Origin of the sequence: Marinobacter sp. C7 (assembly GCF_022343555.1) — a bacterium.
Taxonomy (GTDB): domain Bacteria; phylum Pseudomonadota; class Gammaproteobacteria; order Pseudomonadales; family Oleiphilaceae; genus Marinobacter.
Genome location: NZ_JAKQZH010000001.1, coordinates 1,929,429 through 1,986,163, shown reverse-complemented (window position 1 = coordinate 1,986,163; position 56,735 = coordinate 1,929,429). Strand labels below are relative to the sequence as shown.

The 56,735-nt window shown below is 59.0% G+C and carries 52 protein-coding genes (2 of these 52 cut by a window edge); 19 read left to right on the top strand and 33 right to left on the bottom strand.

Annotated elements, in window-relative coordinates:
• On the top strand, nt 1-602 hold the 3' portion of the coding sequence (locus MD273_RS09150; RefSeq protein WP_239037636.1) for an ABC transporter ATP-binding protein. It extends 118 nt beyond the left edge of the window; only the last 602 of its 720 coding nucleotides appear in the window; the start codon falls outside the window, past its left edge; the stop codon is at nt 600-602.
• A complete protein-coding gene (locus MD273_RS09145; RefSeq protein ID WP_239037428.1) occupies nt 602-3,088 on the top strand; it encodes an ABC transporter permease in 2,487 nt (828 codons plus the stop codon). The genes MD273_RS09150 and MD273_RS09145 overlap by 1 nt, the downstream gene beginning before the upstream one ends.
• Nucleotides 3,089-3,094: 6 nt before the next feature.
• Here MD273_RS09145 and MD273_RS09140 read toward each other — a convergent pair whose 3' ends face one another.
• The 4 genes from MD273_RS09140 to MD273_RS09125 all read right to left on the bottom strand — a co-directional run bounded on the left by MD273_RS09140 (nt 3,095) and on the right by MD273_RS09125 (nt 7,199).
• Nucleotides 3,095-3,853 carry a substrate-binding periplasmic protein gene (locus tag MD273_RS09140; RefSeq protein WP_239037427.1) on the bottom strand — a complete coding sequence of 253 codons (759 nt, stop codon included), beginning with the start codon at nt 3,851-3,853 and terminating at the stop codon, nt 3,095-3,097.
• Between the two features lie 174 nt (nt 3,854-4,027).
• A complete protein-coding gene (locus tag MD273_RS09135; RefSeq protein ID WP_239037426.1) occupies nt 4,028-5,215 on the bottom strand; it encodes an iron-containing alcohol dehydrogenase in 1,188 nt (395 codons plus the stop codon).
• A complete protein-coding gene (locus MD273_RS09130) occupies nt 5,216-5,761 on the bottom strand; it encodes a hypothetical protein (protein ID WP_239037425.1) in 546 nt (181 codons plus the stop codon).
• 163 nt (nt 5,762-5,924) lie between these two features.
• The gene (locus MD273_RS09125) at nt 5,925-7,199 is read right to left on the bottom strand and encodes a M48 family metalloprotease (protein WP_239037424.1); all 1,275 of its coding nucleotides are present in this window, start codon (nt 7,197-7,199) and stop codon (nt 5,925-5,927) included.
• Between the two features lie 163 nt (nt 7,200-7,362).
• On the opposite strand from MD273_RS09125, the gene MD273_RS09120 reads away from it, so the two are divergent.
• The 7 genes from MD273_RS09120 to MD273_RS09090 all read left to right on the top strand — a co-directional run bounded on the left by MD273_RS09120 (nt 7,363) and on the right by MD273_RS09090 (nt 16,132).
• A complete protein-coding gene (locus MD273_RS09120; protein ID WP_239037423.1) occupies nt 7,363-8,100 on the top strand; it encodes a DUF599 domain-containing protein in 738 nt (245 codons plus the stop codon).
• Nucleotides 8,101-8,118: 18 nt separating this feature from the next.
• Nucleotides 8,119-8,589 (top strand): PaaI family thioesterase, encoded by a 471-nt coding sequence (locus MD273_RS09115; RefSeq protein WP_239037422.1) that lies wholly within the window; start codon nt 8,119-8,121, stop codon nt 8,587-8,589.
• Nucleotides 8,586-9,020: a PaaI family thioesterase gene (locus MD273_RS09110; protein WP_239037421.1), complete on the top strand. Its 435-nt coding sequence runs from the start codon at nt 8,586-8,588 to the stop codon at nt 9,018-9,020. Before MD273_RS09115 ends, MD273_RS09110 begins: the two co-directional genes overlap by 4 nt.
• A gap of 224 nt (nt 9,021-9,244) precedes the next feature.
• On the top strand, nt 9,245-11,137 hold the full coding sequence (htpG, locus tag MD273_RS09105) for a molecular chaperone HtpG (RefSeq protein ID WP_239037420.1): 1,893 nt from the start codon (nt 9,245-9,247) through the stop codon (nt 11,135-11,137).
• A 562-nt stretch (nt 11,138-11,699) separates the two neighbouring features.
• Nucleotides 11,700-13,868 carry a catalase/peroxidase HPI gene (gene katG, locus MD273_RS09100; RefSeq protein ID WP_239037419.1) on the top strand — a complete coding sequence of 723 codons (2,169 nt, stop codon included), beginning with the start codon at nt 11,700-11,702 and terminating at the stop codon, nt 13,866-13,868.
• A gap of 135 nt (nt 13,869-14,003) precedes the next feature.
• A complete protein-coding gene (locus MD273_RS09095) occupies nt 14,004-14,981 on the top strand; it encodes a tRNA dihydrouridine synthase (protein ID WP_239037418.1) in 978 nt (325 codons plus the stop codon).
• 155 nt (nt 14,982-15,136) lie between these two features.
• A complete protein-coding gene (locus MD273_RS09090; protein ID WP_239037417.1) occupies nt 15,137-16,132 on the top strand; it encodes an MBL fold metallo-hydrolase in 996 nt (331 codons plus the stop codon).
• Nucleotides 16,133-16,141: 9 nt separating this feature from the next.
• Here the strand turns inward: MD273_RS09090 and MD273_RS09085 are convergent, their stop codons facing one another.
• Nucleotides 16,142-17,161, bottom strand: coding sequence for a class I fructose-bisphosphate aldolase (locus tag MD273_RS09085; RefSeq protein ID WP_239037416.1), 1,020 nt, complete (start codon nt 17,159-17,161; stop codon nt 16,142-16,144).
• 156 nt (nt 17,162-17,317) lie between these two features.
• Between MD273_RS09085 and MD273_RS09080 the strand changes: the two genes are divergently transcribed.
• Complete coding sequence (locus MD273_RS09080; protein ID WP_239037415.1) at nt 17,318-19,372, top strand: DUF8754 domain-containing protein; 2,055 nt, start codon at nt 17,318-17,320, stop codon at nt 19,370-19,372.
• A 14-nt stretch (nt 19,373-19,386) separates the two neighbouring features.
• Here the strand turns inward: MD273_RS09080 and MD273_RS09075 are convergent, their stop codons facing one another.
• The 4 genes from MD273_RS09075 to MD273_RS09060 form a co-directional block, all read right to left on the bottom strand.
• Entirely contained in the window at nt 19,387-19,791 is a 405-nt protein-coding gene (locus tag MD273_RS09075; protein ID WP_239037414.1) for a bacteriohemerythrin, read from the bottom strand.
• Nucleotides 19,792-19,990: 199 nt separating this feature from the next.
• The gene (locus MD273_RS09070) at nt 19,991-21,565 is read right to left on the bottom strand and encodes a glutamate synthase-related protein (RefSeq protein ID WP_239037413.1); all 1,575 of its coding nucleotides are present in this window, start codon (nt 21,563-21,565) and stop codon (nt 19,991-19,993) included.
• 127 nt (nt 21,566-21,692) lie between these two features.
• Nucleotides 21,693-22,391, bottom strand: a complete 699-nt coding sequence (locus tag MD273_RS09065; protein WP_239037412.1) for an alpha/beta fold hydrolase — start codon at nt 22,389-22,391, stop codon at nt 21,693-21,695.
• Between the two features lie 143 nt (nt 22,392-22,534).
• On the bottom strand, nt 22,535-23,566 hold the full coding sequence (locus MD273_RS09060) for a threonine aldolase family protein (RefSeq protein ID WP_239037411.1): 1,032 nt from the start codon (nt 23,564-23,566) through the stop codon (nt 22,535-22,537).
• Between the two features lie 140 nt (nt 23,567-23,706).
• Between MD273_RS09060 and MD273_RS09055 the strand changes: the two genes are divergently transcribed.
• Together MD273_RS09055 and MD273_RS09050 are read left to right on the top strand one after the other, a co-directional pair.
• Entirely contained in the window at nt 23,707-25,725 is a 2,019-nt protein-coding gene (locus MD273_RS09055) for an oleate hydratase (RefSeq protein WP_239037410.1), read from the top strand.
• A 67-nt stretch (nt 25,726-25,792) separates the two neighbouring features.
• On the top strand, nt 25,793-26,704 hold the full coding sequence (locus MD273_RS09050) for a pirin family protein (protein WP_239037409.1): 912 nt from the start codon (nt 25,793-25,795) through the stop codon (nt 26,702-26,704).
• A gap of 64 nt (nt 26,705-26,768) precedes the next feature.
• Here the strand turns inward: MD273_RS09050 and MD273_RS09045 are convergent, their stop codons facing one another.
• The gene (locus MD273_RS09045) at nt 26,769-31,673 is read right to left on the bottom strand and encodes an OmpA family protein (RefSeq protein ID WP_239037408.1); all 4,905 of its coding nucleotides are present in this window, start codon (nt 31,671-31,673) and stop codon (nt 26,769-26,771) included.
• 356 nt (nt 31,674-32,029) lie between these two features.
• On the opposite strand from MD273_RS09045, the gene MD273_RS09040 reads away from it, so the two are divergent.
• Nucleotides 32,030-32,623, top strand: a complete 594-nt coding sequence (locus MD273_RS09040) for a LysE family translocator (RefSeq protein ID WP_239037407.1) — start codon at nt 32,030-32,032, stop codon at nt 32,621-32,623.
• On the opposite strand, the gene MD273_RS09035 is transcribed toward MD273_RS09040, so the two are convergent.
• From MD273_RS09035 to MD273_RS08965, 15 genes are all read right to left on the bottom strand, one after another.
• Entirely contained in the window at nt 32,582-33,451 is an 870-nt protein-coding gene (locus tag MD273_RS09035; protein ID WP_239037406.1) for an AraC family transcriptional regulator, read from the bottom strand. The genes MD273_RS09040 and MD273_RS09035 overlap by 42 nt on opposite strands.
• On the bottom strand, nt 33,432-34,058 hold the full coding sequence (locus MD273_RS09030) for a class I SAM-dependent DNA methyltransferase (RefSeq protein ID WP_239037405.1): 627 nt from the start codon (nt 34,056-34,058) through the stop codon (nt 33,432-33,434). The genes MD273_RS09035 and MD273_RS09030 overlap by 20 nt, the downstream gene beginning before the upstream one ends.
• A gap of 37 nt (nt 34,059-34,095) precedes the next feature.
• On the bottom strand, nt 34,096-34,845 hold the full coding sequence (locus tag MD273_RS09025) for an SGNH/GDSL hydrolase family protein (protein WP_239037404.1): 750 nt from the start codon (nt 34,843-34,845) through the stop codon (nt 34,096-34,098).
• Between the two features lie 13 nt (nt 34,846-34,858).
• Entirely contained in the window at nt 34,859-35,551 is a 693-nt protein-coding gene (locus MD273_RS09020; RefSeq protein WP_239037403.1) for an aspartate/glutamate racemase family protein, read from the bottom strand.
• Between the two features lie 17 nt (nt 35,552-35,568).
• The gene (locus tag MD273_RS09015; RefSeq protein ID WP_239037402.1) at nt 35,569-35,808 is read right to left on the bottom strand and encodes a hypothetical protein; all 240 of its coding nucleotides are present in this window, start codon (nt 35,806-35,808) and stop codon (nt 35,569-35,571) included.
• Between the two features lie 119 nt (nt 35,809-35,927).
• Nucleotides 35,928-36,245: an antibiotic biosynthesis monooxygenase family protein gene (locus tag MD273_RS09010; protein ID WP_239037401.1), complete on the bottom strand. Its 318-nt coding sequence runs from the start codon at nt 36,243-36,245 to the stop codon at nt 35,928-35,930.
• A 55-nt stretch (nt 36,246-36,300) separates the two neighbouring features.
• Nucleotides 36,301-36,714, bottom strand: a complete 414-nt coding sequence (locus MD273_RS09005) for a PaaI family thioesterase (protein WP_239037400.1) — start codon at nt 36,712-36,714, stop codon at nt 36,301-36,303.
• Nucleotides 36,707-37,651, bottom strand: a complete 945-nt coding sequence (locus MD273_RS09000; RefSeq protein ID WP_239037399.1) for a sigma-70 family RNA polymerase sigma factor — start codon at nt 37,649-37,651, stop codon at nt 36,707-36,709. The genes MD273_RS09005 and MD273_RS09000 overlap by 8 nt, the downstream gene beginning before the upstream one ends.
• Entirely contained in the window at nt 37,648-38,127 is a 480-nt protein-coding gene (locus MD273_RS08995; RefSeq protein ID WP_239037398.1) for a carboxymuconolactone decarboxylase family protein, read from the bottom strand. The genes MD273_RS09000 and MD273_RS08995 overlap by 4 nt, the downstream gene beginning before the upstream one ends.
• Before the next feature lie 132 nt (nt 38,128-38,259).
• Complete coding sequence (locus MD273_RS08990; RefSeq protein ID WP_239037397.1) at nt 38,260-38,745, bottom strand: VOC family protein; 486 nt, start codon at nt 38,743-38,745, stop codon at nt 38,260-38,262.
• A gap of 4 nt (nt 38,746-38,749) precedes the next feature.
• A complete protein-coding gene (locus MD273_RS08985) occupies nt 38,750-39,418 on the bottom strand; it encodes a dihydrofolate reductase family protein (protein ID WP_239037396.1) in 669 nt (222 codons plus the stop codon).
• Nucleotides 39,419-39,510: 92 nt separating this feature from the next.
• Nucleotides 39,511-39,843, bottom strand: coding sequence for a YnfA family protein (locus MD273_RS08980; protein ID WP_239037395.1), 333 nt, complete (start codon nt 39,841-39,843; stop codon nt 39,511-39,513).
• 85 nt (nt 39,844-39,928) lie between these two features.
• The gene (locus tag MD273_RS08975) at nt 39,929-40,297 is read right to left on the bottom strand and encodes a SecDF P1 head subdomain-containing protein (protein WP_239037394.1); all 369 of its coding nucleotides are present in this window, start codon (nt 40,295-40,297) and stop codon (nt 39,929-39,931) included.
• A gap of 7 nt (nt 40,298-40,304) precedes the next feature.
• The gene (locus MD273_RS08970; RefSeq protein WP_239037393.1) at nt 40,305-40,736 is read right to left on the bottom strand and encodes a GFA family protein; all 432 of its coding nucleotides are present in this window, start codon (nt 40,734-40,736) and stop codon (nt 40,305-40,307) included.
• A 156-nt stretch (nt 40,737-40,892) separates the two neighbouring features.
• The gene (locus tag MD273_RS08965) at nt 40,893-41,159 is read right to left on the bottom strand and encodes a DksA/TraR family C4-type zinc finger protein (RefSeq protein WP_239037392.1); all 267 of its coding nucleotides are present in this window, start codon (nt 41,157-41,159) and stop codon (nt 40,893-40,895) included.
• A 94-nt stretch (nt 41,160-41,253) separates the two neighbouring features.
• On the opposite strand from MD273_RS08965, the gene MD273_RS08960 reads away from it, so the two are divergent.
• On the top strand, nt 41,254-41,577 hold the full coding sequence (locus MD273_RS08960; RefSeq protein ID WP_239037391.1) for a thioredoxin family protein: 324 nt from the start codon (nt 41,254-41,256) through the stop codon (nt 41,575-41,577).
• A 127-nt stretch (nt 41,578-41,704) separates the two neighbouring features.
• Here the strand turns inward: MD273_RS08960 and MD273_RS08955 are convergent, their stop codons facing one another.
• The 3 genes from MD273_RS08955 to MD273_RS08945 all read right to left on the bottom strand — a co-directional run bounded on the left by MD273_RS08955 (nt 41,705) and on the right by MD273_RS08945 (nt 45,414).
• Nucleotides 41,705-42,406, bottom strand: coding sequence for a glutathione S-transferase family protein (locus tag MD273_RS08955; RefSeq protein WP_239037390.1), 702 nt, complete (start codon nt 42,404-42,406; stop codon nt 41,705-41,707).
• 142 nt (nt 42,407-42,548) lie between these two features.
• Nucleotides 42,549-43,247 carry a TSCPD domain-containing protein gene (locus MD273_RS08950; RefSeq protein ID WP_239037389.1) on the bottom strand — a complete coding sequence of 233 codons (699 nt, stop codon included), beginning with the start codon at nt 43,245-43,247 and terminating at the stop codon, nt 42,549-42,551.
• Between the two features lie 28 nt (nt 43,248-43,275).
• Nucleotides 43,276-45,414: an adenosylcobalamin-dependent ribonucleoside-diphosphate reductase gene (locus MD273_RS08945; RefSeq protein WP_239037388.1), complete on the bottom strand. Its 2,139-nt coding sequence runs from the start codon at nt 45,412-45,414 to the stop codon at nt 43,276-43,278.
• A gap of 590 nt (nt 45,415-46,004) precedes the next feature.
• Here MD273_RS08945 and MD273_RS08940 point away from each other — a divergent pair.
• Complete coding sequence (locus tag MD273_RS08940) at nt 46,005-46,826, top strand: DUF6160 family protein (protein WP_239037387.1); 822 nt, start codon at nt 46,005-46,007, stop codon at nt 46,824-46,826.
• Between the two features lie 63 nt (nt 46,827-46,889).
• Here MD273_RS08940 and MD273_RS08935 read toward each other — a convergent pair whose 3' ends face one another.
• From MD273_RS08935 to MD273_RS08925, 3 genes are all read right to left on the bottom strand, one after another.
• On the bottom strand, nt 46,890-47,684 hold the full coding sequence (locus MD273_RS08935; RefSeq protein ID WP_239037386.1) for an ABC transporter ATP-binding protein: 795 nt from the start codon (nt 47,682-47,684) through the stop codon (nt 46,890-46,892).
• A 9-nt stretch (nt 47,685-47,693) separates the two neighbouring features.
• A complete protein-coding gene (locus tag MD273_RS08930) occupies nt 47,694-48,596 on the bottom strand; it encodes an ABC transporter permease (RefSeq protein ID WP_239037385.1) in 903 nt (300 codons plus the stop codon).
• 68 nt (nt 48,597-48,664) lie between these two features.
• Nucleotides 48,665-49,639, bottom strand: a complete 975-nt coding sequence (locus MD273_RS08925; protein ID WP_239037384.1) for an ABC transporter substrate-binding protein — start codon at nt 49,637-49,639, stop codon at nt 48,665-48,667.
• A gap of 262 nt (nt 49,640-49,901) precedes the next feature.
• Between MD273_RS08925 and MD273_RS08920 the strand changes: the two genes are divergently transcribed.
• Together MD273_RS08920 and MD273_RS08915 are read left to right on the top strand one after the other, a co-directional pair.
• Nucleotides 49,902-51,569: an AMP-binding protein gene (locus MD273_RS08920; RefSeq protein WP_239037383.1), complete on the top strand. Its 1,668-nt coding sequence runs from the start codon at nt 49,902-49,904 to the stop codon at nt 51,567-51,569.
• 142 nt (nt 51,570-51,711) lie between these two features.
• On the top strand, nt 51,712-52,197 hold the full coding sequence (locus tag MD273_RS08915) for a thioesterase domain-containing protein (protein WP_239037382.1): 486 nt from the start codon (nt 51,712-51,714) through the stop codon (nt 52,195-52,197).
• 23 nt (nt 52,198-52,220) lie between these two features.
• On the opposite strand, the gene MD273_RS08910 is transcribed toward MD273_RS08915, so the two are convergent.
• Both MD273_RS08910 and MD273_RS08905 read right to left on the bottom strand, forming a co-directional pair.
• Nucleotides 52,221-53,909, bottom strand: coding sequence for an ABC transporter permease (locus MD273_RS08910; RefSeq protein ID WP_239037381.1), 1,689 nt, complete (start codon nt 53,907-53,909; stop codon nt 52,221-52,223).
• A 162-nt stretch (nt 53,910-54,071) separates the two neighbouring features.
• Nucleotides 54,072-55,088 carry a Fe(3+) ABC transporter substrate-binding protein gene (locus MD273_RS08905; RefSeq protein ID WP_239037380.1) on the bottom strand — a complete coding sequence of 339 codons (1,017 nt, stop codon included), beginning with the start codon at nt 55,086-55,088 and terminating at the stop codon, nt 54,072-54,074.
• Nucleotides 55,089-55,303: 215 nt separating this feature from the next.
• Here MD273_RS08905 and MD273_RS08900 point away from each other — a divergent pair, with 215 nt between their 5' ends.
• On the top strand, nt 55,304-55,879 hold the full coding sequence (locus tag MD273_RS08900) for a hypothetical protein (protein ID WP_239037379.1): 576 nt from the start codon (nt 55,304-55,306) through the stop codon (nt 55,877-55,879).
• Between the two features lie 155 nt (nt 55,880-56,034).
• Nucleotides 56,035-56,735: the 5' portion of an HD-GYP domain-containing protein gene (locus MD273_RS19150; protein WP_502846036.1), read on the top strand. It continues 613 nt past the right edge of the window; the window shows 701 of its 1,314 coding nt (coding positions 1-701); its start codon is at nt 56,035-56,037; its stop codon lies off the right edge, out of view.

Genomic DNA, 56,735 nt, shown 5'->3' with positions numbered 1-56,735 from the left:
ATCGTGGAGAATCAGTAGCGATCGTTGGCCGGTCCGGTTCCGGTAAGACCACCCTGCTGGGTTTGCTTGCCGGGCTGGACACCCCGACGGAGGGGTCGGTGGAACTTGATGGAGCAACCATCAGCCAACTCGGCGAGGACGAACGTGCCAGGCTCCGGGCCAGCCGAGTTGGCTTTGTGTTCCAGTCATTCCAGCTACTGCCCGCACTGACGGCCCTCGAGAATGTCATGTTGCCGCTGGAGCTGGCCGGGTTTGAAGAGCCCGAGAAGCGTGCCCGGGAATTGCTGGAGCGGGTTGGTCTCGGCGAACGTCTGACCCACACGCCGCGTCAACTGTCGGGTGGAGAGCAGCAACGGGTGGCGATTGCCCGCGCTTTTGCGTCCGACCCCGTGGTGCTGTTTGCGGACGAACCCACCGGCAACCTTGATAACCGAACCGGCCAGGCGGTCTCGGATCTGTTGATGGCCCTGAACCGGGAGCAGGGTACCACCCTGGTGATGGTGACACACGACGAGCATCTGGCAGCCCGGTGCTCGCGGCAGTTCCATATTGAAGCGGGACAACTGACCGAGCCCGAAGCGCTCGGGGAGCCGGTGTCCTGATGGCCGCTGAACAGAAACTCATGTCCGTTCGGCGCGACTGGCGGGAACGGGATGTACGGGTAGTACTGGCGGCCCTGGTGATTGCCGTAGCCACCGTGGCCACGATTGCCCTGTTTGCCAGCCAGTTGCAGCGAACCCTGGTTACCTCCGCCAGCTCCTTCCTTGCGGCAGACCGGCAACTGGAAGCCGAAAACGGCCGGCCGATCCCGGATACGTGGTTGCAGGAGGCGGATGCCCGAAACCTTGAAACGGGGCAGATGGTGGAGTTTTCCACCATGGTGTTCGGGGGCGGCGGTTTTCAGCTGGTTTCGGTGAAAGCGGTCAGCAACGAATACCCGCTCCGGGGCGAGATAGAAGTCCAATCCGGACCGGACAGTCCCCGGGAACTGGTCCAGACGGGGCCAAAGCCCGGCGAAGTCTGGATCAATCCGCGACTGTTGCGATTACTGGAGCTTGAGATCGGCGATGCGCTGGAGGTGGGTAACCGTGAGCTGACTGTGTCCGGCCTGTTGATCCGGGAGCCGGACGGAGGTTTCCGGCTGTCAGCCCTTGCGCCGCGGGTGATGATGCATCAGAGCGATGTTGAATCCACCGGCGTGATACAGGAGGGCAGTCGGGTCGAGTACGTGTACCTGTTTGCCGGCGAGGAATCGTCACTGGAAAGTTACTATCAGTGGTTACAGCCCCGCCTGGAGCCCAGTCATGAATGGGAAGGTGTGCGTGACGGCGAAACCTTCTCCCGATCCCTGGAGCGGGCCGAACGTTTCCTCCTGCTGGGTGGCAGCCTGGCCGTGTTGCTCGCAGCCGTGGCGGTGGCCGTTGCCAGCAGGCAATATGCCTTGTCCCAGCGGGACACGGTGGCGCTGTTGAAAACGCTGGGTCTCAACGGCGCCGGCATCGGTCGTCTCTACCTGAGACGTCTGGTTCTTTGGGGAATCACCGGCATGGTGGGCGGCCTGCTGGTAGCTATCCCGCTATTCTGGTTACTGGCCTCCATGCTCAGCGATGTGCTGGAACGCCCGGTGGATATCCATCTGGACCCGGCGGCGCTCATGCCCGCGCTGCTGACTGCCCTGGTTTCGCTGTTTGCGTTTGCCTATCCACCCATTCGGCGCCTTCGCAATGTACCGGCCATGCGGGTCCTGCGCAGCCAGCCCGGTGAGAGCGGCCGGGAAGCATGGCCGGACATGCTGGTGGCCATCGTTGCCATCTTCGGCCTGGTCTGGCTCTATGCCGGCGAGCTGGCCCTGGTGTTATCGCTGCTCGGAGGCCTGGCGTTGTTGCTCGCTTCGCTCGCGCTGCTCGGCTGGGGCCTGGTAACGGCCCTGCGTCGCATCCGTGGTGGAGGTAATGCCTGGCGACTGGCGTTGGTTGGGCTCTATCGGCACCGCAACGCGAGTCTGTCCCAGATCGCCGTATTCGCGATGACCCTGATGCTGGCGGCCACACTGGTGCTGGTGCGGACCTCGCTGTTGAACGACTGGCAGGCTCAACTACCGGAAGATGCGCCGAACCATTTTCTGATCAATATCGCACCGGACACCGTCGATGAGGTGGCCGGGTTCTGGGAGCAGCAGGGGCAGCCGTTGGAAGAGCTGTATCCCATGGTCCGGGGCCGGCTCACCGAGCTGAACGGGGAGCCGGTCAAGGAAGCAGTGAGCAAGGACGAGCGGATCGGCGCGCTGAACCGGGAGCTCAACCTCACCTGGATGGCATCACTACCAGAGGACAACGAGATAATCGACGGTCAGTGGTTCGCCGATAGTGTACAGACCGGTGTGTCGGTTGAAGCGGAACTGGCCGAGCGACTCGGCCTGAAGCTGGGCGACCGGCTGACCTTTACCATTGGGTCGGAAAAGATCACTGAGCCGGTCACCAGTATTCGTACTGTCCAATGGGACAGCATGAAGCCGAACTTCTACATGGCCTTCCCGCCGGGAGGGGCCCTCGAGGGGTTGCCGGCGACCTGGATCACGAGCTTCTATCTGCCACCGCAGAAGAAGACAGCACTGAATGCGTTCTCACGCCAGTTTCCGACTGTGTCCGTGCTGGAGATCGACCATATTATCGGTCGGATACAGGAAATCGTACAGCAGGTGACGCGGGCCATCGAGGCCATCCTGGCCCTGATTCTGGCGGCGGCGCTGGTCGTGATGGCCGCTGTGGTCAGCGCCACCCTGCGGGATCGTCAGCGTGAGGGGGCATTGCTACGGACGCTGGGTGGCCGTCAGACCCTGCTGGTGCGCAGCACCATGCTGGAGTTTGCGGTTTTAGGGGGCTTTGCCGGCTTTCTGGGGGTGGTTGCCGCTGAGGCTGCCGTTTACGCCCTGCAGTTCCGGATGTTCGAGGGGAGCTTCAGCTGGCACTGGCAGGTGATTGTTCCGATTCCCGTGATCAGTGCCATCGTGCTCTCCCTGTTCGGGCGTTGGCAGCTGCGTCCGGTGCTCAGTGTTTCGCCGATGTTGCTGCTGCGCAGGCTGGAGTGAAGACAGTCAGCGGTAGTTCGCGAGAATGGCATCCAGCTCGCCGTTCTCGCGAATTCTGCTCAGCTCTCGATTGAAGTCACCGACAAAATCCTCCCAGCCGCTGGGCAACATGATCCGGAGCCCGACGTTACTGATGTTCTGTTCAGATGAGCGAAATTGATCCTGAAGGCCCTCGTTCCTCAGTAGCCAATTGCCCACCAGTCGGTCGGCGACGGCGGCATCAAAGCGCTTTCCATGAAGCACATACATGAACATGTCCAGATCTCTGGCCACATCGAAACGGCTAATAGTACCGGCTTCGAAGTGCGGCTCCAGCGCTGGGTAGTTGTAACCCAGGTGGGTGACGACGGTTCGTGAGAACAGATCTTGCGGGGTTCGATAAGTCAGCTCGGAATCCTTCGGGATAAAGATTACTTCCTCGACTGCCACCACAGGCTCGGTGAACAGAAACTTTTCCGGCTCATCAGTCCACTCCCTGGCACGGGGAGTGGCATCGAGATAACCTTCAAGCAGCATTTCATCTACCCGTTTACGAGGAATCTTCTCGGCGACCAGATCGTAGCCGAGACGCTTGGTAATCAGGGCCATGACATCCCATATGATGCCCGATTGTTTCCGGTTCTCGACGATCAGGTAGGGGGGGTAGCCGTTCGGCGAAACGTTAAAACGCAACGTCCGGTTCTCGGGAGCCGCGCTGGACACCGCGGGCAGGAGTACAGCCACTGATAGCAGCAAAAAGGCGGTCAGAACGGGGAGGGAGGGCATTCGCTGTTTCATTTTTGGACTCTGATGGCGTCATGAACGTTAATCAGGGTAATCCGGCTACCTCCCTGCCAGCCTGCCGTGCAATTGTTACTGCATTGCCGGCGGATTTCAATTATTCTGATTCTTTCTTTTGCCGTGAATCAAACGGGCCCGCAGGCCCGTTGATCATGGTATTCAAGCCCAGGCCCGGCGCAATACGGCTCGCGCATCCTCCAGGGTGACTTCCTTCGGGTTGAACATGATCGAACCATCATCCAGAGCCATCTCGGCAATGTGATCCAGCTGGTTTTCAAGCACCTTGCCGGTCTCCTTCAGGGTACGGGGCAACTGGCAGCGCTTGTAGAGCTGATCCCGCAGCTTACGGATGGCGGAAATCGTGGCTTCGGCCCGACGGGAGGCCGGTGTCGCCGAGTAGACTTCCGGCCCCTCAAGATATAACAGCAGCTCACCGAGCGGCTCACGGATCGATTCCAGATTGTACTCCAGCACGTAAGGCAGATACAGGCTCATGCAAAGGCCATGAGGCAGGTGGCAGATCGCGCCTGTGGCATGCCCGAGCGAATGGACCAGGCCAACCATGGAGTTGGAGAAGGCAATGCCGGCCATGGTGGAGGCCTGAGCCAGCTCGAGTCGCCCCTCGGTATCCTTCGGGTTGTCCATGACGTTCAGCAGCGACTGACTGATCTTTTTGATGGCGGCCGTGGCGTAGGCATCGCTCAGTGGATTCTTCGCCATGCAGGTGAACGCCTCGGTAGCGTGGGTCATCGCGTCCATGGCGGTTGCTGCTGTGATGTGAGGCGGCAATGTCAGGGTCATCCGCGGGTCGATGATGGCGGCATTGGGCAGCAGGAACGACGAGGTGAAAGGGAGTTTCACGCCCTTTTTTTCGTCGGTGATGACGGCCACGGCCGTAACCTCGGAGCCGGTGCCAGCGGTGGTCGGTACCACAAAGAACGGCTTGAGGGGGTGCTTCAGGATACCCGCCCCGCTGTACCTCGCGATATCATCGCCTCCTTCAGACACCAGGATGTTCACCGCCTTGCCGGTATCGATGGCCGATCCGCCGCCCACCGCAATGATGGCATCGCATTTCTCCTGCCGGTAGATCCCGGCGATATCCCGGACGACCGACGTGGATGAGTCGGGGGGCACGTCATCGTAGATGCTGACGATCTCCAGACCACTTTCTTCGCACGCGGCAATTACCGGATCAAGCAGGCCTGCGGCGCGGACGCCCTTGTCGGTGACGATCATGGGCCGTTTTGCTGCCAGGCCGGTCAGTTCATAGGGAATGTGCTCAAGGGCAGCCTTGCCGGCAATGACTTTGACCGGGCAGAAGAACTCGTAATATTTATGGCTCATTTAGGGTCTCGCTGTCTCGACAAAATTGGTGGCAACCTTCAGGTAAATCCTGGCGGCACTGATCAGCTTTTCCGGTAGATGCAGGCTGGCGGGATATTCCTTCACTGCGCGCTCGGCAATGAGTTTCGGCAGGATGAAGGTTTCGAGCCGGTTCAGTACCCGGGTCATGCGTACTGCGTAGCTCACGTCGCCGTCCACCAGCATGCGGTCATTGGCAAACGCTTCCGATGTCTTTTCCTGGAAGGACAGTACCAGGAAGGCATGGGCGATGTGCTTGAACTGGATGGACAGGTCCACCGGACGGGGAGCGGAGTCCCCGTGGTAGTGGAAATAGCCGTCTCCGATGTGCTCCACGATCAGGCGCGGGCCCTCGGGCATGACCATCATTTCGAACAGGAGTCCCTGTGGAAGTGCGCGGGCCTCGTTCTGCACGGTCTCGTCCACTTCACTGACCGCCTGCAAGGCGCGCCCCATGACCTGGAACATAATGTCCACGTAGAGGCGCCGGGCCTGGAACACCATCGGCTGGATACGTTTGAGCAACATGGCCGTCGTCCATTGTTAGTTGTCGGTAACAGTGATTTTTAGAGTTAATGCTCTAAAAGTCAATGCAGGCAGTGACGAAGATTGTGCGTCGCTGGGGTCATCGGGCGATGGCACAAAAAAAGCCGGGCCGCTTGCGCAGTCCCGGCTTTTCGATCCCGGCTCTTTACTGAGTGAGTGCGGCCAGTTTTCTCTGGGCCTCCTGACCCACATCACCGCCGGCCTTGGCGGCCTGGCTGTAATAGGCGACGGCTTCGTCACGGCGGTTCTGCTTGACGGCGACATCCCCCATGCGGAGGTAGCCGATGGATGTGGGCACCACGTCATTGGCTTTGGTCAGACGGGTCCTTGCTTTGTCGACCTTGTTCAGGGCCAGAGCGTTCAGGCCACTGCGAAGCTGGTACTCGAACATTTCCGGGTACAGCGAGACGGCCTTGTCAAAGTCTGCTTCTGCCTGCTCCAGTTTCTTTTGCTGCTGGTAGATTCGGCCCCTGAGGGAATAGAACATGGCTTCCCGTGGCAGGATGCGGATGGCCTCGTTGACCTTGGCAAGTGCGGCGTCATAATCCTTTTCCCTGGCCAGCTCCAGGGCCTTGTCGTGGGCGTCATAGGCCGGTTGCAGCTCTCTGAGTGTTGCCAGCTTGCGCTGGTAGACATCGGCGCCACGATAACCGCCGGCCCCAATCTTGTTGACGAGTTCTCGGTTCTCCGCCACGCGTTTGGCAGAAGGCGGGTGAGTGGCGAATAGTCCCTGGACGAACCCTTGGTTCCGGCCTTCACTCATTTCCAGGAAAAGCTCCTGCAATTCCACCGCAGCCTGGGGATCGTAGCCAGCCTCCTTCATATAGTTTATGCCGTAATGGTCCGACTCCAGCTCATCTCCCTGGCTGTACTGGGCAAGCGCAAGCTGCGCGCCGAGCGCCGCCCCGCCCATGATCAGCCCGGCCCACTCGTTGTCGGAGACTGCAAAACCCAGTCCGGCAACGCCCAGACTGATCAACTGGGCCTGCTGCATTCGCTGCACGCTGTGGCGGGCTGCCGCGTGAACGATTTCGTGGCCAAGAACCGAAGCCAGCTGGGCTTCGTCATCCAGTTTGGTGAGCAGTCCGCGATTGATGGCAATCTTGCCGCCGGGCAGGGCCCAGGCGTTGGGGGCGCTGCTGTTCAATACCACGAATTCGTAGGGCAGGTCGGGGCGATCACTTACCCGCGCCAGTTTCTGGCCCACCTCACGCACATAGAGGTTCAGCTCGGGATCGACATAGAATCGACCTCCCTGGGTTTGTTGGGTCGGGATGTACTGCTCCGCCCCGATGGCCAACTCCTGGCTCTCGGGAATCAAGGAAAGCTGTTTCTCGCCGGTAACGGGATTGACGGCGCAGCCCGTGACAAATGCTAGGGCAAGAAACAAGAGCCCGAATCTGGATCTGGAAAGATGCACGGTTACCTCCTGTACCTGGGTGCCTGGATTAGATTGGCTTTCTACATGATTGCACGGTTGGCCAGACCTGAACATGCCCGATTTCTGGAGGGCTGGCGTGTCTTGGCGTATTATAGATGGGTGATTCCTTTCCCGGTTTTTTAATTCCTGACTAAGGCCTTTCATGAGTAATTTGCTCGAGCTTGCCTCGCTGCTCTGGTTCTTCATTTGCTGGGTTGGTTACACCCAGTATTCAAAGCGGAGGGCGACAGACAGACCTTGCCTGTCGAACACGCTGGATCTGTACCGGGAAGACTGGATGCGGGTGATGCTGCGCCGTGGCAATCGCATGTCCGACACCTCGGTGGTTGGTAATCTGGAGCGCAACGGTGCTTTTTTTGCCTCCAGCTGCCTGCTGATCCTGGCCGGTATCATCACGGCCCTGGGCTACACCAGCGAGGCCATGGAGGTCTTTGCTGCCATGCCCTTCAGCGCGGTGCCGACCCGGGAGGTATGGGAATTGCGGTTGGTCGTACTGCTGGTGGTGTTTGTATACGCGTTCTTCAAGTTCACCTGGTCCATGCGGATGTACAACTTCGTCGCGGTGATGGTGGGCAGTGCACCCCTGGCCGAAGATACCAAAACCAGCCCGGCGGCCCGGGAAGCCTTTGCCCGCAGTGCCGGTAATATCTGTAACATGGCCGGGGATGCCTTCAACCTGGGGCTGAGGTCCTTCTACTACGCGATGGCAGTGGTTGCCTGGTTCTTCCACCCCATCGCATTCATCGCGGCCTCTACCGTTGTGGTCATTGTTCTCTACCGCCGGGAATTCTGCTCCGATGCGCTGGAGGCGCTGCGCTCCGGCAAAGTGTTTGAGGAAACGGCAGCGGCGAAAGCCGAGCAAAAGACCAAAACCAACTGATCAACAGGATTCTCCTGCATGGATAATCAAACCCGAATAGACCGGGTTACCCGGTTTATCGAAACCCTGAACCAGGCCCGCGAGCTGGGCCTGTCGGTTACCGATGCCGGTGACGGCACGCTCACCCTGTGCCTGCCATACAGCGACCGGATTATCGGCAATCCGGATACCGGTGTGATTCATGGTGGCGCGATAACCACTTTGATGGACACCACGTCCGGCTGCGTTATCCTCTGTGCTCTCGACGACTTCGAACTGTGCCCGACCCTCGACCTGCGGGTGGACTACATGCGCCCGGCCCATCCCCACAAACCGGTATACGCCCGCGCAGAAACCTACCGTATGACCAAAAACATCATTTTTACCCGTTGCGAGGCTTACCAGGATGGCGGCGAGACCATCGCCAATTGTGTGGCCACGTTCATGCGGATAGGAAAAGAGGCCAGTCCCAAGCACTACCGGGACCTGATCGCGGGAGGTAGCCAATGACTGATCCGGAAATTCTCCGTTACACCCAGGAATCCGGGGATTTCTCCCGAATGCTGGAGAGTATTCCCTATGCGACCTGGATTGGGCTGCAGTGCGAGCAATTCGGGGACGACCTCATCTTTCGTCTGCCGAAAAAAGAGAGCAATCTGGGCAATCCGATCCTGCCGGCCATCCATGGCGGCGTGATTGGTGGTTTCATGGAGATGTCAGCGAACATCTATCTGATCATGTCCCGGGAGTCCCTCAGTATGCCCCGCATTGTGGATTTTTCCCTGGACTACCTGCGTGCCGGCCTGAACCGCGAGACCTACGCGGAATGTCGGCTGACCCGCCAGGGAAATCGGGTAGCCAACGTAATGGTCACCGCCTGGCAGAAATCCCGTTCACAGCCCATTGCCACCGCCCGGGCGCATTTCCTCCTCGAAGACTGATCCCTCCCGAGCAATCCGGGGCTTGAAATGCCCCGGTGTGTCCCCATTTTTCCCTCACAGATTAATTCCGTGCATGAAGCAAGTGCGGATGCGTTGCCGAAACACGCTGTGAATACGTCCCTGTACGCTCGGCTCCGCCATCCATGGCTCCGCACGGTTTCGGCAACGCATCCGCACTCGCTTCCCAGAACTGTGAGTTACCTAAGGCAGGAGATAAGAACGCCATGACGGTTGAGACGCAAAAAGAGACTTTGGGTTTTCAGACGGAAGTTAAGCAACTGCTTAACCTGATGATCCACTCCCTGTATTCGAACAAAGAGATCTTCCTTCGTGAGCTGATTTCCAACGCCTCGGATGCCGAGGACAAGCTGCGCTTCGCGGCTCTGAAGGACGACAAGCTCTACGAGGGCGATTCCGAACTGAAAATTCGCCTGGACTATGACAAGGACGCCGGCACCGTGACCCTTACCGATAACGGTATCGGGATGACCCGCGACGACGTGATCTCCAACCTGGGTACCATCGCCAAATCCGGTACCGCCGAGTTCCTGAAGCAGCTGTCCGGTGACGAGAAGAAGGACAGCAAGCTGATCGGCCAGTTCGGTGTTGGATTCTATTCCGCGTTCATCGTGGCCGACAAGGTGGATGTGTTCACCCGCCGTGCCGGCGCGCCGGTAGAAGAGGGCGTGCACTGGGAGTCCAAAGGTGACGGCGAGTTCTCCATCGAGCAGGTGAACCGCGAGCAGCGCGGTACCGAAATCGTTCTGCACCTGAAGTCCGACGCAAAGGAATTTGCTGACGGCTGGAAACTGCGTAGCCTGGTGAAGAAGTACTCCGACCACATCTCCTTCCCGGTGGTGATGAAGGCCGAGTCCGAGGAAGAGGACAAGAAGGGCGAGGACGAAACCGTCAACGACGCTACCGCCCTGTGGACCCTGCCGCGTACCGAGATCAAGGACGAGGAGTACAAGGAGTTCTACAAGCACATCGCCCACGACTTCGAGGATCCGCTGACCTGGTCCCACAACAAGGTTGAGGGCAAACTGGATTACACCAGCCTGCTGTATATCCCGAAGCGTGCGCCGTTTGACCTGTACAACCGGGAAGCGCCGCGTGGCCTGAAACTGTATGTCCAGCGTGTTTTCATCATGGACGACGCCGAGCAGTTCCTGCCGTTGTATCTGCGCTTCACCAAGGGTGTGATCGATTCCAATGATCTGTCCCTGAACGTGTCCCGGGAGATCCTTCAGAACGACAGCACTGTCGATAGCATCCGTACTGCGATGACCAAGCGGGTGCTGGACATGCTGTCCAAGCTGGCGAAGAAGCAGCCGGAGGATTACCAGGCGTTCTGGAACGAGTTCGGCACCGTACTGAAAGAAGGCCCGGCGGAGGACTTCAGCAACCGCGAGAAGATCGCCGGCTTGCTGCGCTTTGCCACCACCCACACTGGCGAAGCTGCGCAGAACGTCTCCCTCGATGAGTACATCGAGCGGATGAAGGATGGCCAGAAGAAGATCTTCTACATCACCGGGGACAACTTCGCTGCGGCCAAGAGCAGCCCGCACCTGGAAGTGTTCCGGAAGAAGGGCATCGAGGTGCTGATCCTGTCTGACCGCATCGACGAGTGGATGATGGGGTACCTCAGCGAGTACGACGGCAAGCAGTTCCAGGATGTGGCCCGCGGTGACCTGGACCTGGGCGAAGTCGAAACCGAAGAGGACAAGAAGCACAAGGAAGAGGCCGCCGAAGAGCACAAGGAACTGGTGGAACGTATCAAGAAGGCGTTGGACGACCGGGTTCAGGAAGTGCGGGTAACCAACCGCCTGACCGACTCCCCCGCATGCCTCGTGGTTGGCGAGTTCGATATGGGTGCCCAGATGAAGAAGATCATGGAAGCCGCCGGCCAGAAAGTGCCGGAGAGCAAGCCGATCTTCGAGATCAACGTTGATCACCCGCTGGTTCAGCGTCTCGAGACCGAAAAGGGCGAGGAGCGCTTCAGCGAACTCTCGGCCGTGCTGTTCGACCAGGCCACCCTGGCCAGCGGCGAGCAGCTGAGAGATCCGGGCGCGTATGTGAGCCGCCTGAACCGGCTGTTGCTGGAGTTGGCTAACTGAGGCGAAGGGCCTTGAACCCGGGGTCAGAAGAACGAGTTCTTCAGACCCCGACCAGTGCCGACATCGGGGTCAGATGAAAGCCTTCATCTGACCCCTTTTTCGTTCTGTCCAGCCTTGATCCAAGCCCGGGGCAGCTAACCCCGGGGTCAGAAGAACGCTTTCTTCTGACCCCACCTTCAACCACAACCCAGGCTCAGCTTGACCCCATCTTTCCCGCCAATAAACAAAAACTCTCAAAGTTAAATTTTTTATTAATTATCCCTTATCCAGCTCCCGCGCTAAGGTGAAATTGTTCTCGTTAACGCAGGAGTCACCCATGACAGCCCTGAAAAAATCCCTTTCGGCAGCATGGTTTGGTGCGCTCACGATACTGGCGGATTACTACGGGAACTACGCCATCGCTCACTAGGGCGACAGGAGTTGGGCGCTCAGGAAATGCTATAGGGAGCTGCTATGAAAGCAGTAGGAAACATTCAAGCAGCCCAATGTGGATGAACTATATTGAGTGATGCCTCCATCACAAAACGCTTGTTTGCCAATGCAGCACAAACAGGAGAGTACGATGACTGATAATACCGGTGGTAAGTGCCCGGTCATGCACGGGTCCAACACTCAGGAACAGGGTGACGTCGCCGCTTGGTGGCCGGAATCCCTGAACCTCGACATCCTGCACCAGCATGACCGAAAGACCAACCCGATGGGAGAGGATTTCGACTATCGGGAAGAGGTGCGGAAGCTCGATTTCGAAGCGCTCGAAAAAGACATGCACGAGCTGATGACCAACAGCCAGGATTGGTGGCCGGCAGACTGGGGTCATTACGGCGGCCTGATGATTCGTATGGCCTGGCACGCTGCGGGCACCTATCGTCTTGCAGATGGCCGTGGCGGCGGTGGTACCGGTAACCAGCGTTTCGCACCTCTGAATTCCTGGCCCGATAACGGCAACCTGGACAAGGCGCGCCGGTTGTTGTGGCCGATCAAGAAGAAGTACGGCAACAAGGTGAGCTGGGCCGATCTCTTTATCCTGGCCGGTAACATTGCCTATGAGTCCATGGGCTTCAAGACTTTCGGTTTCTCTTTCGGCCGCGAGGACATCTGGCACCCGGAGAAGGACATCTATTGGGGTGCGGAGAAGGAATGGCTGGCTCCCTCCGACAGTCGTTACGAAGACGTCGATAAACCAGACACCATGGAGAACCCGCTGGCTGCGGTACAGATGGGGCTGATCTACGTGAACCCGGAGGGTGTCAACGGTAACCCCGATCCGATCAAGACCGGCGAGCAGGTTCGTGAAACCTTCGCACGTATGGCCATGAACGATGAGGAAACCGCTGCGCTCACCGCAGGTGGCCATACCGTCGGTAAGGCCCACGGTAACGGCGACGCCGACGCCCTTGGACCAGAGCCGGAAGGCGCTGACGTGGAAACGCAGGGTTTTGGCTGGATCAACCCGAACATGCAGGGCAAGGCGACCAACGCCATTACCTCCGGCATCGAAGGTGCGTGGACCACGAATCCGACGAAGTTCGACATGGGTTACTTTGATCTGCTGTTCGGCTACGAGTGGCAGCAGACGAAGAGCCCGGCCGGTGCAAACCAATGGGAGCCGGTGGATATCAAGGAAGAACACATGCCGGTGGATCCCACCGATCCCTCGGTTCGTCGCAAGCCGATGATGACTGATGCCGACATGGCCATGAAGATGGATCCGAAGTACCGTGCGATCTGTGAGAAATTCATGGCGGACCCCGAGTACTTCAAGGACTGCTTCGCTCGGGCATGGTTCAAGCTGACGCACCGGGATATGGGGCCGAAGTCCCGTTACATCGGCCCGGACGTACCGGACGAAGACCTGATCTGGCAGGACCCGGTACCGCAGGGCGAGACCAACTACATCGAAGAGGCGGTCAAGGAGAAGATCGACGAGGCCGGTCTGGGCCTGAGCGAACTGATCTGCACTGCCTGGGACAGCGCCCGCACCTTCCGTGGTTCTGACATGCGCGGCGGTGCCAACGGTGCCCGTATCCGTCTGGCCCCGCAGAAGGACTGGGAAGGCAACGAGCCGGATCGTCTGGCCAGGGTGCTGAAGGTTTACGAGAAGATCTCTGCGGAGACAGGCGCCAGCATTGCAGACGTAATCGTGCTCGGTGGTAACCTGGGCGTTGAAAAAGCCGCGAAAGCTGCCGGCTATGATGTCCACGTGCCCTTCCTGAAGGGTCGTGGCGATGCGACCGACGAGATGACCGATGCCGAATCCTTTGAGCCGCTGGAGCCGCTGGCGGATGGCTTCCGGAACTGGCAGAAGAAGGACTACGTGGTCAAACCGGAGGAGATGCTCCTGGACCGTGCCCAGCTGATGGGCCTGACTGCGCCGGAAATGACCGTCCTGATCGGTGGTATGCGGGTGCTGGGCGCCAACCATGGTGGCACCAAGCACGGTGTGTTCACGGATCGCGTCGGCCAGCTGACCAACGACTTCTTTGTGAACCTGACCGACATGGCCAACCGTTGGGAGCCCACAGGCAAGAACTCGTACAACATCGTGGACCGCAAGAGCGGCAACACCAGGTACACCGCGACCCGTGTTGATCTCGTGTTCGGTTCCAACTCCATCCTCCGTGCTTACTCGGAGCTGTATGCCCAGGACGACAACCAGGAGAAATTTGTAAATGACTTCGTGGCCGCCTGGACCAAGGTCATGAATAACGACCGCTTCGACGTGAAGAAGTAACCTGGCAGTATCCGGCCGGGCATCCTGTTTCGGGATGCCCGGCTACCAACTTCCCGCCAAATTCCTTACAATCCGCTCCGCCTGATTTTTGATCAGTCGCCACCTGTTTCTCTTTTCTCAGCCGCTGGAGCCTCCATGCGAATCATCCTTGCCCCGATGGAAGGGCTGGTCGACGCACCTATCCGTGAAACCCTGACCAAAGTTGGCGGGATTGACCGGTGCGTGACCGAATTCATTCGCGTGACACACGGTATGCTTCCACCCCGGATTTTCTACAAGTACGCGCCTGAACTGCACCGTAACTGTGAGACTGAGGTCGGTACGCCCGTGGCTGTGCAGCTGTTGGGTTCGGATCCGGAACAGATGGGCCGCCACGGCCTGAAAGCGGCGGAGTTGGGTGCAACCCAGGTGGACATCAACTTCGGTTGCCCGGCAAAAACGGTAAACAAGCACAAGGGTGGCTGTGTCCTGATGCGCGAGCCCGAGCTGATGCATGACATTACCGCCGCCGTGCGCAAAGCCGTGCCACCGGGGATCCCCGTGACCGCCAAGATGCGACTGGGTTACGACGACCGTTCCATGGGCGTGGCGTGTGGTCAGGCCCTGGAAGCCGCAGGTGCGTCCGAGATCGTCATTCATGCCCGCAGCAAGGTAGACGGTTACAAGCCGCCGGCATACTGGGAGGAGATTGCCCGGGTGCGGGAGGCGGTCAATACCCATGTGATTGCCAACGGCGACGTCTGGACCGTCGAGGATTACTGGCGGTGCCGGGAGGTGTCCGGCTGTGAGGATGTGATGATCGGCCGCGGACTGATTGCCCGGCCGGATCTGGCCGCTCGGATCAAGGCCTCCCAGCGCGGCGACATTTTCACGCCGATGACCTGGTTGGAGGCTGTGGCTCTGGTGCGGGAATATGCTGCCGCCCTGCAGACCCGCCTTGAGGACAAATACGTGACCGGCCGGATCAAGCAATGGCTCAACTTCCTGCGCCAGGGTTTTGCAGAGGCCGAGTACCTGTGGCCGGAGGCAAGGAAAATCCGCCAGGTGGCTCCCATGCTTGCGTGCCTGGCGCAGGCGTTACCCGCCGGAGCTCTCAAGGATCAGGCAGCCTGACCCGTCCCGCCATCGACCGGTTGCTGTAAAGGCCCCGTCAGGGGCCTTTTTTGTGCCTGCCGGGCACTGTTTGCGGGTCTACACTGGTACGAACGGGGAGTCTGGCCGTATGGACAAGGGTCGGTAACAGAGAATGGAAAAACAGGGAGCATCTCATGAGCAATAATATATGGCGGCAGATCCTGATGGGGATTGTTGCCGGTACAGGTTTGTTTGTGGCGGGTGTCGGGGTGGCATATGCCGAGGAAGGCGGGCAGGTGAGGGTAACCCCGCTGGGGAGTCATGACGGCGAGTTCTGTGTGCTGGACCGGGCCATGGTGTTCGAGGATCCGGACGGTACCCGCATCCTCTATGATGCCGGTCGCACCGTGGCCGGCGGCGACGATCCCCGTCTGGGCAAGATTGACGTGGTGCTGGTGTCCCACATGCACGGTGACCACGTCGGTGATCGCCGCATAGAGGCAGTAAACCGGGGCGAATGCGGCTCACCTGAGTTCCCGGTGGTCACCCTGCCACAATCCAACACGGTAGATATTGCTGTGGCCAAGCAGGCCACCATTGTGACTGGCAGTGAAATGCCAGCGTTTTTTGCCGCCAAACTGGAAGCGGCCGGGGCAGATAAAGCCAAATCCCAGTTGGTACGTTTCGGTGCAAGCAAGCGAGTGGGTGGTGTCACCATCACCACAGTGCCGGCCGTGCACAGTAACGGTGTATCACCGTCGTTCCTGACCGGGCCGCTGGCGGACTACCTGAAAGCGGCCGGCGTATCCGCCAGTGTGGGGCCGCCCACTGGCTACGTGCTGACTTTCTCCAATGGCCTTGTGGTCTACCTGTCCGGTGATACCGGCATTACGGCCGAGCAGAAGCTGGTAGTGGCAGACCACTATGGCGCGGAACTGGTGGTGATGAACATCGGTGATACCTACACCACCGGCCCGACAGAGGCCGCCTACGTGATCAATGACCTGATCAAGCCCCGGGCCGTGATTCCGTCCCACGCCAATGAGCCGGCCACCGAAGGCGGCAAGGTGAAAGAGGGCACCCGCACGGCAACCTTCCGTGACGCCGTGGAGGTGCCCGTGCACATTCCCCTCAGTGGTCGCACCCTGGTGTTCAACGGCAGCGGGAAATGCGTGGACATTTGCGACTAGGCCGCCGCCTCAATCCTCGTTCTCCATTTCCGGGGAATACTCGCCGGAGCGGGCCAGGCCATTGAGTCTGGCCCGTTTGTGCATGGCTGCCTGTGCATTTCCTGCATTGGCGGGGTCACCCGCCCAGGCCTTCTGCGCCGGCTCCTGCAGGGCGCGACCATAGGAAAAGCTCAGCTCCCACGGATGGTAGCCCATGCTGTTGATGGCATTGAGATTGACCGTGGCCTCCGCCGGCGTCTGGCCGCCTGACAGGAAGAAGATGCCCGGCACGGCTGCGGGGACGGCGCGCCGGAAAATCATAAGCGTGTGTTCCGCCACCTGCTCAGGGCTGGCGGACGGCGATTCTTTGCCAGGCGTGACCATGCTTGGCTTCAGCACCATGGTCTCCAGATCCACGTGGTGACGATACAGCGCCTTGAAGACCTCCCGCAGCACCGCTTCGCTGACCTCTCCGGCCCGCTCGATGCTGTGGTGGCCGTCGATGAGGACTTCCGGTTCCACAATGGGTACGATTCCCATGGACTGGCAGACCGCAGCGTACCGGGCGAGGACCTCGGCATTGGCCTTGATCGCCTGGCGTGAGGGCAGGGTGTCGGAGATATGGAACACATCCCGCCACTTTGCGAACCGGGCCCCCAGCTTCTTGTAGTCCTCCAGGCGGGATTCCAGACCATCCAGGCCATAGGTGATTTCGTCGCCCGGCGAGTTGACCAACGGCCCCTTGCCCTTGTCGACCTTGATGCCTGGAACAATGCCCTGGCTGGCCAGCAGCCGGGGCATGGCGACATCCTCCAGGCTCAGTTGCTCCAGGGTTTCCTCATACAGGATGGCGCCGCTGATGTATTTGCCCAGGTCGGGCGTCGAGAAGATGATGCTCCTGTACTCCCGGCGTTTGCCTTCCGTGGATTCCACACCGACGGCTCTGAAGCGCTTGGCGATCGTGGGAGTACTCTCGTCGGCGGCCAGGATGCCTTTGCCGGGCTGGACCAGGTCCGCAATGGTTGCGGTCAACTCTTCCTGAATGCTCATTGGGATCTCCTTTACCGGAAACACCGGTGTCCTTTGGGATGCTTGGGGTAATTGTAGACCCTGTACGATGGCTGCAAATTTGACCTACGCTAAGACATACCGAATCAGTCTGGATTAGGCTGGTTACAACAGTTACAGGAAGGATGGAAGGCCGCTATGAAAACGGTTGTGAGTGTAAGCCAGGGATCGTCCGAATATGACTACGAGCTGGAAACGGAATTCCTCGGGCAGGCATTCCGGATCGTCCGTATCGGCACGGATGGCGATATCGAAAAGGCCGAAACCGTCCTCGAGTCGGTGCACCCGCAGGCGGATGCCATTGGCCTGAGCATGATTCATGACCATTACCAGGTAGGCCGGGAGCAACTGGAACACCCGGAAACCGCCAGGCTGGAAGCCTGTGTGCCCGACAAACCGGTCACGACCGGCGCGGGCCTGCGCGGTATCCTGCAGGAGTGGGCGGTTCGCCATACCCAGACCGAGCTGGGGCATTTCTTTGATAATGCCCGGGTGCTGTTCCTTAACGGCCAGGCCGGCTACCGCATCGCAAAATCACTTTCCGAACACACCGAGAACCTGCAGTTTGCGGATCCTTACCTGGATTTCGGGGTTCCCCGGGTGCTGACGTCCCTCGGCCAGCTCGAAACCTACACCCGTCTTACTGCGCCGCTGATGTTCCGGCCAATGGCCGTCAAAGCCATCAACGCCTTGCACCAGAGCCCGGTGTACCGGTTGGGCGAGAGCCTGGTGGCAGGTTCCCTGCACAGTGCGGTTCGGGACTCCCATGTGATCGTGGGTGCGATCGGTGACCTGGAATCCCTCACCGAGAAGGAACTGGACGGCAAGACCATCATTACCTCGCGGGTCTCCGATTCGGTGCTGGACTGGATGCGTTCCCGGCGTGTAGCCATGGTGGTGGACTACAGCCCGTGGCTGGAGGGCCGTCCCATCGGGGTGAACGTGATGGAAGCGATGATCAGCGCGGCCCTGTCACGCACGCCCGAGCAACTGGGGGCGGACGATTTCCTGGAGGTCATCCAGAGCCTGGGTATTGAACCCCGCATTCTTTACCCGGACGGCTATCGTCGGGTGAACCGGTTCGCCTTCGTGATCCACCCGCTGTCCCAGCAGTACCTGACCAAGACCCCGCCGCTGGACTGGGTTGCCAGCGTGTCACCGCCCAAAGTGATGGATCTGGTGGAGAAGGCGATTGCCTACACGCCACCGTTTATCTACTCGAAGGTCTCAGGCATCCGGTCACCGACCGGGGATGAAGTGGAAGGCTGGCTCATCACGGTGGGTGGGACGCCACGGGAAATCATGGCGCATGGTCCCGAGTTTACCTACAGCCGCTTGCTGGCGGCCGCCAGACTGGCGAAGAAACTGGGCGCCCAGATTATGGGCCTCGGCGCCTTCACCAAGGTCGTAGGGGATGCGGGTATCACTGTGGCCAAACGGGCGCCGTTACCGATTACCACCGGCAACAGTTACAGCGCCTCGGGCGCGCTGTGGGCCGCTCATGACGCGGCGAGGAAAATCGGCCGTGTCCACATTGGAGAAAGCGGTAAAATGGCCGGCAAGGCCATGGTGGTTGGCGCGACCGGTGCCATTGGCTCGGTCTGTGCCCGACTTCTGGCCAAGGCGGTGGATGAAATCTACCTGGTGGCTCCGGAGGCGGCAAAGCTGCTCTCTCTCAAGGAAAGCATCGAGCAGGAAACCCCGGGGGCGGTGGTCCACGTGGCCGCCACAACAAACCGTGACCTGGCTGACATGGACATGATTGTCACCGCCACTTCTGGCGCCGGCAAACGCATCCTCGACATCATGAAAGTGAAGCCCGGCTGCGTCATCACGGATGTGGCACGGCCGCTGGATATTCCGGCCGAAGATGTTGCCAAACGCCCGGACGTTCTGGTGATTGAGTCCGGAGAGATCAAGCTGCCGGGTGAGCCGAAAATGAAGGACATCGGGCTGCCCAAAGGCATCGCCTATGCCTGCCTTGCGGAGACCATCGTCCTCGCCCTGGAAGGGCGGTTCGAGAACTTCACCCTGGGCCGGAACATCGAGTGGGAAAAGGTCCGGGAGATCTACAAACTGGGTCTCAAACACGGAATGGAGCTGGCTTCCATTTCCGGCGTCAACGGAGTCTTTACCGAAGAGGATTTCGAAAGAGTGCGGACCCTGGCCGCGGAAGCATCGGAGCCCGCCTAGGCGGGCTCCGGGACTCAGCTGACTCCGTGGGCGCGGAAATGCTCCACGTAGGCTTTGTCCACTTTCAGGATGTGATGGGTGAGCCAGTCCTTCAGAAGCTCCAGCGTTTCATCGCCTGCTGAATCGCCGTTCTCATGCCGATCGATCAGGCTCATGATCTGGCCGGTAAATTTGTTGTGTTCGGCCTTGTGGGCGTCCGTTTCCGGATAGCCGAGGCGCAGAAACAGATCCTCTTCCACAATGAAGTGGTTCATGGTGTAGTCCATGAGCGATTCGAGAATCCCGCTGACTTTCAGTTCGTCAGCTCCATCCTTCAGCGCGTCATGTAGCTGGTTGGTCAGATCCACCAGCCATTTGTGTTGCTCATCAATCTCTCCGATTCCGACTTCAAGCTCTTTACTCCACGGCCAGAATGTCATCGGTGTCTCCCCTGTGTTCCTGTTTATAGTTATGGTTCCAGGAACATCCTATGAACAGGGATTCAAAGGGATATTGACTGACATCAAGGAAGACGGGTGGGATCCCGCCAAAACGTTGGCGGGATCAGCAGATTTGCAATATCCGGACAGCGACTCGTCGGTCAGGCTGGGACTGCCTCACCATGGGCACCTCCGTTACTCAGGAGGAAGGATCCAGTACCCCTGCATACCGCACGCCGCTGAGCAGTGCCATGTCGCGGTTCCAGGTAGAAAGGTCCTCAATGGAGAACTTGCCAAGACTGTCGTGGCCACAGGCCCGGGCCATCACCTGCATGAGCGAGACCGAGCCCTGCAGAAAGTTTTTCAGCTGATGCGCGGACTTGTCCACATCGAGACGCTGGCGCAGATCCTTTTTCTGGGTGGCAATGCCAGCCGGGCAGTTGTTGGTGTTGCAGATGCGCGCGGCGACACAGCCGATCGACTGCATGGCGCTGTTGGCGATGGCGATGCCATCCGCGCCCAGGGCCAGTGCCTTCACAAAATCCATGGGCACGCGCAGGCCCCCGGTGACAATCAGCGTGACGCGCCCACTCGCACCGCGATTATCCAGGTAACGGCGGGCCCGGGCGAGGGCCGGAATGGTAGGCACACTGATGTGGTTCCTGAAAATCTCCGGAGCCGCCCCGGTGCCACCGCCCCGGCCATCCAGAATGATGTAATCGGCGCCTGCATCGAGGGCAAACTGGATATCCCGCTCAATGTGGTTGGCACTCAGCTTGAAACCAACCGGGATTCCGCCGCTGATCTCCCGGACCCGGCCGGCAAAGTTCCGGAAATCCTCCACGGAACTCAGATCGTCGAAAGTGGGTGGTGAAACCGCCGGTTCACCCTCGGGAATACCCCGGACCTCGGAGATCCTGCCGGTGTTCTTGTTGCCGGGCAGATGGCCGCCGGTGCCGGTTTTGGCGCCCTGGCCGCCCTTGAAGTGGAAGCTCTGGACCTTCCTGAGCAGGTCTTCCTTATACCCGAACTTGGCGCTGGCCAGCTCGTAGAAGTACCTGGAGTTCTCCCCTTGCTCCTCCGGCAACATGCCGCCTTCGCCAGAGCAGATGCCGGTACCGGCCAGCTCCGCACCCCGTGCCAGGGCAATCTTTGCTTCTTCGGAAAGAGCACCAAAACTCATGTCGGAGACCAGCAAGGGCATGGTTAACACCAATGGCTTCTTTGCTTCCGGACCCACCACCAGCTCGGTGGTCACATCCACATCTTCCATCAGCGGTTTGTTGGCCATCTGGGCCACCATCACCTGCAGGTCGTCCCAGTGGGGCAGGCTGTGGCGCGGTACCCCCATGGCGGTGACCGGCCCGTGGCTGCCCATGCTGTCGAGGCCATCGCGAGCGAGTTGATGGATGAATTCCACCGTGGGCTCTTCTTTCGTTGCCTTCGCTTTGGGGGGCTTATCCTGTTTATCGGAGCTACCGGATTCCTCGGAATCAGCGGAGCCCTCCGGCGCTTCCTTGCCAACCAGATCGTCACCGAACTGCTGATGGGTGCCGTCACAATAGGGCGGGTTTCCGGTCTGCTTGCACTGGCACAGCACTGCCTCTTCACTGTTCTCCGCCACGAACCGCTGGGGCGTGATGCCGGTCCCCGCGTGGGAGCCATCGCAGAATGGCTGGTTTTCCGAGCGCCCGCAGGCACAGAACAGATATTCCTCGCCTTTTTCCAGCTTGACCTTGGTGGGCTTGTTGTCGGCAATAACTGGCTTTCCCATGGTGCAGGCTCCTGAACCGGTGAGTGATGTGAGGCTACAGGGGTGTACGTTGGCCGATCTTATATCGGACCAATACCGGGGAAAGTGTGGTTGAAGGGGGCGAATCCCGCCACTGGGCGGGATCCGGTCAATGTGCCAGGTGGTCAGTCAAAAAGGCTGCGACGGTATCGAGGACATGTGGCTGCTGTTCGCGATGGGGAACATGACCGCAGTTATCGAGGATGGCCTGTGCCGAGGGACCCTGAACACCTTCCGCAATGCGCCTTGGAAACTCCAGGGTGCCGAACTCGTCCCGATCACCGTGGATGGCCAGCACCGGGCAGCGTACGTGCGCCAGGAACGGATCCAGCTGCCAGCCATGAAAAGCCGGATCCAGCCAGACCTCGGTCCAGGCTTCCAGCACCCAGCGTGCCTTGTCGCCATGGTAACGGGCCAGTTTGTCCATTTGCCCTGGTTTCTGGAACTGGGCTTTGGCGGCCCGGATGCCGTCCAGGGTGTGCTCTTCCACAAAAGCTTGTGAGGCCTCGGTGATGACCAGTTCGCAGTCTTCACCGAATCGGGCCGCAATTATGATTGCCATCGCGCCACCGACGCTGTGGCCGAACAGCAGGAACTTCGAAAATCCCAGGGCCTCCCGCAGGGCGGGGAAATAGACTTCCCCTTCTTCTTCGATAAAACGCTGGGAAGGCAGTCCCTCGCGTGGCGAGGACTGGCCGAAGCCCAGGCGATCGTAGGCAATCACAGGACGTTCCAGCCGACGCGCAAGCGCCTCGGGAAAATCCCGCCAGAGTTTCACGCTCCCCAGGGAATCATGAAGTAAAATCATGGGAGCACGGTGATCCGCGCCATCCGGTGTCCAGGAGCGAACGAACAACTCACCCCCGGGGACATCAACAAAAAGGTCCTGAACGTTCAAGACAGGTTCTCCAGAGTCATTCAATTTTTAGTCAAACGGTAGAATGGCCGCAATCAGGCCACCAGTTCCCGAAGATCACACAGGAACCGGTCCACCTGGGCCTCGCTGGTGGACCAGGAACACATCAGCCGGGCACAATCGCCGATGAAGTTGTAAAAGCGCCAACCCTTTGCCCGCAGCGCGGCCTGCACCGGTTCCGGCATCTCCACGAACACGCCGTTCACCTGTCTGGGATAGCGCAGGCTCACACCGGGTAGCCCGGCCAGGCCTTTCTCCAGACGCGCGGCGCAGGCATTGGCGTGGCGGGCGTTGGCCAGCCAGACATCGTTCTCCAGCAGCCCGCACCAGGGGGCGGAAATATACCGCATCTTGGAGGCCAGTTGCCCGGCCTGCTTGCAGCGCCACTCAAAGTCCTCCGCCAGGTCGCGGTTGAAGAACACCACCGCCTCACCAAGCGCCAGACCGTTCTTGGTGCCGGAAAAGCACAACACATCCACGCCGGCCTTCCAGGTGATCTCGGAGGGGTGAACGTCCAGCGCTGCCACCGCATTGGCGAAACGGGCACCGTCCATGTGGATATTGAGCCGGTGCTTGTCCGCCACGGCACGGATGGCTTTCAGTTCCTCCGGGGTGTAGACCGTCCCCACCTCTGTGGCCTGGGTCAGGCTCAGGGCCTTGGGCTTGGGGTAGTGGATGTCGGTGCGCTTGGTCACCAGGTGCTCGATGCTCGCGGGCGTGAGCTTGCCATCCGGGCCTTCGCCGAGCAGCAGCTTGGCGCCGTTGGACGCGTATTCGGGGCCGCCGCACTCATCGGTCTCAATGTGGGCCAGCTCATGGCAGATCACACTGTGGAAGGACTGCCCGATAGAGGCCAGTGCCAGGGAGTTGGCGGCAGTGCCATTGAACACGAAGTACACATCGCAGTCGGTATCGAACAGCGAACGCAGGCCGTCCGCGGCCCGCTGGGTCCAGCTATCCTCGCCGTAGGCGGGCTCGTCCATCCGGTTCGCCTGCTCCATGGCAGCCCAGGCCTGGGGGCAGACACCACTGTAGTTATCGCTGGCGAACTGTTCGGAATCGGACACGCCGGGTACTCCTGTCTCGGGGATTGGGGTAACAGATTACCTTTTTTTGATAACTGGCATCGAGTTGATGTGTGTCATCCGTCGATTAAGCTTATGGGATTCACCATAGGGACAGCCATTATCACAAAGGAGAAGTCAGCGTGACGGATTCAAAGAAACGGACAGTTCCAGATCCCAGCCTCGACGCTCACATTCGGGCCCTCAAAGCCCGAGGAGTGAACGCAACCCCGGATGCGACCGCCACGCACCTGCACAACGGGATCGACACCCCGCTTCCGCCGGCGGACCTGCACGGCACCTACGTCAATCACCGCCCACTGCCGACCGAGGGCATTGAAGACCGTCGCGCTTACATCATCGGCAGTGGCATTGCCGGCATGGCGGCGGCTTTCTTTCTGATCCGCGACGGCCACATGCCCGCGGAGAACATCGTGTTTCTCGAAGAGGGATCGATCGAGGGAGGCTCTGTGGACGGCGCCGGCAATCCCGAGGAGGGCTACATCGTCCGGGGTGGTCGTGAAATGGAGATGACCTACCAGAACTTCTGGGATGTGTTCTCCGAGATTCCGGCCCTTGAGTTGCCGGAGCCTTTTAGCGTGCTTGACGAGTACCGCCTGGTCAACGATCCGGACAAGAACTGGTCGAAGGCCCGCCTGCTGGAAAACCAGGGACAGATCGCGGATTTTTCCACCATGGGGCTGAGCCGCAAGCAGCAGCTTGAGGTCATCCGGCTGTTGCTGGCCCCCAAGGAAGATCTGGACGATATCACGGTCGAGCAATGGTTCAGTGAGGGTTTCCTGGAAACCAATTTCTGGACCTTCTGGCGCACCATGTTTGCCTTCCAGAACTGGCACTCGGTGCTGGAAATGAAACTCTACATGCATCGTTTCCTGCACCTCATGGATGGACTGAACGACATGACCTCGCTGGTGTTTCCCCGCTACAACCAGTACGACAGTTTCATCCTCCCGTTGATGAACTGGTTGAAAGAGCAGGGGGTGAAGGTTCAGTACGAAACGATCGTTTCGAACCTGAAGTTCAGTACCCGTGGAGGCCAACGCACTGTTACCGGCATCCAGTGCGCGACGGAGCAGGGCGAGAAGACCATCCGGGTACGCAAGCGTGATCTGGTGTTCGCGACGACCGGCTCGATGACCGAGGACACCGCCTACGGCGACGATAACACCGCCCCGGAACTGAAAGACGCACAGGCCCCGGGCGAGTCTTCGGGATGGCAACTCTGGAAGAACCTCGCAAGCCAGTCCGAGGTGTTCGGGCGGCCCGAGAAGTTCTGTGGCAACGTACCGCAATCCACCTGGGAGTCCGTGACCCTGACCTGCAAACCGTCGCCCCTCATGGACAAGCTCAAGGAGCTGACGGTGAATGATCCTTACTCCGGGTTCACGGCAACCGGTGGGATCATCACCTTCACGGACTCGTCCTGGCTGATGAGCTTCACCTGCAACCGTCAGCCCCATTTCCCGGACCAGCCGGACGATGTGATCGTGCTCTGGGTGTATGCGCTACTCATGGACAAACCCGGGGACTACGTCAAAAAGCCCATGCCGGAATGCACCGGCCGTGAAGTCTTGACGGAACTCTGTTATCACCTCGGCCTGATCGATCAGGTGGACGAGGTCATCGCCGCCACCAAGACCCGGATTGCCCTGATGCCCTACATCACCTCCCAGTTCATGCCGAGGGCCAAGGGGGATCGTCCGGAAGTGGTCCCGGAAGGCTGCACCAACCTGGCCTTGATGGGTCAGTTTGTCGAGACGCCCAACGATGTGGTGTTCACCCTGGAAAGCTCGGTGCGGACGGCGCGTATCGGTGTCTACAGCCTGCTGGAGATTCCCAAACAGGTGCCGGACATCTACCCCGGCCAGTACGACATCCGCCGGCTTTTGCGTGCCACCCGAACCCTGAATAACGATGATGCGTTCGTTGGGGAGGGACTGCTCAGGCGTGTATTGGGCGGCACCTATTTCCGCCATATCCTGCCGTTGGGGCAGAACGAGGACAGCGGGGATGTGGAGAAGCCCGGGCTATTTGAGCAACAGCTGAACGCGATCCGCGAGCTATTGGGCGGCAGTCATACCCTGAACGATGCCAGAGACCGGGTTCAGGGTGTGATTGAAAAGATTCGCGGGCGTTTCTGAACCTTCAGTTGCCGTGGGGCGCTCCGGTGGGCCACCATGATGGAAACAAGCCTACCGGAGCGGTGCCATGAGTAACACCCTGCAGTTCGCCGAACAGCAATGCGATGCCATTGATGCGCCCTGCAGGGCGATCCAGAAGATCCTCAGCCCCCGCGTTGCTGACCTCGGCGGGTTCTCGGTACGCCGGCTGTTGCCAACCGCCAAGCAAAGAATGGTCGGCCCCTGGATTTTCTTTGATGAAATGGGGCCCGCGGCTTTCCCGGCCGGGGAGGGCATCAACGTGCGTCCTCATCCTCATATAGGCATCGCGACGGTGACCTATCTTTTCGAGGGCGAGATACTGCACCGTGATTCCTTGGGCAGCTACCAGCCGATCCGACCGGGTGACATCAACCTGATGGTTGCCGGTCGGGGCATTGCCCATTCGGAACGGGAGCGCCCGGAAATTACCTCTAAAGACCACCGGTTGCATGGCCTGCAGCTCTGGCTGGCACTACCGGAAGCCCACGAGGAGACCGACCCGGCCTTCCATCATTATCCCGGTACCGATATCCCGGCGATTGAGATCGACGGTGTTCCCGTGCGGGTGATGATCGGCAGCGCCTACGGTGTGACATCCCCGGTTCCGAGTTTCAGCGAAACCCTGTACCTGGAGGCCACGTTGAAAGCCGGCCAGAGCCTGGAGTTGCCCGAAGCCCCCGAGCGCGCGATCTACGTCGCCAGCGGGGCCCTCAAGGCGCATGGTTCGGAGCTACCGACTCACAGTATGACCGTATTTGCTACGGAACCCGGTGTTTGCGTCACCGCGACGGAGGACGCCCGAATCGCCCTGATTGGCGGCGCGCCCGTGGGCCGGCGTTTTATCGAGTGGAACTTTGTGTCCTCAACCAAGGAGCGGATCGAGCAGGCCAGGGACGACTGGCGGGCAGGCCGGTTTGCGAAAGTGGTGGGGGATGAGGAGGAGTTCATCCCGTACTAGCCTAAAGTAGACTCAGTTGCAAAAACGCCTCTTGCCAACATCGGCAAGAGGCGCAGCCAGTCGATTACTGGAAGGGACTCTCCAGTTTTCCTTTGTATTTGTCGAAGGCATCACCATAGACAGTGCTGTTGCGATCGACCAGTTTCTTTATCGCGGCATTCATCATGTCCCAGGCGTCCATGTCACTGTCGGGGTTATTGCCACCCCCACCAAACTTCACATGCACATTGATGCCATCGTAGGTTGCTTCAGCAAGTACCTTGAGTAGATTGATGACATCCCGGGCTGAAGCATCCAGATCATTCAGGGTGGCCACACTAGGTGCGTATTGCAGGTTGTGTTCCAGATAGTAGCGACCATCCGTGAAAAAGATCTCGGGCCGGTAGAGCGGGTTGTCATACCGCCGTGCGAGTTCCACCGCGTAAGTCTTGTAATACTCTCGAACCTTGTTGGCGAGTATCACCTCGAGGTTCCCGCCCGAATCATAGAGATCCATGATGGTCAGTGCGATATTGGCGTTGGTATCGCCTCTGTCGGCTTCATCGGTCAGGATTTCCCGGATTCGGACCTTCACATCATCGATGTCATCGTCCTTCCTGCGAATCTGAACGCCGTTGCTGGCTGTCAGAGTCTCGCGAACGGTTACGGAACGATTCAGGGCCCGCTGATACTCGTTGTTGTCGTTGAACAAGCGACTGTCTGACGGGCCGATGTAGGAAATACGGTACCCGGTGCTCTGGAGACCTTCTGCAACCGCTTGGGCACGTTCTCTCTGGAGTCTCGCATTCTCGTCGGAGGGCCCGGTACTGTCAGCTGTGCCAAGGATCTGGATTTCCAGAATCTGGTTGCGTTCTCTCAATGCGGCGGCCCGCCGCTCCAACAAATTGCGGAGCGGTTTCAGGTCGTCGCGGGTGATCTCGGAGGAGGCCACCGGGAAGTCGTATACAATGTAGGACAACAACTGAACCAGGTCCGGATTCTCGGCGCTGGACACGAGTCTGTCGGTATTGAGGCCGCCCACCGTGAAGAAGAACGGCCGGGTCATGGAGCGCTGACGCTCGGCTTCACTGATCCTGTTCTCAACCGGTTCCATGAGAGGGAAAAAGGACTCGATGGTGTCTTTCGACGGGGTGGCAAAGAAGCTGTGATTGAAAATCGCCTCTTCATCCAGAGGGTCTGATTTGGCAATCGGAAAGCTGTGCCGTGAGGCGGCCGTTCCGCCGGGTCCGGCGACAGCACTTTCCAGTTCATCAGCCATGGTTTCTGATCCCTGACCAGACCGGGATTGTGCGGCTTTTACGCTGGTGGTCACCTGACCATCGGGTGTGGTTTCAGTCACCGACACATCTCGCTCTCCACCGAAACGTTCCACCAGATCCTTGGAGTTGGTGGACAGCCCGGACGCTGCTTTGCGTCCCATAGCCTCAGACTGGGCCTCTAATGCTTTCTCCCCGGCAGCCTTGGACATCGAACCCTTGCTGACTGCACGATCAATCGCCGCCCGTTTCTTGTCGAAGTTCTTGCCGGCATCCCGCTCTGCTTGCAGCTCTGCCAGTCTGGCCTGCAGCGCATAACCTCCGAACTGTCCGGCCAGGTTGGCGGCAGAGTTCAATGCGCCCATAGCGTTATTCTGGGTGCCTTCCAGACCCGCCATGTCACGGAATGCGCTGTTGCTTCCGAGCGTGCCCAGTATGTCGCCAAATCCCTGGGGTGCCGGCGCGGCAGGAGCATTCTGCAGATTGATGATGGAGTCGGGCATGTCCGTGGGTGTCATGTTCTGAGGCTGGGCTCGGCGGGAGTCAAAGAAAGTGCTCGGGAATTCAGCCAGGGCCGGATCCTCGTCGTTCAGTACCCAGTCGGTTGAGCCGTGATGCTCCTCGCAGGCCTCGCACTGGTCCATGATGGCCTGGGCGTAGAGCCCGTCGGTGGGCAGGCTGACCCGCATAGGCGTAGACGGTGCGCCTTCGCCCTTGTAGTAGTTGAAGGCCTCCTCGTAACTTTCGTGGCCGTTAACGCCGAGGAATGCACCGGCGGCCACCCGGAATACCAGGGAGTTCCCCAGTATGGCGATGGGCTCCCGTTCCACTACCGAGGCGATGGAACGCCGGTCGCTGGAGGAGATGGCAAAGCCATCGAGCAGCATATAGAGTTCGTCCCGGTCCATCGTCCACCAGAGCACCTTGTGGTAGTAGTGCAGGTTGTCGTTGATGTGGTCGAGGATCTTCTCGTTGGCTTCCTCCGCTTCGCGCCTCGGGTTCTGCTTCTCCCAGTTCGACGGATTGAACGTGAGGGTGGCGCTCTCGGTCGGGGCCGGCCGGGTGGTGTCTTCGTCATCCCAGGCGGGCGGAGAGATCAGGTCCTGGGTGCCTGTAGACGCGCGAACCCTACGGTTGTAGTGATCGGTGTGAAATTCCACCGTGGCGCTGGTGACGTTCGCCACCGAACCTTTAGGCAGGTGCTCGGAGGCGGAAAGAGTCAATCGGGTGAGCGCCGCGCGGGTGGTATCCGACAGCGAATCGGTGGGCACGTTGAAATCGACCCGAACGGTACGGTTGAACCGGTACTCGCCCACCAGTGTGAAATCGGCACCCTGAAGCTCTCCACCGGCGGTTTCCAGCTTCAGTCTGTCGACCCAGCGCCGGGCCATGGACGGCGCAATTTCCCGCTGGAAATAGGCATCCCGCTGAGAGGGGCTGTAGTCGCGGATGCGTGCAACGATTTGTCCCACCGGTATTGGCAGAATGCCTGCGTAGGTTTGCCATACCCGGGTGGTCACCTTTTCGCCAACGGCGCCTTCCTCCTTGAGCTGGTCGTCGATCTCCTCCGACACCACTTCATCCCGGGGCCGCTCAATACCGAGCTTGATGTAGATGGAGCCGGCGAGGCTTCGCACCGTCTGGGCCGTTCGTTCGCCGTCGGGTGGAGTGTCCACGCCTTCCCAGTTGTTCGCCACTGCTTCAGCGTATTTAAGGGCCCAGCGCAGTTCCCGTTTCTGCAGGTAGCGTTCAAACACGTCCCGCCACCGGGCAATCCGATTCTGTGTAAAGGGACGGATGGAGAAGGGAACGAACAGGCACTCCCGGACACCTGCAAGTACTGTGTCCACCCGCATATGGCGCAGGATTTCGTGATAGATCACCGTCAGGGAATGGCAATAGTTGGGGTTGCGGACCACTTCCGACACGCCCTCAATCGACTCATCCTGACTGACTTCGTTCACCACCGTGCTTTCAAACTGGCGTAGTGAATCTCCGAATTGTCGCACCGCGTCACGCAGACTCTGTTCCTCGGCTGCAGCGACGCTGCGGCCGCCCTGTTGCCAGCTGCTCGAACTGGCGCGGCCGTGAGCGGCACCACCCCCGATCACCACCGGCCCCATGGCAAAGCCGATGCCGCCGGCGACCCCGGTGGTCTGGGATTTGCTGCCGCCTTTGCTCCACTCGTTCAGGTTGGAGCGGACGGCATCGTTGTAGTCCCTTTCCCGCAGGGTCGTTTGTGAAACCTCTTCGCCGAATTCGGTGCGCTCAGAGCGGATGCTTTGCTCACGGCGGCGCCAGTCCAGTTTTACGATGCGCCGGGTTTGTCGCGGTGCAAGAGTCAGGGTGTGCGCCACGTCGCCAAGGGAGTAACCGTTCGAACGCCATTGTACCCGCCACTCGAGAATATGGCCGCCTGCAACGGACAGGGCCTGGTACTGCGTAGTATCCCCATCCCAATCAATCGGGTTATTGGGGCCTACGGGCTGGCGCCGGTTGAGCCATGGGAGCTTGGGCAATGGCAGGAAATCGATGGCTTTTACCGGCGGCATCAGGAGTGTGTTATCCCGGGGCAGGAACCGGTTCAGGCTTGAGCCTAGATTCTCCAGAATCGGAAATCCACCTCCGGAAGGCAGGTTGCTGCTTTCATTGTTCGCGACCATGGCACTGCGAATCATCATCGGCTGGCGGGCATCTTTCGGGTGCAGCAGGCCACTGTAATCCGGTTTGGTGTTGGCGGTGGACTCAATCTCCGGCTGCTCCACCCGGAATACCGTATGGAAACGGCGTTCTCCGAGAATGCGTGCCGGATTGCTGAATGGCCTGCAATAGGAGCCGGGATCGTCATTGAACAGGTCCGGCTCATTCAGAAGGCTCTCTTCATCGACGTTGAGGGGCGGGTTTTTTCCGTTTTCGGATTGACCGGGTCTGGATGCGTCCGGGGCGTCCGCACCTTTTTCCTGCCAGGGAAGGAGAATGCGAAGATCTCGCTGCGGCAAACGCAGCGTCGGGTCTTCCCGATAGCCGATGATCAGTTCGGGGCCGTTCAGTAACCAGGCCCAGCCGGGTGCTTCGGTTTGTGGATCAAAGTGTCGGTTGATCTGGAACGAACCATCGAACTTGAGATCGGCGGCTGTGAGCGACAACACACCAAGCTGCTCAGCAGTGGTGGCATCCAGCGGCGCCTGACTGGCGCTGGTGCCCAGGGCACCTTCGGTCGATTGGCCCAGCAAGGCTTTCAGGGCATTCTGCTTGGCGGGGGTGTCAACCAGGTCAACGCTCAGAGTGTATTGATCGAACCGCTGTTCTGGCTGGCCGAGTCGTACGAAACGGCCGGAACGCGCCAGCACCGGTTGCTGGTCGGGCTCCAGACGGGTCAGCGCCTGTTTCAGTGTGGCCGACGGAATCACCAGCTTTACCGGTTCACCCTCGCTGGCGGGTGTTCCATCAATCGTGCCAAGGTCTGCGACTTCCAGACCCTGCCGGTTTTCGAGGATGGCATTGATGCTTTGATCAAGAGCGATGGGCTGGAGGATAGCTTCGGCTCGGGCGTGCCGATCAAGCCTGAGAGTATCACTGCCCGGGTGGGTTGTGGCTTCTCCGTCGTCTGTTTTTACCGGAATCTGGTAGGTGATCCGTACCTGAAGTGATTCGGCTTCGGTGCTGTCGACGTTGTCCTTGGGTTCGATGATCAACCGGAGTTGGTCTGGCATGATGATGGGTCCCTTTCTGTTGCTTGTGCATCCCTGCCATCGCTCCGCACCGGAGCAGACTCCTGAGACAATACAACCGGGCCCACGCAAGACCATGCGTTATGGGGCAAGACAACCTTGTCATATCAGGACGTCACTGCGCCAAAAAGCGCGAGGCAATGCCTCTGGCATGCGTCCATTTTCCATGTGCTGGCGAGTAGAAGTGTATGATTTGGCTACGTTCTTTCGCCGGCGACTTGCAGTGAAAGGATCGCGGCTGAGGCCGGCTTTGTAAAGTCTGAACCGCAATTTTGTGCAATAAATTTCCTTTAATCCCGGCCAGACTGAGCGAAACATTACCAAGGAGCATCGACCCCATGAGTCTTTCCCTGATTCTGCCCATGTCCGCCTTTGCCCTGGCCGCATCTATCTCGCCGGGACCGGTAAACCTTGTGTGTCTGAGCAGCGGAACCCGTTACCCGGTCTCTCGCGGACTGATTTTCGTAAGCGGCGCCACCATTGGTTTTATCGCATTGTTCATTTCAGTGGGATTGGGGCTGTATTCACTGCTGAACCTGGTACCGGCTTTTGAAGTCGTTTTGCGATGGGCGGGGGTGGCGTTTCTGCTTTATTTGAGTGTGAAGCTGGCCCTCGATAGCGGTCAGTTACCCGAAAAGGCAACAGAAAAGGCGCCTGGTTTCGGGACGGGGGCGCTGATGCAGTGGCTCAATCCCAAGGCTTGGCTGGCCTCGGCTTCCGGCATTGGCGCCTACACCAGTGCCAATGACTTACCGCAGGTGCTGCTGTTCGCGTCGGTTTACCTACCTATCTGCTGGCTGTCGTTGGCGTGTTGGGTATACGCGGGTGCCTTCCTCAGGCAACAGGTCCAGAGGCCAGCGGTATTGGCGACGGTGAATCGGGTGCTGGCTTTACTGCTGGCGGCGAGTTGCCTCTACCTTGTGATCGGCTGATGCGCGCCGGTATTGGTTGGGTGTTGCCGCCATCAGCCGTTTGAAGGCGCGCTGGAAATGCGGCTGGTCGGCGAAGCCGGCATTCAGCGCGGCCTCGGCAATGGCAGTGCCGTTTTTCAGTTGTTGGCGGCCCAGCTGCACGCGACGGTTCACCAGATAGGCGTGGGGCGTGAGTCCGAAATGTTGTTTGAACGCCCGGATCAGGTGGCCGGGACTGAACCCGGACAGCTCGCACAGGATGTCCAGTGAGACATCATCCGCTGCATGCTCATCGAGGTAGAGGGCCAGGTCCGTGAGAATCTCGGGAGTCTTTGGGGCTGTCGTGACGGGTTGCCTCGCCAGTTCATGCATGAGGTCTGACAGAAATTCCACAACCTGCGACTGCTTCTCCAGCAACTCATTCTCGGGCTCAAGCAGGCATTCGGCCAGCTTGCAGTAGCGTTCAAACCAGATCGGATCCGATATCATGGCAGTCGAAAGGTCCTGCCACCGGGGTTCCGGCAGCAGTCCCGCCCGGAACCGAAGGTCGGTCAGCCACGCCGTATCCACATACAACATCAGATACGCCCACGGCTGATTGTCGATGGGATTGCAGGTGTGAACCCACTCGGGGTTCATCAGCACAAGATCTCCGGCCTGGACCCGGTAATGATCATTCCGGTACTGAAATGTACTCTTGCCGCCGGTAATAGCCCCCATCGACCACTGGGTGTGAGTATGCGGGGCATAGCAAACCTCACGCCCGTCTGCGACCTTGCGCAGCTCCACATGGGGCAGACGGGCGTCTCGCCAGAAGATGGGCTTGCTGTTATTGGTGGCTGTTTTCATCTGAAATGGTGCTCGCAGTCAGCAAGAACACCGGATAGCTCCGGTCTTCTTTTTCAATGGCGCTGGCGGACACCACCTCAACATCAGAGAACCCGGCCTGCTCTGCAGCACGGGCGATCTCGTTGCGCTCAAAACCGAAATGGAACACGCCGGTATCTTCACTATGGAAGGTGCCGTCTTCCTTGTCCAGATCGGAAATGGCGATAAAGCCACCCGGCTTCAGCAGCTCCCTGAAGCGCCGGAACATCGCATCGATATCCCGTACATGGTGCATGGTCATGGAGGAGATGATGCCGTCGAACCGCTCGTCTATGGACTCCTTCTCCAGATCAATCTCCTTGATCTCCAGCTCGCAGTTCAGAGAGGCCCGTTTTTCGGAGAGCTGGCGGTTCATGGAAGGGGAAATGTCCACCGCCGTGATTTTCTTCACGTGCGGCGCGATCCGCTCCAGCAAGAGCCCGGTCCCGGACCCGAAATCCATCAGGTGCATGGAGGGCTCGATGTGCGCCTTTTCCAGGATGGTGTTGGCGATGTTGGTGACGTTATCGACGCGGTCGCGGTTCTGCTCGTAGGTGTCTGCTTTGTGGGCGAAGTAGTCTTTGCTCATGGGTCTGGCCACTATCTGGTGAAGGAAACCTTCCCGATTATGCGGCGTCTGTGCTTGAGTTCAAGTTGGAATAAGGTAATTCCAGATTTCCATTTGCCAATGCGGCCGCAATGGCACGGTAGCCCTTTTCGCTCGGATGATAGCCGTCGCTGGCCAGCATCGAGGTATCGGTGATGGTCGGGTAGGTCAGATAGCGGAAATTGTCCGGGTACTGGTTGGCCAGTTGCTGATACAGCCGATCCAGCTGCCGCGCCCGCCAACCCATAATGTGCCTGAGCGGTGAGGGCAGTGCGGTGAACAGGTGCATCGGAGGCACGCTCAGCAAACATATGGGTCCCGGGTAGCGTTTTGAGAGCAGGTTACGAAGCGCCAATAGCTGCTGGCGGAACCGGAACCTCGGGGTGAATCCGGTGGTATCGTTAACCCCCATGCTGAGTAACACCACATCCGCTTCCGGCAGTTCTGCATCTGCCAGTTTCGCGTTCAGCTCGCCCAGCCGGATGCCGTTCACGCCAAACGTGTGCCAGGCAATGGTCTGCCCGGAGCGTTCGTGCAGCTGCGACGCCAGCTGGCTCGCGAGGCCCTGGTGATGGGTGGACACTCCCACGCCTGCGGCCGTGGATTCCCCGATAACCAGAACCCGGAATACTGGCACGCCCTCGCCATACTGGCCGCCGGGGGAACCCTGGGCTTCCGGAAGCCGTGGCGTGTCCCGCCGGGCACGCTTGCCCTGGTAAAGCAATACCGGGAAGAGCAGGGCGGTGGTCAGCCAGAAGGGAAGGTGCATGGTTAAACCTCAATCAAGTATCAAGCGCCTTCTCAACGGCCTGAGCAGCGTGGATTTCCGTGGTGTCATAGAGGGCAACCGGCGTGTCCGTCTGCTGGATCAGCAGCCCGATCTCGGTGCAGCCGAGGATGACCGCGTCGGCGCCGCGGCCGGCCAGGGTAGTGACGATCTCCAGGTAAGCCTGTTTTGAGGCCTGGTTGATGGAGCCCTGGCACAATTCCTCATAGATGACCCTGTGAATGAGTTCGCGCTCCGGCACATTGGGAACGATTACCCGGATGCCAGCGTTCTCAAGGCGCTCCCGGTAAAAGTCCTGCTCCATGGTAAACCGTGTCCCCAGCAGTCCAACACTGGAAACACCATCCCGCTTCAGAACGCCGGCCGTTGCATCGGCAATATGAAGCAGTGGAATCCGGATAGCCTGTTCGATTTCGGGTGCCACCTTGTGCATGGTGTTGGTGCCGATAACCAGAAAATCCGCCCCGGCATCTTCAAGCGAGCGAGCGGCCCGGGACAGAATGCTCGCCGTCCCGGGCCAATTGCCCTGGTGCTGGAGTGCCTCGATCTCGGCAAAATCGACGCTGTAGAGAATAAGTTTTGCAGAATGCAGTCCGCCCAGGCGCGCTTTCACGCCCTCATTGAGCAGCCGATAGTAAGTCTGGGTTGATTCCCAGCTCATTCCGCCGAGAAGGCCAATGGTTTTCATATTTGGTTGCTTTGTATTCAGGATGCAGATTCCGGCTTGATGATCAGCAGGTTAGCAGGATCACCATGGTGCAGCACTACCTTCGCATCTGAATTACCGGCGGTGAACTCCAGAACCTGGCCTGGCCCCAGATCAAGATCCACACGGCAAGCGTCGCCACAGAACAGGCTTATTGAAAGTTTGGCGGTATGGGTATTTTCAATGCAGGCGGATTCGCCGGCACAGATTCTCTCTCCGACATCGGGTAGATTAGTCATAAAGCGTGAGCTCCCTGCGTTATTGGGGGACCAGGCAGAAATCATTCCGCTGGTCACTCACTAGAAAATAGTACGAGTTGACTCACGCTGCCGCTTCAACGCTCAAGTTTTATCCATCGTCAGATACCATATTCCCGCTCTACCTTTGCCACCCGCACACGAAAGCTGGAGTACCATACCTGGTGGCCCAATCGCTGGGCCTCCTGATGTTCTGCATTCTTTTTCCAGTTGCGGATGGCCTCCAGGCTTTCCCAGTAGGAAACCGTAATGCCCAGACCTTCCCGGGCGGATTCCATGCCCAGATAGCCAGGTTGCCGCGAGGCCAACTGGGCCATGCGCTCCGCCATTTCCGCATAGCCATTGTTTCCTTCCGTGCGATGGCTGCTGAAGATCACGGCGTAGTAGGGAGGGGCAGGAGTGTCTGCGATGTCCGTCATGGTGTCCTCGTGGCGTTTGCGTTCATGGATGACGCGGTTCCCCGGATGGGAATTCTCAGTTTTTGGGATCAATCTTGTTGATGGTGCCCTGGGCCAGCGCAACGGTGCGTTCACCGGCCTCTCCCGTTGCAATTACGGTGCACTGGCAGACTGCCTGGTTTCTTCCCGACGAAAGAACCGTGGCTTTGGCGACCAGTTTGTCCCCAATCGCCGGGCGGAGGTAATTGATCTTGTATTCGGAGGTGACCGAATCGCCCAGGACCGAGCCGCCGGCATAGGTCAATGCATTGTCAGCCAGGTAACTGACAACGCCCCCATGAACAAAGCCGTGCTGTTGTTTCAACTCCGGCCGGATTGCGAGTGAAAGAACGGCGGTCCCAGGCTCAAAGACTTCCAGCTCGGTGCCGAGCAGGGCGCTGAATGGCTGGTTCTCCAGTATCCTCCTTCCAAACTCCAGTAACTCACTCATTGAAAGATGTCTCCACAGATATGCCGTCTTCCATAAATTGCTCAGGCAGTTGGTCCACCAGATGGTGCAACTTGTCCGGGTTGCGAACCACATAAAGACCTTCGATACGGTCCCCCGCGATCTCAACCGTCGTTACCTGGGGCAGTCCATCCCGCTCGATGGTTAACCAGCCAGGCAGACCATTCACGCTAACCGGTTTAACCCAATGTGGGCCGGATGAAGACGGCTTCCGAGCCAGCCCCCTGAAAAATCGACAGATCTTGTCGGCCCCGAAGATCACACGCCGCGCGGCAATTCTCTTGCCACCACCGTCGGTATGAAGTGTGGCATGTTCACTCAGCAGGGCCTTCAGTTCCGTGACATCGCCGCTGCGGGCCGCGCTGAAGAATCGTTCGGTCAACTGATTGTGCTGATGGGGCGTTACCGGGTACCTCGGGCAGGCAGCCTGCACTTTCTTTCGGGCCCTACTGGCAAGCTGTCGGCAACTTGCTTCGTTGCGATCGAGGCTAAGCGCGATCTGCCCGAAATCAATCCCGAAGACATCATGCAGCAGGAACGCAGCGCGCTCCAGAGGCGACAACCGCTCCAGCGCCAGCATCAACGCAAAAGTGACATCATTGGCCAGAGCCTCGGCGCCAACCGGAGCCTCCAGTGACTCCACCAGAGGCTCCGGTAACCAGGGACCGACATAGATCTCCCTTTGCCTGTGAACGGCCTTCAGGCGGTCTAGGCACAGCCGACTGATGATTGTGGTCAGGTACGCCCGAACGTCAGTCACCGACGAGCAATCGGAGCCATGCCAACGCAGGTATGCATCCTGTACCACATCCTCTGCCTCGGTTACCGAGCCCAGCATGCGGTAAGCAACTCCGGTCAGATAACGACGCCAGTAATTGAACTGGCGGGCACTGCGCTCCGTCATGGCAAGGTCAGTCACAGTTCCGGTATTTCCCATGTTTCGCTCAACGCCTCATCATTCGGATGAACGTTTCTGAAACCCACACCGATCCGGTTCCAGGCATTGATGACGCCGATCAAGAGTGTCAGATCCACAAACTCCTTCTCGGAGAAGTGGGCAAGTCCCAGCTCGTAGTCCCGGGTGGGGGCCCCAGTCTCCGGGAGCTTCGTCAATGCTTCGGTCCAGGCCAGCGCCGCTTTTTCCCGGGGTGTATAAAGGGCCGATTCACGCCATGCAGACAGAAGATAGAGCCGTACCTCTCTCTCACCAGCTGCACGTGCCTCACTGGTGTGCTTGTGGAGGCAGTAGGCGCAGCCGTTAATCTGGGAGGCTCGAGTGACTACGAGCTCGATGAGGCTTTGTTCCAGCCCACAACGGCGCACATGATCGTCCAGCCTGGACATGGCCGCGATGGCTTCCGGGTTGGCTTTGTAAGCATTCAGGCGTTTCTCCATTTTCTGGTTCCTCTGCAGTGGATGGATCATCTTGATGGGGTTCTACAGAGGTAGACGAAATGGCTTCGGCTTTTGTGACATGGCTGAGAAATTTGTGGCCCGAGCGGTACGTTGGCTTTGGCCTGACGTCTCTCATTCCCCCCGTCGCGCCGCCTCAATGGCCGCAATATCGATCTTGCCCATTTCCATCATCGCCTCGAATGCCCGGCTGGCGGCAGCGGGATCCGGGTCGGCAATGGCCTCGGTCAAGGCCACTGGTGTAATCTGCCACGAGATGCCCCATTTGTCCCGGCACCAACCGCAAGCGCTTTCTTCGCCGCCATTGCCCACAATTGCATCCCAATAGCGATCGGTCTCCTCCTGGTCGTAGGTGGCCACCTGGAAGGAGAAGGCTTCGTCGTGGGTGAAGGCGGGGCCGCCGTTGAGCCCGAGGCAGGGGATGCCCAGGACCGTGAACTGCACGGTCAGGACATCGTCCTTCTTGCCGGATGGAAAGTCACCCGGCGCGCGGAGAATCCGACCCACCGATGAATCCGGGAAGGTATCGGCGTAAAAGCGGGCCGCCTCTTCGGCGCCGCCGTCGAACCAGAGACAAATGGTGTTCTTCGCGTGTTCCATCTCGTTAGCCCTCCTGGCGTAGCTTTTTGCGGCGTGCGATTTCCGCCGGAGTAGGTGGGTCCATGGCAAAGTCACCGGTTGCCACCTTGCCGTCACGTACATAGCGCCCGATGACGATGCCGCTGGGTGAAATCCTGCTCGCGGCCAGCTTGAACGCGGCTGGTTTGGTGCCATTGCCAAACAGCTTCTTGCCGCGGCCAAGCACAATCGGGAAGGTGAAGACGTTGACCTGATCGACCAGGTCGTTCTCGAACAGCGTCTGGAGCAGATCCGAACTTCCTTGGGTAACCAGCGCGGGGCCATCCTCCAGCTTCAGCCGCGCAACATCGGCTGCCGCGTCATTGAGCGCCACCGAGCCCTGCCAGGTCAGATCCAGTCCCTTCCGGGTGGCAACGTACTTGTTGATGGAGTTGAAGGTCTTGGCGATCGAATCGTCTGGTCCGTCCTCGGCATAGGGCCAGTGGGCGGCGAAAATCTCGTAGGTCTTGCGTCCGAGTAAAAGGTCGAAGGGCTGGCCGAACATACGGTCAATCTCTTCGCCAAACACCTCATCCACCATCGGGGCCACCCAGCCGCCGTAGCCGAATCCCCCAGTGGGATCTTCTTCAGGGCCACCGGGCGCCTGCATTACACCGTCCAGCGACACCATGGCGCCAACAATCACTTTTCGCATGAGTTCATCCTCCTGGTTTGCGGTCTTGCACCCAGTAGTCGCATGGGGCACTGCAAAATCGACAGCAGGATTTATTTCAGGTGTGAACCAGTTTAGCTGCTCCTCGGCGCAAACATAATGATCGCCATCCCCAGCAGGGCGACGGCCGAGCCCAGGATGTCCCACGCGGTGGGACGGATACCGTCAACTGCCCAGAGCCACAGTATCGCCATGAAAACGTACACCCCACCATAAGCCGCATACACCCGGCCAGCTGCCGTCGGATGCAATGACAATAGCCAGGCGAATAGGGCGAGGCTGAGGGCGCCGGGCACCAGCAGCCAGACGCTTTTGCCTTCGCGAAGCCAGAGATAAGGCAGGTAGCAGCCGACGATCTCCGCGAGGGCGGTTACAAGAAACAGACCGAGGGTTTTCAGTTCAGGCACTGGATGGGCTCCTGTTGATGGGGGGCAGCATTCAACCGGTTAAAGCATCAGTCTACTGGCCGGTTTCCGCCGAGTCAGGCTTGTTTCACTTTTCCGCGCCGCACGGAGCTGGTGGCAAACCGCCTTCCAGCAGTCTCTGCCATTCAGTTGCAGCGGCCTCCGAAGGGAACGAGCCATGCAACCTTCCGCCGGGAATTGGCGTCCACAGTGTTGCCCTGGTGAACTCACGGTCGGCAACCACGATGCGGACAGGACTGCCCACGTTTGCCTCGGTGAACTCCTTGAAGCTGTTCGCACCGCGCTCGGTCAGCTGGATGAAAACCGGCCAGCCATTTTCGCTCTGTTCCCCGGTTGCCGAACGCTGAACGTAGCCCGAACAAAGGTGAAACTCGGGTTCAGCTGATGCTGTAGCAATACAGGAGATCAACAGACAAAAAAGCCCAATCCGTTTCATGAGATTCTCAGGCTTCCGTGCTGTGGAGCGCTTGCTTGAGGGCATCGAGACTTTCCGGCCCCGCCTCAAGACGCAGGCAGTCAATGGAATCCCGCTCCCAGGATGCCGACGAACCAAGATGAAGGTGTACATTCACCTCCGCTTCGAAAGCCTCCAACAAACCAGCAGGTACCCAGACCAGTTCGGTGCCTCTCAGCTGATTGGGCACCGGGCTGCCACATACGGAGCAGAAATCACTGCGATAACCGGTTGGTTTCTGGAACGAGGTGATCCTGTCCTCGCCTGAGAGCCAGCGGAAGTTCTGCTGATGGACGAAGGTGGCAGCGTTGGCGGCAGATCCGGTGGCCTTGCGGCAGAGGGAACAGTGGCATTGGTAGAGGTTGGGGAGATCGCCCTGGATCTCGAATTGGACTTCTGAGCAGAGGCATTCGCCGTTCATGGGTTATTCCGATTAACAGGGGAACAAGGCCCGTTTTGGGATAAGTGCAAATACAAGTTGTTTCAGTAGCTTAATGCCAAAGGCCTTTCCGCGCACCTCCGGGGCTGTGATTCCGGTTGCCTTGGGGGGAGCCTGATGAATGGCGAAACCAACAGGCTATCGAAGCTGGCTGTCCTTACTGCCTCTACGATTGATGCTGCCAGACTGGGTTTGCTGCTTCTCATGGGCCGACTGGCAGTCGATGCACAACCGAACACCGGGAATGGCCTTGCGCCGGGCCTCCGGAATCAGCGCGCCACACTCATCGCATTCCGTAGCGCTCTCGCCGCCGGCTAACTGGCTGCGTGCGCGCTGAATTTCGTCTTCAACGCTTGCGTCGATCTGTTCCTGAACCGCACCATCACGTGACCATCCACCTGCCATGAGCCCCTCCGGAGTCTGGATGACTGAAACCACCAAACGGTATCATTCGAACACGGGCGCTTAAAGATTGTCCATTACCCACCGAGGAACCGCCATGTCCTATACGAGCCGATATACACCTCAAACGCTCAGTCGTGATGAGCTGGACCAGACCACGGGTCCGATGGTGATCGAATTCGGTACCAACTGGTGCGGGTTCTGCCGAGGTGCACAGGCATATATCAAGGCGGCCATGGACAATTACCCAGACGTTCCGCATGTGAAAGTTGAAGATGGCAAAGGCCGGAGGTTGGGGCGTACATTTGGCGTTAAGCTCTGGCCGACTCTGATTTTTCTGAAGGATGGCAAAGAAATGGCGCGGCTAGTCCGCCCGGAAAACAGCGGCGACATCGAGGGCGTTCTGATAAAAATTCTATAAGGACGTGCGGGCAATTTTGGAGCCTCGAAACAGTGAAAAACTCTCCGGGTAAAGCAGCTCGCGATGCGTTTTATGGGTGTGATCTTCTGTTATCAGGCTCCATGTATACGGAGTGGTGTACACGGCCTCAGGCAGATTTTTCCTTGAGCAACTCATCCATGCGCTCCAGGTACGCAATAATCGACGCATGCTTCGAGGCGGCCTGCTTGAGGGGCGTTTCCAGCGGTACCCTAAGGATATTGAACAGGAATGCATACAGCGTTGCATCAAACGAGGTCACACATTCACCCACTGCATAGCTGTGCTTGTCCAGCTGCCAGGCAATTGCGGCAAGGTCCGCAATTCCGGCAGCATACACCTCCGCCAACGGATGTCGACCGTAACCCTGCCCGGTAAGGCCTCGTCGGATGGCTCGTCGGACCATGCCCGCTACCGGCTGGCGAGCGCCTGATGGCACCATGTTGAAAAAAGCGTCCCTGGTCTGGGGCCAGTACCGGTCGTCTATCCAACGGGAATAGACGATGACAAAATACAGACTTTCCTCACACAGCCGGCGCAGCATGTGGCCAGGGGCGGATTGGGCATCCGAGAGCTGTCCGTCCAGCCGGTCGCCGTAGTTCGCCTTCAGGTAGGTCACGATGTTGCCGCTGTCGGGAACCCGCTGTGACTGATCAACAATAAATGGAAGCTTGCCTCTCGGCCCCCTGAATGGGAGGGTGCTCCGGGCCTGGTAGGGAATCCCGGCCAACCGACAGTAAATTTCGACCTTGAGGCAGAAGGGGCTGATATTCATCCCCCACGCTGGTGCGAATTGGTGAATCTCGATCATGGCATTTCCTGAAGTTGGGAGCGAACCTGAAGGACCAGTTTAACGCCGTGCTCACGTTGGACCCTGCAACCCGTATTCCAGAACAAAAAGGCCCGGTAGTTCTCACCACCGGGCCTTTCCGCCACTTCATCAGGCTACCGCCTCAACCGCACTTGCTATCGCCGCAAGCCAGGCAGGTGGCGCAACCGTCCATCACGATGACCGCCTTGGTGCTGCATTTGCCACACATGGTGGCATTGGCGGGGTAGTCGTTGCTGGTGTCGTCGTTGGTGGCCGTGCTCTGGCTGGCTTCGAACTCGGCGCGCTTTTCGGCGAGGATGCGCTTGGTGGTTTCGCTCATTTCCTCGCTTTCCAGCAGGCCGATGGCTTTCAGGTGCTTCTCGATCACGGCGCCGATTTCGGCGACCAGTGACGGCATGAACACGCCGCCCTTCTTGAAGTAGCCGCCGTTGGGGTCGTACACGGAGCGCAGCTCTTCCACCAGGAAGGTTACGTCACCGCCTTTGCGGAACACCGCGGAGATAACGCGGGTGAGGGCGATAACCCACTGGAAGTGTTCCATCGACTTGGAGTTGATGAACACTTCGTACGGCTGGCGGCTTTCGTGGTCCGTTCCCTCGTTGAGCAGGATGTCGTTGATGGTGATGTACATCGCGTGCTCGGCTACCGGCGGCTTGATCTTGTAGGTGGTGCCCAGCAGGAAATCCGGCCGTTCGATGTACTCGTTCATCTGGACCGGCTTGGTTTCCGCCTGCACCGGCGCCTGGTGCTCGCTCGGTGTTTCGGTATCGGCTTTCTTTACGCGGTAGCCGACGATCTGATTGCTGATTTTGACTGTCATGTTCGTTGTCCTGTTGTCGGTTCCCGGATCAGTACTTGCCGTAGGTGCCTTCTTTGAGCGCATCAAACAGGTTGGCGGCGGTGTGGATTTCGCCGTCGTACTCCACCTGTTCGTTACCGCGCAGGGTCACCTTGCTGCCATCGTCCAGGGTGAACTCGTAAAGGGTGTTCTCAAGGTCTTTCTCTTTCACCAGTACGCCCTGGAAGGCTTCCGGGTTGAAGCGGAACGTGGTGCACCCCTTCAGGCCCTTGTCGTAGGCGTACAGGTAGATGTCCTTGAAGTCCTGGTATGCGAAGTCTGTCGGAACGTTGGCCGTTTTGGAAATCGAGGAATCTACCCACTTCTGGGCCGCAGCCTGGATATCCACGTGCTGTTGCGGCGTTACGTCGTCCGAGGTGGTGAAGTAGGACGGCAGTTTCTTGTCCTCGTCTTCGGAGAACGGCATGGCGCCCGGGTTCACCAGGTGGCGGTAGGCCAGCAGCTCGAAGGAGAACACGTCTACCTTCTCCTTGGTCTTGCGGCCTTCGCGGATGATGTTACGCGCGTAGTGGTGCGAGAAGCTCGGCTCGATGCCGTTACTGGCGTTGTTGGCCAGTGACAGGCTGATGGTGCCGGTCGGCGCGATGGAGGTGTGGTGGGTAAAGCGGCCACCTTTCTCGGCCAGCTGCTTCACCAGCTCCGGCTCCACGTGGGCGATCTGCTGCATGTAGCGGCTGAACCGGGCGTGCAGCAGTTTGCCCTTGAGGATATCGCCGACCTTGTAGCCTTCTTTGGCCAGTTCCGGGCACTTGGTCATCATCTTCGGGGTGATTTCGAACTCTTCGTCCATGATCGGCGCCGGGCCTTTCTCTTCGGCCAGGGCCAGGGACTGGCGCCAGCCTTCCACGGCCATTTCACGCACGACTTCCTCGGTGAACTGTACGGACTCCTCAGAACCGTACGGCATACGCAGCATGGCGAGGGTGGAACCCAGGCCCAGAATGCCCATGCCGTGGCGGCGCTTGTGGGTGATCTCGTGGCGCTGCTCGGCCAGCGGCAGGCCGTTGATTTCCACTACGTTGTCGAGCATGCGGGTGAAGATGCCAACCACCTTGCGGTACTTCTCGTAGTTGAAGCTGGCCTTGTCGGTGAACGGGTATTCCACGAACTTGGTCAGGTTCACCGAGCCCAGCAGGCAGCTGCCGTACGGGGGCAGGGGCTGCTCACCGCAGGGGTTGGTGGCGCGGATGTCTTCGCAGAACCAGTTGTTGTTCATCTGGTTGACCTTGTCGATCAGGATGAAGCCCGGCTCGGCGTAGTCGTAGGTGCTGGTCATGATGGTGTCCCAGATGAACTGGGCCTTGACCGTCTTGTAGATGCGGCAGGCAACCTTGCCTTCGTCATTGACCACATAGCTGTCCTGGACCGGGAAGTCGCGGTACAGGAACTGGGAGGTGTCGCTCAGGTCCAGGCCTTCGTCTTCCACTTCCTTCTGGGTGACCGGGAAAGACAGGTGCCAGTCGTCCCCGTTGCGGACTGCTTCGATGAAGTCCTCGGTGATCAGCAGGGACAGGTTGAACTGGCGCAGGCGCCCGTCTTCGCGCTTCGCCTGGATGAACTCGATCACGTCCGGGTGGTGAACGTCGAAGGTGGCCATCTGGGCGCCACGGCGACCGCCGGCGGAGGACACGGTGAAGCACATGCGGTCGAAGATATCCATAAAGGACAGCGGGCCGGAGGTGGTGGCGCCGGCGCCGGCAACATAGGCGCCACGGGGACGCAGGGTGGAGAACTCGTAACCGATACCGCAGCCGGCCTTGAGGGTCAGGCCTGCTTCGTGGTTCTTCTCCAGGATGTCGTTCATGGAGTCATGGACGGTACCGGAGACGGTGCAGTTGATGGTGGATGTGGCCGGTTTGTGGGCCTCCGCACCGGCGTTGGAGGTGATACGGCCGGCCGGGATGGCGCCGTTCTGCAGGGCCCAGATGAAGTCCTTCATGTGCTTGGTGCGCACGGACTTGTTTTCCACTTCCGCCAGGGCCCTGGCCACACGTTCGTAGGTGGCGTTGATGTCCTTGTCGACGGGTTCACCGGTCTTGGTCTTGAGCTGGTACTTGCTGCTCCAGATATCCAGTGAAGCTTCCTGCATGGGAATCGTTGTGATCACTGCCTGTGCCTTAGCGTTCATTGCCACCCTCGGTTCTTCCAGTATGTCTCTTTTCGATGGCGCCGTCTCCGGCGCCATACCCCTTTGAGTCGTGTTGCGTCTGTCGGTTTCTGTGTCTTGCGGGCCCGGATGGGGCAGATAGGTAAGAAGACCACAAGATGTGGGGGTCCTCCCTGCCTGCCTTTGACGGCCGTTCCCGTTGTGTGATCGTTGCTGTGGGCCTGGCTGAGGCCTTCTCGCGCCTGCCGGGTAGGCAGGTCCGGTTTGTCCTTGTGGCCCTATATGTGGGCTTATTTTTCAAGGAGTATAACAGGATATAGTATTGTGTGAATAAGAACGCAACTATTGATTGAGGGTGCGGGGCAAAGAAAATCAATGGAAAAGGTCTTGAAAATACCGAAAGCCGCGTAAAAACCGGCGCTTGGGAAAGATTGCTCAAAAACACTACATATTGTGGTCAGATTTCGGTCAAATGATGCCAATGATTCGGGATTGCAGGTTTTGTGACTCCTGCACGTACCCTTGCTGGACGTGTCGCTAAAGTGAGCGTGTGGCGTCGTAGTGAAGCAGTGGCCCACAGGAAGTGATAACGACTATAAAAGGATGAAACAATGAAAGGCCTGAAACCTTCTTTACTGGCGCTCAGCCTGGCGAGTGTGCCTGCTGCCGCCATGGCGGAAATCCGCGCCCTGGATGAAGCCGCCATGGGCAGCATCACCGGCCAGGCCGGTGTGACCATCGAGCTGGAAACGCAACTCAACATCGACCGCTTCATCTACACCGATGAAGGCTCCCTTGAGGTAAACGATATCTTTATCGGGGGTACCAACCGGAGTGACCTGTTCCCGGAACTGGGCATCAATCTGATGGGCAGCACCGCCGACGAGAGTAACCTGCTCGACAATATCCGCATCGAGATCGACCTGCTATCCGATGGTGATGCCATCATCAATGTGCTTCCCCAGACCTTTGGCGCCGTTGATATACGAATCTCGACCGGTGCCTGGAATCTGGTCGGGCATACCGACAGCACCACTGTACTGGATAACTTCAATGCTGATTTCCTGATGGGCGGTGCCAACGTGGAAATCGATACCGCCACGGATGTGATGAACTTCCGGGCTGACATCGCCATCGATGACATGGACTTCGACGTGCCGTTCCTGGCATTGGGCCTCCGGGACGTGAGGCTGACGGGCGACACCTACGATCCTGTCCGCAACAAGAACATTCCCGATCTGTTTGCCAAGGTGGATCTGGATATCTACAAGCGTGCGAACCATGCCGGCACCGACAGTCTGGCCGTTGATATGCAGTCGTTCACCGCGGATATGGCGATTGGTGGTGTGCTCGTGGGCGGTACATCCATCGGCAGTATGGCGATGGACGATCTGGCCATCACCAATACCCGGATGCTGATCTACGGGCACTGATTGCGGTCAGTGAAGGGCAACAAAAAAGGCGGGATGGTGTTCCCGCCTTTTTTGATTTTCTGGTCAGCCCAGCAGCAGACTGTCGTCGTCCACTTCAAGGCCCCGCTGTTTTTCGAACAGGCCGAGCAGATCCTTCACCTCCAGCCCTTCCCGTTCCTTGCCGGCAATGTCGAACACCACCTGGCCCTGATGCAGCATCACCGTGCGGGTGCCGACTTCCAGTGCCTGCTTCATGCTGTGGGTAACCATCAGGGCGGTCAGTTTCTGCTCCTCGATGATTTTTTCCGTCAGTTCCAGTACGAAGGCGGCGGTTTTCGGGTCCAACGCAGCGGTGTGTTCGTCGAGCAGCAGGATGCTGGAGGGCGTCAGGCTGGCCATGAGCAGGCTTACGGCCTGGCGCTGTCCACCGGAGAGCAGGCCCATCTTGTCGCCCAGGCGGTTTTCCAGACCGAGCTTCAGCGAAGAGAGACTTTCCCGGAACTGGCTCAGGTACTGCTTCTTGACCGCGGCGGTCAGGCCCCTGCGCTGGCCACGCTTGATGGCCAGGGCAAGGTTTTCCTCGATGGACAGATTCTCGCAGGTGCCCGCGAGAGGGTCCTGGAACACCCGGGCAACCCGTGCCGCACGCTTGTGGGTGGGCAGCCGGGTGACGTCCTGGTTGTCCACGATAATCTGTCCGGTGTCCACAATGACCTCGCCGGCGAGTGCGTTGAGGAAGGTGGATTTGCCGGCGCCATTACTGCCGATCACGGTGACAAATTCACCCTGGTTCACGGTGAGACTCATGCCCCGTAGTGCGGGGTTTTCCAGCGGCGTTCCCTTGCCAAAAGTCAGTCGGAGATCGCTTGCACTGATCATGTCGATTCCTCAGGCCTTTTTGCGGGTGAGTTTGCCGATCACGGAGTTGCGCACGCCCGGCAGGACAATTGCCAGGGTCACGAGAACCGCGGTAATCAGGTTCAGGTCCTGCGCCTGCAGGCCCAGGACATCGGCGTTCAGGGCAAAGGCTATGGCCAGGCGGTAGATAATGGCCCCTACCACGCAGGCAATCAGTGCCCGGACGACGGTGGAGGGTGTTACCAGCGCCTCGCCCCCGATCAGTGATGCCAGGCCGATGACGATCACGCCGACCCCCATGGTGACGTCGGCCGCACCCTGGCTCTGGGCAAACAGCGCACCGGCCAGGCCCACCAGACCGTTGGAGAGCGCTACGCCCAGAACGATCATGGCACCGGTGGCGATGCCCTGGGCCCGTGCCATCCGAGCGTTGGCGCCGGTGGCACGCATAGCGAGGCCGGTTTCGGATTTCATGAAACGCCAGAGCAGGATCAGTGAAACAAAGACCACGATCACAAACAGCAACACCGGCACCTGGTGAAAAGCCAGATCCAGGTCGTACCAGGGTGTAAGCACGGTTTCTTCGGAGAGCAGGGCCACATTCGGCCGGCCCATGATGCGAAGGTTCACCGAGTACAGGGCGATCATGGTCAGGATCGACGCCAGCAGGTTGAGGATGTTGAGCTTGACGTTGAGCAGTGCGGTCACAGCTCCGGCGGCCATGCCGGCCAGTACGGCGGCGCCGGTGGCAATCCAGGGGTTCCAGCCGTCGATGATGAGCATGGCGGCCACCGCGGCACCCAGCGGAAAGCTGCCGTCAACGGTGAGGTCGGGGAAGTCGAGAACACGGAAAGAGATGTAGATGCCGAAGGCAACGAGGCCATAGATGAGACCGGTTTCCAGGGCACCGTAAAAAGCGATTTCACTGAGCATGGGTAGTATTCACTGTGAAAGAAAAACGGGCGGGCCCTTGTGGGGTCCGCCCGTATAGGTCAGGGCGTTTACTTATCGTTTTTGACGACTTTTTTCGCTTCCTTGACGAAGTCTTCGGACAGGGTGATGCCCATGCGCTCGGCGGCGGCAGGGTTCACGAACAGATCCAGTGTGTCCATGGTTTCAACGGGCATGTTGGCGGTATCCGCACCCTCGAGCACCCGGTAGACCATCTTGCCGGTCTGGCGGCCGTGCTCGTAATAGTTGAAGCCAAGAGCGGCAACGGCACCACGCTCAACGGTCGCGGTGTCGGCAGCGAAGACCGGGATGTCGGCGCGCTCGCCCACGGAGATTACCGCTTCGGCGGCGCTGATCACGGTGTTGTCGGTAGTCAGGTAGATGGCGTCGGCTTCACCGACCAGGGAACGGGCGGCGCCGAGCACTTCGGAGGTCTTGGTGGCAGCGGCCTTGACCAGTTCCAGACCACGCTCGGCCAGGCGCTCTTCCAGCAGGTTGACCAGGGAAACGGCGTTGGCTTCACCCGGGTTGTACACGGTACCGATGCGCTTGGCATCCGGCATCGCGCGTTGGAGCATGTCCAGGTGCTTGTCAATCGGCAGCATGTCGCTGACGCCGGTGATGTTGGCGCCCGGTGCTTCCAAGCTTTCCACCAGCTTGGCGCCGACCGGATCGGTGACGGCGGAAAACACAACCGGGATGTTGCGGGCCGCTGCGGCTACGGTCTGCGCAGACGGAGTAGCGATGGCCACGATCACATCCGGGCTCTCACCCACGAACTTGCGGGCGATCTGGGAGGCGATGGCAGAGTTGCCCTGCGCGCTCTCGTGCATCACGGTCAGGTTTTCGCCTTCCTTGTAGCCTTGCTCGGCCAGCTGATCCTTCACGCCCTGGTAGACGGCGTCAAGGGCAGGGTGTTCGACGATCTGCGTGATGGCAACGGTTTTGGCTTCCTGGGCCTGTACCAGGCTTGCTGCTGCCAGCAGGGACGCACCCAGAAGAGTGCGCAGAGTTCTCTTGGCCATATACCCATCTCCGAGTTTTTAGTGGTTTCAGGTGTGTCGGGTCTGACGTCCGGAAAGTGCGAGAGTTTATCACAGCCCGGGGGCGTAAGGGGTAGGGGAAGTTACCGGCCGTACGTTATTCCTGGAAGAAGTTGTAAATTCTAATTGTTTTGCGTTGGTCACGTTTTGACGGGCGAATGTGTGTTGAAATACCCTACGAAAGTCTAATAATACGCCTAATAAGGCGAACAATTAAAAGCACGATGACGCATAAGGAAGGTCCATGGACACAACAAACAAACTTCCCCTGGATATGGTTTACCACTGGGAGAAGGCGAAGAAGAACGACCTCTACATGACGCAGCCTGTGGGCGATGGCAAGGTTGTGGAGTACACCTGGGGTCGGGCGGTGGATGAGGCTCGCCGGATGGCAGCCTATCTGAAATCGCTGAATCTCCCGGAGAAGAGCCGGGTAGGCATCATTTCCAAGAATTGCGCCCACTGGATAATGTCAGATTGGGCCATTTGGATGGCTGGCCACATTTCCGTTCCGCTTTATCCCACGTTGAATGCGGATACCGTCAACTACATCCTCAATCACGCCGAGTGTGAGGTGTTGTTCGTGGGCAAACTGGACGACTGGGACATGATGAAGCCCGGCGTGCCTGACTCGGTCCGTTGCCTTTCCTACCCGCTGAGTCCGCCCAACGATTTTGAAACCTGGGACGATATCGTCAGCAAGTACCCGCCACTGGAAGAGAACGTTCAGCGCGATCCGGAAGAGCTGGCCACGATCGTGTATACCTCGGGCAGTACCGGCCGACCCAAGGGCGTCATGCTGAGCTTCAACAACATGGCGTTTGCTGCGGCCGGCGGCATCAAGACCCTGGGTGTCGGCCCGAACGAGCGGATGCTGTCCTACCTGCCGCTGGCCCACGTGTTTGAGCGCACCTTTGTAGAGCTGGGCTCGCTTTACTCCGGATTCGAGCTGTTCTTTGCGGAATCGCTGGACACCTTTGTTCAGGATCTGCAGCGGGCACAGCCAACCCTGTTCCTTTCGGTGCCCCGTCTGTGGGTGAAGTTCCAGCACGGTGTGCTGCAGAAACTGCCGAAAGAGAAGATGGATCGCCTGATGAAGATCCCGCTGGTAAATCGCCTTATCAAGAAGAAGGTGCTCAAGGGGCTGGGTCTGGACAAGGTCAAGTTGGCTGGCAGCGGCTCGGCGCCATTGTCCCACGATGTGCTGGACTGGTACCGCAATCTGGGCCTGGAGTTGCTTGAGGGCTACGGGATGTCCGAGAACTTCGCCTACTCCCACATGAACAAACCGGGCCGCGCCCGCACCGGTTATGTGGGCGAGGCCCTGCCCGGCGTGGAAACGAAGATCAGTGAAGAGGGTGAGGTTCTGGTCAAGAGTCCTGCCACCATGATGGGCTACTACAAGGACGAGGAGAAGACCCGGGAGGCGTTCACCGAGGATGGCTTCCTGAAAACCGGTGACAAGGGCGAGATTGACGAGATGGGCCGCCTGAAGCTCACTGGTCGTATCAAGGAGATCTTCAAGACCAGCAAGGGCAAGTATATTGCGCCCGCGCCGATCGAGAACCGCCTGATGTCTCACGATGCCATCGAGATGGTGTGTGTGTCTGGTGCCAATCAGACCCAGCCTCACGCATTGGTGATGCTGGGCGAGGAAACTCGTCCCAAGCTTGCGGACGACAATTTCCGCAAGCAGTTGGAAGACAGCTTCAAGAGCCTGATCCAGGAAGTGAACAAGACTGTGGATCCCCATGAGCAGCTGGCATTCATTACCGTGGTCAGCGACGAGTGGTCGATCGAGAACAGCTTCCTGACACCGACCCTCAAACTGAAGCGGAACGTGGTGGAGGATGCCTATCAGGAAAAGGTGGACAGCTGGTACGCCCAGAAACAGCCGGTTATCTGGCAGTAACGGGTAATCCGCACACCATTAAAAGGGCCCGGAATTACCGGGCCCTTTTTGTATCCGGTTCTGTCCGGTGTTTCTGGCCGACGTTAGTCGCATATTGAAAACCGCCGCTCGGGCCTAAACTTCTGGTAGTCAGGAGGAAGTTATGACCCAGTTGGCCCTTTTCCAGAAACGAATCAACGAAGATATCCCCTTGTCCCGTGCGCTGGGCATTCAGCTGCATTCCTGGGACGGCCACGCCCTGGTGCTCAGCGCACCGCTCGAGCCCAATCGCAACCATCAGGGTACCGGTTTTGGCGGCAGTGTTTATTCAGCTGCGGTAACCGCCGCCTGGAGCCTGACCGAACTGGCTCTTTGGGATCTGGGGCTCAGAGGCGCGGTCGTTGTTCAAAGCGGTAACATCGACTACCTGGAACCGGTGACCGGTGACTTCTTTGTAGTGTGCCGGTTGCCCGGAGAAGAAATTCCGGAGCGTTTCCGGAAGAGTCTGGCCCGCCATGGCAAGGGTCGGTTGGATCTCACGGCGGAAGTGTTCTGTGGCCAGCCCACGGTGCTCCCGAAGATGGATCCGGTGGCAGTATTCCAGGGCCGTTTTGTGGTTCAGGACGTGCATTCCCGGGTAGGTCTGTAAGGCCGGTCGCAGTTTGCCAGCCGCTAAGCGATGCTCCGGGTATTGGAGATGGAGCGGCTCATCAGGATGATCGGTACGATGCCGGCCAGGACAATGATCAACGAGGGCAGGGCGCTGTGGAACAGGCGCTCGTCCGAGGCGAACTGGTAAACGTAGGTCGCGAGGGTCTCGAAATTGAACGGCCGGAGAATGAGCGTGGCCGGCAACTCTTTCATGCAATCCACGAACACCACCAGGGCGGCGGTCAGCAGGGTACCCCGGAGTATCGGCAGGTGCACTTTGACCAGGGTTTTGCCGGGCGTGTAGCCGAGTGAGCGTGAGGCCATGTCCATGCTGGGCGTCACCTTCTGTAACGCGCTTTCCACGCTGCCGGCCGAGACCGCCAGAAAGCGGACCGTGTAGGCAAAGACCAGGGCAAACGCCGTTCCGCTCAGCAAGAGGCCGGTGCTGATACCGAAGGTATCCCGCATCAGGCTGTCCAGCCAGTTATCGAAACCCGCCAGGGGGACAATCACGCCGACCGCCAGTACGGCGCCGGGCATGGCGTAGCCCAGGCTGGAGAGGCGCATGAGTATCTGCATGCCCCGGGTGTTATGCAGGCGCCGGCTGTAAGCCAGGATAACGCCGATCAACAGGGTGGTTATGGCTGCAGCACTGGACAGGAACAGGCTGTTCAACGTGTTCCGGACGAAGTCCGGATTCCAGCTTTCCTCAAAGTACTCCCACGCATAAAGGCCCAGGGTTCCGGCAGGTACTACGAAGCCGAGGATGAACGGCCCGGCGCACACGGCAACGCAGATCATCTGTCGCGGAAAGGACATGGTGAAACGGCGGATGGGGTCCCGGTTGTCGCGTGCGGCATACTGCTGCTGGCGTCGGCGGGAGTACCGCTCAAGGGTTACCAGAATCACCACGAACACCAGCATGGTGGTGGCAATCTGTGCGGCACCGCCCAGGTTGCCCAGGTTCATCCAGGTATCAAAGAGCCCCGCGGTTAGGGTCTGCACGGCGAAGAAATCGACGGTACCAAAATCGTTCAGGGTTTCCATCAACACCAGGGACAGTCCGACGGCAACGGCGGGACGGGCGATGGGGAGGACGACCCGGAAGAAGGTGCTCAGTGCCGAATGCCCGAGACTGCGGCTGACTGCAAACAGGGACGGTGACTGTTCCAGGAAGGCCGCCCGGGCCAGCAGGTAGACATAGGGGTAGAGTACCAGGCCGATCATCAGGGTGGCGCCTTCCAGGCTGCGAATCTCCGGAAACCAGTAGTCGGAAGCATTCTGCCAGCCAAACCAGTCACGCAGAGAACGCTGGACGGGCCCGGCGTAGTCCAGCAGGCTGGTGTAGACATAAGCGATGACATACGCGGGTACCGCAAACGGCAGCAACATGGCCCATTCGAAGAATTTGCGCCCGGGAAACTCGCACATGGTCACGGCCCAGGCAGTCGACAGCCCGATCACGAGGGTAATGGCACCAACGCCGACCATCAGCTGGACGGTGGTCCAAAGGTAACGTGGCAGGGTGGTGTCAATCAGGTGCGGCCAGATGTTCTCTTCGGGGAAAAAGGCCAGGAAGATCACTGACAGGACCGGAAGAGCCACAATGGCGGTAATAAGGGTGGCGGAAATGATCCAGCGACGGGAAGCGCGTTTTGCCAGCAAGGGCTGGGTGAGCCCCGGGTCAGCGGCGGTTACGGCCTCGGTCATAATGCTCCCGTCTGTCAAATGAAACTGAGAAAGATTGAGGATTGTAGTCAGCTGTCAGTTGCGCTGCAATGACTCGCGTCATTTTAGGAGCCGATGCCCCCGAGACAGAAAAGGGCGCCGTAGCGCCCTTTTCCTCGATCTATTGTGTGCCGACCTCTTCGATTACTCGCCGTCGTAATCGACGCGGTCAACCAGCTTGACCGCGGCTTCGCGGTTTTCCGCGATGGTCTGCAGCGAGAGCTCGTCCGGGTTGATCTCACCCCACTCGGCAACCAGGCCGGAGGGTTTCACTTCCGGATTTGCGGGGTACTCGGTGTTGGCTTCGGCGTAAATACGCTGGGCTTCCGGTGAGGACAGGAATTCCATCAGCTTGACGGCGTTGTCCCGGTTCGGAGCGCTCTTGGTCAGCGAAATGCCGCTGATGTTCACGTGGGTGCCCCGGCCATCGGCGTTCGGGAAGACCAGGCGAACCTGCTCGGCAATCGGGCGCTGATTCTCGTCCTGCAGCATGTTGCCATAGTAGTAGCTGTTGCCGATGGAAATATCGCACACGCCTTCGGCAATGGCCTTGATCTGGTCACGGTCGCCACCCTGTGGCTTTCGGGCCAGGTTGTCTTTTACGTCCTGCAGCCACTGCTGGGTCCACTCTTCGCCGTGGTGGGCAATCAGGGAGGAGAACAGGGCGATGTTATAAGGGTGTTTGCCGCTACGGGTACAGATGCGGTCGTTCCATTTGTCGTCGGCCAGCTCTTCATAGGTGGTGATTTCACCTTCTTCCACGCGCTCTTTGGAGGTGAAGATCAGGCGGCCACGGGTGGTCAGGGCAAACCATTTGCCTTCCGGGTGGCGCAGGTTTTCCGGAATGTTGCTGTTCAGCACGTCGCTGTCTACGCCCTGGACCAGGTCACGCTCGACCAGCTCGTTGATACGGGAAATGTCGACGGTCATGACGACGTCTGCCGGGCTGTTTCGGCCTTCGCGCTCAAGACGTTCGGCAAGGCCCTGTTTGGCAAAGACCACGTTGGTCTCGATGCCGGTTTCCTTTTCGAATGCATTCAGGAGCGGCTCGAGCAAGTATGCCTGGCGGTAGGAGTAGATGTTGACTTCGCCGTCGGCGGAGGCCGACAGAGGCAAGGCCGCCAGGGCCATCGCAGCAGTTGCTGCCAGTTTCATGCGCATGGTGGAGATTCCTCTGCGTGAGTTGAGTTTGTTTCACCTGTAAGAGTTACAAGCATCTAAAAACAGAAACCATTCTCATTTGGATTGGCGGCAGAGTCAATATCACCTTTGGAATATTTCAGGCAAAATGGTGGTATTCTTCCGAACACTCTAAAAAACTTGGATTTTCTCGAGCCAGAAGGATTCTCAGGATGGATGGCAGAGCCAGAGCAGGGATGATGTGCAGGATCTCGTTTTTATTTATATCGGCCGTGGTCCTGTTGTCCGGCTGCGCCAGTTACTACAGTCATTTCGCCATGTTTCCCGCAGAGAATTCACAGGGTGAGCCGCGGCAGGTCCGGGTGTCCTGGAATACCGCCGAGTACCCGGACTGGTGGTTTCTGGATGACCGGTCGACCGCACTGAAAGTGGAAACCCAGTGTAGTGCCCGTATCTGGCGCCTGCGGGATGATTCCCATGGTGAGGCTGGCGCTTGCGGCCACGGGATCCGTGCCTGTGCGGAGCCAGGGGTGGATCAGGTGGTGGTCAGCCGCCCGGATCTGGATCCGTCCGCCTGTGTTGTTGTGGCCCCGGGCGAGAGCGGTGCGAGGATTGCAGATGTCGAGGGCAGTCTGGAATTGTTGGTGGCCTGCGAGCCTTTGGTTCCGGGGTTCGAGGAGGAGGGTGAGGCAATCAATATGGACTACCTGCGTGCCTCGCCTGTTCCCTACGCCGTCTATACTCGTAAAGTGCCTCGTGGATCGCTGGCTGCCAGTCTTCCGGACTTTGATGAATCGGTTTGCGAACAGTGACGCAAAAGCAGTGTGAGCCAGATTCGGGAGTTACAGTCTGTTTACCTTCAGTTACTTTCTGGATCTTTTAGGGTACGAAACTGTAATGGACTCTTGTGTATGCTGCGTCAGAATGTCAAATATCTAAAAATGAATAAATTTCAGGGGTGACTCTCGTGGGCGTCCAACAGAGAAAAGTTGCGGTTCATGATTTGGAAGTGGGCATGTTCGTGTCCGATCTGGACCGGCCCTGGCATCAGACACCGTTCCCCATCCAGGGGTTCTACATCCGTTCCGAGGATGATATCCGGGCGCTGAAATCCCACTGCCGGTGGGTCATGATTGACGTGGCTGAAATTCGCGAGACCCCGGCTTTCGAGAAGGGAGAGATCAAGCCCGCATTCGGACGTCGCACCCTGAAGCGGGGCGGAGACCGCGAGGAGCTCAAGCTCCCGCCCCTGGCGATCCAGGAGCCGGTGGAATACGAAACCACGACCACCCTGAAAAAAGAAATCAAAGTATCCCGCCGTCTTCTGGATGACGCCGAAATTGCTCTGGAACGCGCGTTCGAGGCGTTGCAGGAAGGAGGCAGCGCGGACCTGCGCCCCGTCGCGGAGATAACCCGCAAGATGGTCGCCAGTGTGATTCGTCACCCCGACGCACTGCTATGGCTGAGCCGGATCCGTGCCCACGACGATTACATCTATCGCCACTCGCTCAATACCTCCATCTGGGCGCTGGTGTGTGGCCGCCACCTCGGTCTCAATGAAGGGCTGCTGAACCATCTGGGTATGGGTTGCCTGCTGTCCCAGGTGGGTAAGACGGTTCTGCCGCGCTCCCTGCTGAATCACGAAGGACAGTTCAGTGCCGAGGACTA

Excerpts from the sequence above, each read along its gene's own strand:
- MD273_RS09145 (WP_239037428.1), top strand. The coding sequence starts at position 602 with ATGGCCGCTGAACAGAAACTCATGTCCGTTCGGCGCGACTGGCGGGAA.
- MD273_RS09140 (WP_239037427.1), bottom strand. The coding sequence starts at position 3,853 with ATGCCCTCCCTCCCCGTTCTGACCGCCTTTTTGCTGCTATCAGTGGCT.
- MD273_RS09135 (WP_239037426.1), bottom strand. The coding sequence starts at position 5,215 with ATGAGCCATAAATATTACGAGTTCTTCTGCCCGGTCAAAGTCATTGCC.
- MD273_RS09130 (WP_239037425.1), bottom strand. The coding sequence starts at position 5,761 with ATGTTGCTCAAACGTATCCAGCCGATGGTGTTCCAGGCCCGGCGCCTC.
- MD273_RS09120 (WP_239037423.1), top strand. The coding sequence starts at position 7,363 with ATGAGTAATTTGCTCGAGCTTGCCTCGCTGCTCTGGTTCTTCATTTGC.
- MD273_RS09115 (WP_239037422.1), top strand. The coding sequence starts at position 8,119 with ATGGATAATCAAACCCGAATAGACCGGGTTACCCGGTTTATCGAAACC.
- MD273_RS09110 (WP_239037421.1), top strand. The coding sequence starts at position 8,586 with ATGACTGATCCGGAAATTCTCCGTTACACCCAGGAATCCGGGGATTTC.
- htpG (WP_239037420.1), top strand. The coding sequence starts at position 9,245 with ATGACGGTTGAGACGCAAAAAGAGACTTTGGGTTTTCAGACGGAAGTT.
- katG (WP_239037419.1), top strand. The coding sequence starts at position 11,700 with ATGACTGATAATACCGGTGGTAAGTGCCCGGTCATGCACGGGTCCAAC.
- MD273_RS09095 (WP_239037418.1), top strand. The coding sequence starts at position 14,004 with ATGCGAATCATCCTTGCCCCGATGGAAGGGCTGGTCGACGCACCTATC.
- MD273_RS09090 (WP_239037417.1), top strand. The coding sequence starts at position 15,137 with ATGAGCAATAATATATGGCGGCAGATCCTGATGGGGATTGTTGCCGGT.
- MD273_RS09085 (WP_239037416.1), bottom strand. The coding sequence starts at position 17,161 with ATGAGCATTCAGGAAGAGTTGACCGCAACCATTGCGGACCTGGTCCAG.
- MD273_RS09080 (WP_239037415.1), top strand. The coding sequence starts at position 17,318 with ATGAAAACGGTTGTGAGTGTAAGCCAGGGATCGTCCGAATATGACTAC.
- MD273_RS09075 (WP_239037414.1), bottom strand. The coding sequence starts at position 19,791 with ATGACATTCTGGCCGTGGAGTAAAGAGCTTGAAGTCGGAATCGGAGAG.
- MD273_RS09070 (WP_239037413.1), bottom strand. The coding sequence starts at position 21,565 with ATGGGAAAGCCAGTTATTGCCGACAACAAGCCCACCAAGGTCAAGCTG.
- MD273_RS09065 (WP_239037412.1), bottom strand. The coding sequence starts at position 22,391 with ATGATTTTACTTCATGATTCCCTGGGGAGCGTGAAACTCTGGCGGGAT.
- MD273_RS09050 (WP_239037409.1), top strand. The coding sequence starts at position 25,793 with ATGAGTAACACCCTGCAGTTCGCCGAACAGCAATGCGATGCCATTGAT.
- MD273_RS09045 (WP_239037408.1), bottom strand. The coding sequence starts at position 31,673 with ATGCCAGACCAACTCCGGTTGATCATCGAACCCAAGGACAACGTCGAC.
- MD273_RS09040 (WP_239037407.1), top strand. The coding sequence starts at position 32,030 with ATGAGTCTTTCCCTGATTCTGCCCATGTCCGCCTTTGCCCTGGCCGCA.
- MD273_RS09035 (WP_239037406.1), bottom strand. The coding sequence starts at position 33,451 with ATGAAAACAGCCACCAATAACAGCAAGCCCATCTTCTGGCGAGACGCC.
- MD273_RS09030 (WP_239037405.1), bottom strand. The coding sequence starts at position 34,058 with ATGAGCAAAGACTACTTCGCCCACAAAGCAGACACCTACGAGCAGAAC.
- MD273_RS09025 (WP_239037404.1), bottom strand. The coding sequence starts at position 34,845 with ATGCACCTTCCCTTCTGGCTGACCACCGCCCTGCTCTTCCCGGTATTG.
- MD273_RS09020 (WP_239037403.1), bottom strand. The coding sequence starts at position 35,551 with ATGAAAACCATTGGCCTTCTCGGCGGAATGAGCTGGGAATCAACCCAG.
- MD273_RS09015 (WP_239037402.1), bottom strand. The coding sequence starts at position 35,808 with ATGACTAATCTACCCGATGTCGGAGAGAGAATCTGTGCCGGCGAATCC.
- MD273_RS09010 (WP_239037401.1), bottom strand. The coding sequence starts at position 36,245 with ATGACGGACATCGCAGACACTCCTGCCCCTCCCTACTACGCCGTGATC.
- MD273_RS09005 (WP_239037400.1), bottom strand. The coding sequence starts at position 36,714 with ATGAGTGAGTTACTGGAGTTTGGAAGGAGGATACTGGAGAACCAGCCA.
- MD273_RS08995 (WP_239037398.1), bottom strand. The coding sequence starts at position 38,127 with ATGGAGAAACGCCTGAATGCTTACAAAGCCAACCCGGAAGCCATCGCG.
- MD273_RS08990 (WP_239037397.1), bottom strand. The coding sequence starts at position 38,745 with ATGGAACACGCGAAGAACACCATTTGTCTCTGGTTCGACGGCGGCGCC.
- MD273_RS08985 (WP_239037396.1), bottom strand. The coding sequence starts at position 39,418 with ATGCGAAAAGTGATTGTTGGCGCCATGGTGTCGCTGGACGGTGTAATG.
- MD273_RS08975 (WP_239037394.1), bottom strand. The coding sequence starts at position 40,297 with ATGAAACGGATTGGGCTTTTTTGTCTGTTGATCTCCTGTATTGCTACA.
- MD273_RS08970 (WP_239037393.1), bottom strand. The coding sequence starts at position 40,736 with ATGAACGGCGAATGCCTCTGCTCAGAAGTCCAATTCGAGATCCAGGGC.
- MD273_RS08965 (WP_239037392.1), bottom strand. The coding sequence starts at position 41,159 with ATGGCAGGTGGATGGTCACGTGATGGTGCGGTTCAGGAACAGATCGAC.
- MD273_RS08960 (WP_239037391.1), top strand. The coding sequence starts at position 41,254 with ATGTCCTATACGAGCCGATATACACCTCAAACGCTCAGTCGTGATGAG.
- MD273_RS08955 (WP_239037390.1), bottom strand. The coding sequence starts at position 42,406 with ATGATCGAGATTCACCAATTCGCACCAGCGTGGGGGATGAATATCAGC.
- MD273_RS08950 (WP_239037389.1), bottom strand. The coding sequence starts at position 43,247 with ATGACAGTCAAAATCAGCAATCAGATCGTCGGCTACCGCGTAAAGAAA.
- MD273_RS08945 (WP_239037388.1), bottom strand. The coding sequence starts at position 45,414 with ATGAACGCTAAGGCACAGGCAGTGATCACAACGATTCCCATGCAGGAA.
- MD273_RS08940 (WP_239037387.1), top strand. The coding sequence starts at position 46,005 with ATGAAAGGCCTGAAACCTTCTTTACTGGCGCTCAGCCTGGCGAGTGTG.
- MD273_RS08935 (WP_239037386.1), bottom strand. The coding sequence starts at position 47,684 with ATGATCAGTGCAAGCGATCTCCGACTGACTTTTGGCAAGGGAACGCCG.
- MD273_RS08930 (WP_239037385.1), bottom strand. The coding sequence starts at position 48,596 with ATGCTCAGTGAAATCGCTTTTTACGGTGCCCTGGAAACCGGTCTCATC.
- MD273_RS08925 (WP_239037384.1), bottom strand. The coding sequence starts at position 49,639 with ATGGCCAAGAGAACTCTGCGCACTCTTCTGGGTGCGTCCCTGCTGGCA.
- MD273_RS08920 (WP_239037383.1), top strand. The coding sequence starts at position 49,902 with ATGGACACAACAAACAAACTTCCCCTGGATATGGTTTACCACTGGGAG.
- MD273_RS08915 (WP_239037382.1), top strand. The coding sequence starts at position 51,712 with ATGACCCAGTTGGCCCTTTTCCAGAAACGAATCAACGAAGATATCCCC.
- MD273_RS08910 (WP_239037381.1), bottom strand. The coding sequence starts at position 53,909 with ATGACCGAGGCCGTAACCGCCGCTGACCCGGGGCTCACCCAGCCCTTG.
- MD273_RS08905 (WP_239037380.1), bottom strand. The coding sequence starts at position 55,088 with ATGCGCATGAAACTGGCAGCAACTGCTGCGATGGCCCTGGCGGCCTTG.
- MD273_RS08900 (WP_239037379.1), top strand. The coding sequence starts at position 55,304 with ATGATGTGCAGGATCTCGTTTTTATTTATATCGGCCGTGGTCCTGTTG.